General features: G+C 55.5%; 61 protein-coding genes (1 of these 61 only partly in view). 42 read left to right on the forward strand and 19 right to left on the reverse strand.

The window, feature by feature from the left end:
- Nucleotides 1-6: 6 nt before the first annotated feature.
- The 8 genes from PHS32_RS13985 to ccsA all read right to left on the reverse strand — a co-directional run bounded on the left by PHS32_RS13985 (nt 7) and on the right by ccsA (nt 9,773).
- Nucleotides 7-408 (reverse strand): hypothetical protein, encoded by a 402-nt coding sequence (locus tag PHS32_RS13985; RefSeq protein ID WP_366143485.1) that lies wholly within the window; start codon nt 406-408, stop codon nt 7-9.
- Nucleotides 409-559: 151 nt separating this feature from the next.
- A complete protein-coding gene (locus PHS32_RS13990; RefSeq protein ID WP_301079625.1) occupies nt 560-1,750 on the reverse strand; it encodes a ribonucleotide-diphosphate reductase subunit beta in 1,191 nt (396 codons plus the stop codon).
- 134 nt (nt 1,751-1,884) lie between these two features.
- A complete protein-coding gene (locus tag PHS32_RS13995; RefSeq protein WP_301079626.1) occupies nt 1,885-4,827 on the reverse strand; it encodes a ribonucleoside-diphosphate reductase subunit alpha in 2,943 nt (980 codons plus the stop codon).
- Between the two features lie 144 nt (nt 4,828-4,971).
- On the reverse strand, nt 4,972-5,574 hold the full coding sequence (ampD, locus tag PHS32_RS14000; RefSeq protein WP_301079627.1) for a 1,6-anhydro-N-acetylmuramyl-L-alanine amidase AmpD: 603 nt from the start codon (nt 5,572-5,574) through the stop codon (nt 4,972-4,974).
- Nucleotides 5,561-7,009, reverse strand: coding sequence for a sigma-54 dependent transcriptional regulator (locus tag PHS32_RS14005; protein ID WP_301079628.1), 1,449 nt, complete (start codon nt 7,007-7,009; stop codon nt 5,561-5,563). The genes ampD and PHS32_RS14005 overlap by 14 nt, the downstream gene beginning before the upstream one ends.
- Nucleotides 7,006-8,745, reverse strand: a complete 1,740-nt coding sequence (locus PHS32_RS14010) for an ATP-binding protein (protein WP_301079629.1) — start codon at nt 8,743-8,745, stop codon at nt 7,006-7,008. Before PHS32_RS14010 ends, PHS32_RS14005 begins: the two co-directional genes overlap by 4 nt.
- Nucleotides 8,746-8,973, reverse strand: a complete 228-nt coding sequence (locus PHS32_RS24250) for a PP0621 family protein (protein ID WP_366143486.1) — start codon at nt 8,971-8,973, stop codon at nt 8,746-8,748.
- Nucleotides 8,970-9,773 (reverse strand): cytochrome c biogenesis protein CcsA, encoded by an 804-nt coding sequence (ccsA, locus tag PHS32_RS14015; RefSeq protein WP_301079630.1) that lies wholly within the window; start codon nt 9,771-9,773, stop codon nt 8,970-8,972. Before ccsA ends, PHS32_RS24250 begins: the two co-directional genes overlap by 4 nt.
- Nucleotides 9,774-9,850: 77 nt before the next feature.
- Here ccsA and ffh point away from each other — a divergent pair, with 77 nt between their 5' ends.
- On the forward strand, nt 9,851-11,215 hold the full coding sequence (gene ffh / locus PHS32_RS14020) for a signal recognition particle protein (RefSeq protein WP_301079631.1): 1,365 nt from the start codon (nt 9,851-9,853) through the stop codon (nt 11,213-11,215).
- Between the two features lie 163 nt (nt 11,216-11,378).
- Nucleotides 11,379-11,663: a GIY-YIG nuclease family protein gene (locus PHS32_RS14025; protein ID WP_301079632.1), complete on the forward strand. Its 285-nt coding sequence runs from the start codon at nt 11,379-11,381 to the stop codon at nt 11,661-11,663.
- 274 nt (nt 11,664-11,937) lie between these two features.
- Here the strand turns inward: PHS32_RS14025 and miaB are convergent, their stop codons facing one another.
- From miaB to PHS32_RS14040, 3 genes are all read right to left on the reverse strand, one after another.
- On the reverse strand, nt 11,938-13,260 hold the full coding sequence (gene miaB / locus PHS32_RS14030; RefSeq protein WP_301079633.1) for a tRNA (N6-isopentenyl adenosine(37)-C2)-methylthiotransferase MiaB: 1,323 nt from the start codon (nt 13,258-13,260) through the stop codon (nt 11,938-11,940).
- Entirely contained in the window at nt 13,257-15,437 is a 2,181-nt protein-coding gene (locus PHS32_RS14035; protein WP_301079634.1) for a YjbH domain-containing protein, read from the reverse strand. Before PHS32_RS14035 ends, miaB begins: the two co-directional genes overlap by 4 nt.
- 175 nt (nt 15,438-15,612) lie before the next feature.
- Nucleotides 15,613-16,185, reverse strand: coding sequence for a hypothetical protein (locus PHS32_RS14040; RefSeq protein WP_301079635.1), 573 nt, complete (start codon nt 16,183-16,185; stop codon nt 15,613-15,615).
- 257 nt (nt 16,186-16,442) lie between these two features.
- On the opposite strand from PHS32_RS14040, the gene PHS32_RS14045 reads away from it, so the two are divergent.
- The 40 genes from PHS32_RS14045 (at nt 16,443) to PHS32_RS14235 (ending at nt 52,204) form a co-directional block, all read left to right on the forward strand.
- A complete protein-coding gene (locus PHS32_RS14045; RefSeq protein WP_301079636.1) occupies nt 16,443-16,724 on the forward strand; it encodes a hypothetical protein in 282 nt (93 codons plus the stop codon).
- Entirely contained in the window at nt 16,721-17,185 is a 465-nt protein-coding gene (locus PHS32_RS14050) for a low molecular weight protein-tyrosine-phosphatase (RefSeq protein WP_301079637.1), read from the forward strand. Before PHS32_RS14045 ends, PHS32_RS14050 begins: the two co-directional genes overlap by 4 nt.
- Nucleotides 17,182-18,312: a polysaccharide biosynthesis/export family protein gene (locus tag PHS32_RS14055; RefSeq protein WP_301079638.1), complete on the forward strand. Its 1,131-nt coding sequence runs from the start codon at nt 17,182-17,184 to the stop codon at nt 18,310-18,312. Before PHS32_RS14050 ends, PHS32_RS14055 begins: the two co-directional genes overlap by 4 nt.
- Before the next feature lie 51 nt (nt 18,313-18,363).
- Complete coding sequence (locus PHS32_RS14060) at nt 18,364-20,700, forward strand: polysaccharide biosynthesis tyrosine autokinase (protein ID WP_301079639.1); 2,337 nt, start codon at nt 18,364-18,366, stop codon at nt 20,698-20,700.
- Nucleotides 20,701-20,730: 30 nt separating this feature from the next.
- Nucleotides 20,731-21,846, forward strand: coding sequence for a glycosyltransferase (locus PHS32_RS14065; RefSeq protein ID WP_301079640.1), 1,116 nt, complete (start codon nt 20,731-20,733; stop codon nt 21,844-21,846).
- Nucleotides 21,847-21,856: 10 nt separating this feature from the next.
- A complete protein-coding gene (rfaH, locus tag PHS32_RS14070; protein ID WP_301079641.1) occupies nt 21,857-22,354 on the forward strand; it encodes a transcription/translation regulatory transformer protein RfaH in 498 nt (165 codons plus the stop codon).
- Between the two features lie 265 nt (nt 22,355-22,619).
- Nucleotides 22,620-23,000, forward strand: a complete 381-nt coding sequence (locus tag PHS32_RS14075; protein WP_301079642.1) for a MarR family EPS-associated transcriptional regulator — start codon at nt 22,620-22,622, stop codon at nt 22,998-23,000.
- A 27-nt stretch (nt 23,001-23,027) separates the two neighbouring features.
- The gene (gene tviB, locus PHS32_RS14080; protein ID WP_301079643.1) at nt 23,028-24,305 is read left to right on the forward strand and encodes a Vi polysaccharide biosynthesis UDP-N-acetylglucosamine C-6 dehydrogenase TviB; all 1,278 of its coding nucleotides are present in this window, start codon (nt 23,028-23,030) and stop codon (nt 24,303-24,305) included.
- Nucleotides 24,306-24,338: 33 nt separating this feature from the next.
- The gene (locus PHS32_RS14085) at nt 24,339-25,577 is read left to right on the forward strand and encodes an NAD-dependent epimerase/dehydratase family protein (protein WP_301079644.1); all 1,239 of its coding nucleotides are present in this window, start codon (nt 24,339-24,341) and stop codon (nt 25,575-25,577) included.
- The gene (locus PHS32_RS14090; RefSeq protein ID WP_301079645.1) at nt 25,570-26,628 is read left to right on the forward strand and encodes a Gfo/Idh/MocA family oxidoreductase; all 1,059 of its coding nucleotides are present in this window, start codon (nt 25,570-25,572) and stop codon (nt 26,626-26,628) included. The genes PHS32_RS14085 and PHS32_RS14090 overlap by 8 nt, the downstream gene beginning before the upstream one ends.
- Nucleotides 26,629-26,687: 59 nt before the next feature.
- Entirely contained in the window at nt 26,688-27,281 is a 594-nt protein-coding gene (locus tag PHS32_RS14095) for an acyltransferase (RefSeq protein ID WP_301079646.1), read from the forward strand.
- Nucleotides 27,272-27,580 carry a hypothetical protein gene (locus tag PHS32_RS14100; RefSeq protein WP_301079647.1) on the forward strand — a complete coding sequence of 103 codons (309 nt, stop codon included), beginning with the start codon at nt 27,272-27,274 and terminating at the stop codon, nt 27,578-27,580. Before PHS32_RS14095 ends, PHS32_RS14100 begins: the two co-directional genes overlap by 10 nt.
- A gap of 465 nt (nt 27,581-28,045) precedes the next feature.
- Entirely contained in the window at nt 28,046-29,134 is a 1,089-nt protein-coding gene (locus tag PHS32_RS14105; RefSeq protein WP_301079682.1) for a DegT/DnrJ/EryC1/StrS family aminotransferase, read from the forward strand.
- A complete protein-coding gene (locus tag PHS32_RS14110) occupies nt 29,131-30,438 on the forward strand; it encodes an oligosaccharide flippase family protein (protein WP_301079648.1) in 1,308 nt (435 codons plus the stop codon). The genes PHS32_RS14105 and PHS32_RS14110 overlap by 4 nt, the downstream gene beginning before the upstream one ends.
- Complete coding sequence (locus PHS32_RS14115; RefSeq protein ID WP_301079649.1) at nt 30,435-30,941, forward strand: acyltransferase; 507 nt, start codon at nt 30,435-30,437, stop codon at nt 30,939-30,941. The genes PHS32_RS14110 and PHS32_RS14115 overlap by 4 nt, the downstream gene beginning before the upstream one ends.
- Nucleotides 30,942-30,962: 21 nt before the next feature.
- Nucleotides 30,963-32,177 carry a UDP-N-acetylglucosamine 2-epimerase gene (neuC, locus tag PHS32_RS14120; protein WP_301079650.1) on the forward strand — a complete coding sequence of 405 codons (1,215 nt, stop codon included), beginning with the start codon at nt 30,963-30,965 and terminating at the stop codon, nt 32,175-32,177.
- Nucleotides 32,161-33,240, forward strand: a complete 1,080-nt coding sequence (locus tag PHS32_RS14125; protein WP_301079651.1) for a hypothetical protein — start codon at nt 32,161-32,163, stop codon at nt 33,238-33,240. Before neuC ends, PHS32_RS14125 begins: the two co-directional genes overlap by 17 nt.
- The gene (gene neuB, locus PHS32_RS14130) at nt 33,237-34,322 is read left to right on the forward strand and encodes an N-acetylneuraminate synthase (RefSeq protein ID WP_301079652.1); all 1,086 of its coding nucleotides are present in this window, start codon (nt 33,237-33,239) and stop codon (nt 34,320-34,322) included. Before PHS32_RS14125 ends, neuB begins: the two co-directional genes overlap by 4 nt.
- Nucleotides 34,312-35,322: a GNAT family N-acetyltransferase gene (locus tag PHS32_RS14135; protein ID WP_301079653.1), complete on the forward strand. Its 1,011-nt coding sequence runs from the start codon at nt 34,312-34,314 to the stop codon at nt 35,320-35,322. Before neuB ends, PHS32_RS14135 begins: the two co-directional genes overlap by 11 nt.
- Before the next feature lie 112 nt (nt 35,323-35,434).
- On the forward strand, nt 35,435-36,505 hold the full coding sequence (locus PHS32_RS14140) for a nucleotidyltransferase family protein (RefSeq protein ID WP_301079654.1): 1,071 nt from the start codon (nt 35,435-35,437) through the stop codon (nt 36,503-36,505).
- Nucleotides 36,502-37,182 carry an acylneuraminate cytidylyltransferase family protein gene (locus PHS32_RS14145; RefSeq protein WP_301079655.1) on the forward strand — a complete coding sequence of 227 codons (681 nt, stop codon included), beginning with the start codon at nt 36,502-36,504 and terminating at the stop codon, nt 37,180-37,182. The genes PHS32_RS14140 and PHS32_RS14145 overlap by 4 nt, the downstream gene beginning before the upstream one ends.
- A 189-nt stretch (nt 37,183-37,371) precedes the next feature.
- Complete coding sequence (locus PHS32_RS14150) at nt 37,372-38,565, forward strand: hypothetical protein (protein WP_301079656.1); 1,194 nt, start codon at nt 37,372-37,374, stop codon at nt 38,563-38,565.
- Between the two features lie 121 nt (nt 38,566-38,686).
- Nucleotides 38,687-39,760 carry a UDP-N-acetylglucosamine 2-epimerase (non-hydrolyzing) gene (wecB, locus tag PHS32_RS14155; RefSeq protein ID WP_301079657.1) on the forward strand — a complete coding sequence of 358 codons (1,074 nt, stop codon included), beginning with the start codon at nt 38,687-38,689 and terminating at the stop codon, nt 39,758-39,760.
- A gap of 5 nt (nt 39,761-39,765) precedes the next feature.
- A complete protein-coding gene (locus tag PHS32_RS14160; RefSeq protein WP_301079658.1) occupies nt 39,766-41,091 on the forward strand; it encodes a hypothetical protein in 1,326 nt (441 codons plus the stop codon).
- Nucleotides 41,092-42,360 (forward strand): O-antigen ligase family protein, encoded by a 1,269-nt coding sequence (locus PHS32_RS14165; RefSeq protein WP_301079659.1) that lies wholly within the window; start codon nt 41,092-41,094, stop codon nt 42,358-42,360.
- 17 nt (nt 42,361-42,377) lie between these two features.
- On the forward strand, nt 42,378-43,178 hold the full coding sequence (locus PHS32_RS14170; RefSeq protein ID WP_301079660.1) for a glycosyltransferase: 801 nt from the start codon (nt 42,378-42,380) through the stop codon (nt 43,176-43,178).
- A 313-nt stretch (nt 43,179-43,491) separates the two neighbouring features.
- Complete coding sequence (locus PHS32_RS14175) at nt 43,492-44,604, forward strand: LegC family aminotransferase (RefSeq protein ID WP_301079661.1); 1,113 nt, start codon at nt 43,492-43,494, stop codon at nt 44,602-44,604.
- A complete protein-coding gene (locus PHS32_RS14180) occupies nt 44,601-45,788 on the forward strand; it encodes a UDP-N-acetylglucosamine 4,6-dehydratase (protein ID WP_301079662.1) in 1,188 nt (395 codons plus the stop codon). The genes PHS32_RS14175 and PHS32_RS14180 overlap by 4 nt, the downstream gene beginning before the upstream one ends.
- Nucleotides 45,789-45,790: 2 nt before the next feature.
- Complete coding sequence (locus PHS32_RS14185; protein ID WP_301079663.1) at nt 45,791-46,474, forward strand: sugar transferase; 684 nt, start codon at nt 45,791-45,793, stop codon at nt 46,472-46,474.
- A gap of 53 nt (nt 46,475-46,527) precedes the next feature.
- The gene (locus PHS32_RS14190) at nt 46,528-46,881 is read left to right on the forward strand and encodes a VanZ family protein (protein ID WP_301079664.1); all 354 of its coding nucleotides are present in this window, start codon (nt 46,528-46,530) and stop codon (nt 46,879-46,881) included.
- A gap of 108 nt (nt 46,882-46,989) precedes the next feature.
- Nucleotides 46,990-47,379 (forward strand): hypothetical protein, encoded by a 390-nt coding sequence (locus tag PHS32_RS14195; protein ID WP_301079665.1) that lies wholly within the window; start codon nt 46,990-46,992, stop codon nt 47,377-47,379.
- Nucleotides 47,380-47,391: 12 nt separating this feature from the next.
- Nucleotides 47,392-47,700 carry a PIN domain-containing protein gene (locus PHS32_RS14200; protein ID WP_366143487.1) on the forward strand — a complete coding sequence of 103 codons (309 nt, stop codon included), beginning with the start codon at nt 47,392-47,394 and terminating at the stop codon, nt 47,698-47,700.
- A complete protein-coding gene (locus PHS32_RS24255; RefSeq protein WP_366143488.1) occupies nt 47,669-47,812 on the forward strand; it encodes a PIN domain-containing protein in 144 nt (47 codons plus the stop codon). Before PHS32_RS14200 ends, PHS32_RS24255 begins: the two co-directional genes overlap by 32 nt.
- Before the next feature lie 137 nt (nt 47,813-47,949).
- On the forward strand, nt 47,950-48,234 hold the full coding sequence (locus tag PHS32_RS14205) for a type II toxin-antitoxin system ParD family antitoxin (RefSeq protein WP_301079666.1): 285 nt from the start codon (nt 47,950-47,952) through the stop codon (nt 48,232-48,234).
- Entirely contained in the window at nt 48,231-48,548 is a 318-nt protein-coding gene (locus PHS32_RS14210; RefSeq protein ID WP_301079667.1) for a type II toxin-antitoxin system RelE/ParE family toxin, read from the forward strand. Before PHS32_RS14205 ends, PHS32_RS14210 begins: the two co-directional genes overlap by 4 nt.
- Nucleotides 48,549-49,306: 758 nt before the next feature.
- Entirely contained in the window at nt 49,307-49,567 is a 261-nt protein-coding gene (locus PHS32_RS14215; RefSeq protein ID WP_301079668.1) for an AbrB/MazE/SpoVT family DNA-binding domain-containing protein, read from the forward strand.
- On the forward strand, nt 49,564-49,965 hold the full coding sequence (locus PHS32_RS14220; protein ID WP_301079669.1) for a type II toxin-antitoxin system VapC family toxin: 402 nt from the start codon (nt 49,564-49,566) through the stop codon (nt 49,963-49,965). The genes PHS32_RS14215 and PHS32_RS14220 overlap by 4 nt, the downstream gene beginning before the upstream one ends.
- 52 nt (nt 49,966-50,017) lie before the next feature.
- Nucleotides 50,018-51,052: a UDP-glucose 4-epimerase GalE gene (gene galE, locus PHS32_RS14225; RefSeq protein WP_301079684.1), complete on the forward strand. Its 1,035-nt coding sequence runs from the start codon at nt 50,018-50,020 to the stop codon at nt 51,050-51,052.
- 203 nt (nt 51,053-51,255) lie between these two features.
- A complete protein-coding gene (locus tag PHS32_RS14230; protein ID WP_301079670.1) occupies nt 51,256-51,960 on the forward strand; it encodes a YdcF family protein in 705 nt (234 codons plus the stop codon).
- Nucleotides 51,961-51,964: 4 nt separating this feature from the next.
- Nucleotides 51,965-52,204 (forward strand): CopG family transcriptional regulator, encoded by a 240-nt coding sequence (locus tag PHS32_RS14235; protein ID WP_301079671.1) that lies wholly within the window; start codon nt 51,965-51,967, stop codon nt 52,202-52,204.
- A 277-nt stretch (nt 52,205-52,481) separates the two neighbouring features.
- On the opposite strand, the gene PHS32_RS14240 is transcribed toward PHS32_RS14235, so the two are convergent.
- The 8 genes in view from PHS32_RS14240 to hisI are tightly spaced (at most 40 nt apart) and all read right to left on the reverse strand, a layout consistent with a single transcriptional unit that may run on beyond the window.
- On the reverse strand, nt 52,482-54,359 hold the full coding sequence (locus tag PHS32_RS14240; protein ID WP_301079672.1) for a nucleoside-diphosphate sugar epimerase/dehydratase: 1,878 nt from the start codon (nt 54,357-54,359) through the stop codon (nt 52,482-52,484).
- Nucleotides 54,360-54,364: 5 nt separating this feature from the next.
- Nucleotides 54,365-55,141, reverse strand: coding sequence for a twin-arginine translocase subunit TatC (gene tatC, locus PHS32_RS14245; RefSeq protein ID WP_301079674.1), 777 nt, complete (start codon nt 55,139-55,141; stop codon nt 54,365-54,367).
- Nucleotides 55,141-55,605 (reverse strand): Sec-independent protein translocase protein TatB, encoded by a 465-nt coding sequence (gene tatB, locus PHS32_RS14250; RefSeq protein ID WP_301079675.1) that lies wholly within the window; start codon nt 55,603-55,605, stop codon nt 55,141-55,143. The genes tatC and tatB overlap by 1 nt, the downstream gene beginning before the upstream one ends.
- Before the next feature lie 35 nt (nt 55,606-55,640).
- Nucleotides 55,641-55,883 (reverse strand): Sec-independent protein translocase subunit TatA, encoded by a 243-nt coding sequence (gene tatA, locus PHS32_RS14255; RefSeq protein WP_301079676.1) that lies wholly within the window; start codon nt 55,881-55,883, stop codon nt 55,641-55,643.
- Between the two features lie 40 nt (nt 55,884-55,923).
- Complete coding sequence (locus PHS32_RS14260; protein ID WP_301079677.1) at nt 55,924-56,298, reverse strand: histidine triad nucleotide-binding protein; 375 nt, start codon at nt 56,296-56,298, stop codon at nt 55,924-55,926.
- Complete coding sequence (locus tag PHS32_RS14265) at nt 56,295-56,711, reverse strand: hypothetical protein (RefSeq protein ID WP_301079678.1); 417 nt, start codon at nt 56,709-56,711, stop codon at nt 56,295-56,297. The genes PHS32_RS14260 and PHS32_RS14265 overlap by 4 nt, the downstream gene beginning before the upstream one ends.
- Nucleotides 56,708-57,088: a phosphoribosyl-ATP diphosphatase gene (locus PHS32_RS14270; protein ID WP_301079679.1), complete on the reverse strand. Its 381-nt coding sequence runs from the start codon at nt 57,086-57,088 to the stop codon at nt 56,708-56,710. The genes PHS32_RS14265 and PHS32_RS14270 overlap by 4 nt, the downstream gene beginning before the upstream one ends.
- Nucleotides 57,089-57,094: 6 nt before the next feature.
- Nucleotides 57,095-57,363, reverse strand: partial view of a phosphoribosyl-AMP cyclohydrolase gene (gene hisI, locus PHS32_RS14275; protein ID WP_301079685.1) — the 3' portion only. The gene runs 121 nt beyond the window's last position; 269 of the gene's 390 nt are visible here — the last part of the coding sequence; its start codon lies off the right edge, out of view; it ends in the stop codon at nt 57,095-57,097.

A 57,363-nucleotide genomic window follows, 5' to 3' on the forward strand; every position in this document is an offset into this window, starting at 1 on the left:
GGTTTTTCAGGGTTTGCTGCCCGATGGAAAAGGCCAGGCCGCTTGCGGGTTCAAGGTGGTCTGAGCCACAGGTGCCGCTGGAGCGCTTGCCTTCTTAGCCGGTGCAGCTTTCTTAGCCGGTGCAGCCTTCTTAGCCGGTGCAGCTTTCTTAGCTGGTGCAGCCTTCTTAGCCGGTGCAGCTTTCTTAGCCGGTGCAGCCTTCTTAGCTGGTGCAGCCTTCTTAGCCGGTGCAGCCTTCTTAGCCGGTGCAGCCTTCTTAGCCGGTGCAGCCTTCTTAGCCGGTGCAGCCTTCTTAGCTGGTGCAGCCTTCTTAGCCGGTGCAGCCTTTTTAACCGCTACTTTTTTCGCGGGAGCGGCCTTTTTTGCGGCCGGTTTTTTTGCAGTTGCCATTATTTTCTCCTTGATCAATTTACAAAGAGCACTTCATGCGAGTTGGAGTGCATGAAGCGATTCATGATGTTGGGTTCAATCCCAGCACCATGAACTCGGGTGCACAAAACGTTCTCGACCTCTTTGGGGCAATCAACGGTTTGTGAAATTCTGCTTGTCATTTCGAAACTCAATCCCAGGACAGGGCGCCGCCTGATTGGTATTCAATGACACGGGTCTCGAAGAAGTTTCGTTCTTTCTTCAGATCTATCATTTCGCTCATCCACGGGAATGGATTTTCTTCGTTGGGGAAAAGCACATCCAGCCCAATCTGCGTCGCACGCCGATTGGCAATGTAGCGCAAGTAACCTTTGAACATCGACGCATTCATGCCCAGCACGCCGCGCGGCATGGTGTCTTCGGCGTACTTGTACTCAAGCTCAACGGCTCGCTCGAACAAGGCCTTGATTTCTGCCTTGAAATCCGCGGTCCACAACTGGGGATTTTCCAGTTTGAGCTGGTTGATCAGGTCAATGCCGAAGTTGCAGTGCATCGATTCGTCACGCAGAATGTACTGGTACTGCTCGGCGGCACCGGTCATTTTGTTTTGCCGGCCCAAGGCCAGAATCTGGGCAAAACCGACATAAAAAAACAGGCCTTCCATCAAGCAGGCAAACACAATCAAGGACTTCAGCAGAGTTCGGTCGGCATCCGGCGTACCGGTCTTGAACTCCGGGTTCATGATGGCTTCTATGAAGGGAAGCAGAAACTCGTCTTTGTCGCGGATCGACTTGATTTCGTGATAGGCGTTGAAGATCTCGCTCTCGTCCAGCCCCAAGGACTCCACGATGTACTGGTAGGCGTGGGTATGAATCGCTTCTTCAAAGGCCTGACGCAACAAAAACTGGCGGCACTCAGGGGCCGTGATATGGCGGTAAGTGCCAAGCACAATGTTGTTGGCAGCCAGCGAATCCGCCGTCACGAAAAATCCCAGATTGCGTTTGATGATACGGCGCTCATCTTCCGTCAGGCCCTTGGGGTCCTTCCACAAGGCAATGTCGCGCGTCATGTTGACTTCTTGCGGCATCCAGTGATTGGCACAGCTCGAAAGATATTTTTCCCAGGCCCACTTGTACTTGAAGGGAACCAGTTGATTGACATCGGTCTTGCCGTTGATGATTCGCTTGTCGGCGGCGTTGACGCGCTGCGGGAGGTTCGACGCGCCTGCGCTTGCGGCGGCCGGGATCGGTGCGACGGCACCATCATGAAGAGTGCGGACTGGAAGTGAAGACGGCGACAACTCCACCGGGCGACTGCCAGACGAGCCACGAGTGTTGGGTAATTGCGCGGAAGGTTTTATTTCTTCGTCCCAGTTCAACATAAATAGTTCCAATCAGGCGATTATGCGAGCAGCGAAATGAAATGAAAAGTGTTCATTCACATCACTACCTCCTTGGGTCGTCAAGTGTTGTGCAGCAGCATCGCAAGGCGACACTGCTGGCCGCGCTGCAGGCCTCATTGGCATGACTCACAAGTCGGGTCATCGACACCACAAAACTTGATGTCCGTGGCGGGGCCTTCCGACATCTGCACCCTGGCCGCGGCAGCTGCGATATCCAGCGCACTGCCGGCGCCACTATGTCCGTGCGATTGATGGCCGGACGACACTGAGTTCATTCGCCCTGCACTGACGGTTGATTTTTCGGCATGGGTGGCCGACATGGTGCGCAAATAATAAGTCGTTTTCAAACCACGAACCCACGCCAGCTTGTAGATCTCGTCGAGCTTTTTGCCCGAGGCACCGGCCATGTAGATATTGAGCGATTGGGCTTGATCGATCCACTTCTGGCGTCGTGCCGCCGCTTCCACCAGCCAGTGCGCCTGCACCTCGAAGGCGGTTGCGTACAAGGCCTTGATGTCAGCCGGAATGCGGTCAATCGGATGCAGCGAACCATCAAAATGCTTGAGGTCCATTACCATCACATCGTCCCAAAGCCCCAGGCGCTTGAGGTCGCGCACCAGGTAGCTGTTGGTGATGGTGAATTCACCCGAGAGATTGGACTTGACGGACAGATTGCCAAAGCAGGGTTCGATGGAAGCGTCGACACCGATGATGTTGGAAATGGTGGCAGTCGGCGCGATCGCGGTGCAGTTGGAGTTGCGCATGCCGTCACGGGCAATCTTTTGCCGCAGGGCGTCCCAGTCCAGCGTCGACGAACGATCCACATCCACGTAAGCGCCGCGTTCATGCGCCAGCATGTCCAGCGTGTCGATCGGCAAAATCCCCTGCTGCCAGAGAGACCCTTTGTAAGTAGAGTAAGAACCACGCTCGCGCGCCAATTCGGTGGAGGCCCAATAGGCGTAGTAGCAAACCGCTTCCATCGATTGGTCGGCAAATATCACGGCCGCGTCGCTGCCGTAGGGAATGCGCATTTCATACAGGCTGTCCTGAAAAGCCATCACGCCCAGACCCACCGGACGGTGCCGCAGATTGGAGTCGCGCGCTTTCTTGACCGCGTAGTAGTTGATGTCGATAACGTTGTCGAGCATGCGCATCGCCGTGCCGATGGTTTTTTGCAGCTTGGCATGATCAAGCACCTTGGCACCGGTCGAGCTGGCGGGGTCGTCCTTGAGGTGCTGCAGCAAGTTGACCGAGCCCAGGTTGCATACCGCAGTCTCCGTATCGCTGGTATTGAGTGTGATCTCGGTGCACAGGTTGCTGGAGTGAACCACGCCGACATGCTGTTGCGGCGAGCGAATATTGCAGGCGTCCTTGAACGTGATCCAGGGGTGCCCGGTTTCAAACAGCATGGTGAGCATTTTTCGCCACAGATCGGCCGCCGGCAAAGTGCGGGTCGGCTTGATCTCGCCACGCGCCGCTTTCTCTTCGTAAGCGACATACGCATTTTCGAAGTCGACGCCAAACTTGTCGTGCAGGTCGGGCACACTGTTGGGCGAGAACAGGGTCCACTGCCCTTTTTCCATGACCCGGCGCATGAACAGGTCGGGAATCCAGTTGGCGGTGTTCATGTCGTGGGTGCGCCGGCGATCATCACCGGTGTTCTTGCGCAACTCCAGAAACTCCTCGATGTCGAGGTGCCAGGTTTCCAGATAGGTGCAAACCGCCCCCTTGCGCTTGCCGCCCTGATTCACCGCCACCGCCGTGTCATTCACCACCTTCAGGAACGGCACCACGCCCTGCGATTCGCCATTGGTGCCCTTGATATGGGCGCCCAGGGCGCGTACCCGTGTCCAGTCGTTGCCCAGACCACCGGCGAACTTCGACAACAGCGCATTCTCCTTGATCGATTCATAAATGCCATCCAGTTCATCCGGCACCGTGGTCAGGTAGCAGCTCGAAAGCTGCGAACGCAAGGTGCCGCTGTTGAACAGCGTCGGCGTGCTGGACATGAAATCAAAGGAAGACAGGACTTCGTAGAACTCTATGGCGCGCGCCTCACGGTCGATCTCATTGAGCGCCAAGCCCATCGCAACGCGCATGAAAAAAGCCTGGGGCAACTCAATGCGTGCTTTATGGACGTGCAGGAAATAGCGGTCGTACAGGGTTTGCAGACCCAGGTAGTCAAATTTCAGATCACGCTGGGCCTGCAGCGCCGCGGCCAAGCGCGGCAGATCAAACTGGAGCAGCTTTTCGTCCAGCAAGGCGTTGTCGACGCCCTTGCGGATGAATTGCGGGAAGTAATCAAGATAAGCCTGGGCCATCTGGTCCTGCGCCACGTCTTGGCCCAGCACTTCCTTGGCAATGGTGTGAAACAGAAGGCGCGCCGTGGCATAGGTGTAGTCGGGGTCCTTCTCGATCAAGGTGCGTGCCGCCAGTACGGAGGCCTTGTAGACCTCGTCCATCGGGACATCGTCATACAGGTTGCGCAGGGTCTCGGCCATGATGGGCGCAGCCTTGACGTCGGCACCCAATCCGGCGCAGGCCGATTCGATCAGGCGCTGCAAGCGATCAAGGTCAAGAACGATGCGTTCACCCTGGTCGATGGCGTGCAGCAACGGCGCCGCGGGCAACTCCTGAGTGACCTGCCTGGCGCGCTCCTGCGTGCGCTTTTCCCGATACAGCACATAAGCACGTGCAACCTCGTGATGGCCGCCCCGCATCAACCCCAGCTCGACCTGATCCTGCACATCCTCGATGTGAAAAGTGCCACCCGCCGGGCGCGAACGCAGCAGCGCACGGATCACGGCTTGCGTCAAATCATCGACCAATTCACGAACGCTGGCGGATGCCGCACCTTGCGTGCCGTGCACCGCCAAAAAAGCCTTCATCATGGCAACGGCAATCTTGCGTGGCTCAAAAGGCACCACGGATCCGTTACGGCGGATGATCTGGTAGTGGCTCAGGGAATGGGTCGCCGCGTCACCGGCAGCGTCGGTGTCGCGCGGCGCAAAAACATCAGTCTCCCGGGTAGACGGCGTAGTCAAAACAGTTTGCATAAAATTTCTCGTCTGCGGCTAGGTATTTATGGAGATCCGGGAGCTTGGCGAAGCCCCGCGGATCGATTCTTAGATTTTTTCCATTGTAAGCAGAATACACTATATGTGGTGTATTCGGCAAATCTAGCCACTACCGGTAGTGTGTCATCTTGACAGGACGCCAACCGGAAAATAATCCGCCGGCAAACCCAGTGCGTGCTGCAAGCGGGGCCAGTCAAAGCCGCCTCCGGGGTCGGTCTTGCGGCCCGGGGCAATATGTTCATGCCCGGCAATATGAGCGATCGGATAGCGTTGCAGGATGGCCGCACACAAGCCCGCCAGCGTTTCATATTGTGGGTCTTCAAAGCGCTCGCCGGCCACCCCCTCCAACTCGATTCCGATCGAGTTGTCATTGCAATTGCTGCGCTGCGCATAGCTGGAGACGCCGGCATGCCAGGCACGCTCGTCGGCACTTACAAACTGCAACAATTCACCTTGGCGGCGGATGTAAAAATGCGACGACACCTGCAGACCCCGAATGCTTTTGAAGTAAGGGTGCTGGTCCCAGTCGAGCTGATTGGCAAACAGGAGCTGCACGGCGTCACCACCATACTGACCCGGCGGCAGGCTGATGCTATGCAGCACGATCAGATCGATAGTTTCCTGGCTCGGACGGGGGCCAAAATTCGGCGAATCCAGCCGACCCGAAAAGCGGTACCAACCATTCTTCCAGAACGAGCCCTCGGCCGACACTTCAGGCCGCTTCATCGGACGTATCGCCGTTGTGCGGCGCATCAATATGCAGTCTGGCGATGCGATAACGCATCTGCCGCAAGCTCAAGCCCAGCCGTGCCGCCGCAGCGGTCCGGTTAAAGCCGGTTTCACGCAGTGCCTGAATCAATATTTCGCGTTCCGTGCGGTCAAGATGACTCTGCAAGTCACTCGGAATGGTGACCTGCTCGTCCAGCGGCGCGGCGCCGGTGTTCATCTGGTCGATGTCCCGGGTTAGCGTTTGCCGCACCGAAGGCTCAATCTGCAGCTCGTTTTCCTCGCTCAAGGCAACCGCGCGGTGCAATAGATTCTCCAGTTCGCGCACGTTCCCCGGCAAGGGATCGTTGGCCAGTTGTTCCAGAACCGAATCGGACAGCGTCGGCACCGCAATACCTGATTCCAGGGCGATTCGGCGCAGCAGGGCAGTGCAGAGTGCGGGCAAATCATCGCGCCGCTCACGCAAGGGCGGGATCACAATTTGAATCACATTCAGGCGGTAATACAGATCTTGCCGGAAGCGTCCGACCTGCACTTCGGCGGCCAGGTCCTTGTGCGTGGCACTGATGATCCGCACATCCACCGGCTCCTCCTGGGGCGACCCGATCTGGCGAATGCAGCGCTCCTGAATGGCGCGCAGCAGCTTGGACTGCATGGCCAGCGGCAAGTCCCCAATCTCGTCGAGAAACAGGGTCCCCCCACTGGCGGCCTGAAAGAAGCCATCACGATCTTGCGCCGCCCCGGTATAAGCGCCTTTCTTGGCACCAAAAAATTCAGCTTCAAGAAGATTCTCTGGAATGGCACTGCAATTCACCGCGACCCAGGCACCACCGGTGCGGTGGCTGTTGGCGTGAATCGCGCTCGCCACCAACTCCTTGCCGGTACCTGACTCTCCGGTGATCAATATGGGGGCCATGCTGCGCGCCACCTTGACAATTCTTTCCTTCACCAACCGGATGCTGCTGGAGTCCCCGACCAGGCGCGCCAGTGCCGCTTCACCGGCCTCGGCCGGCACCGACACGCTGCGCCCGCCAGGGCTGGTTCTGGACTTGGCATCCTGCACGGCCGACGCGATGACGCCGCGAAACTGCTTGAGATCAACCGGCTTGGTCAAATAGTCGAAAGCACCCGCCTTGAGGGTCTCGACCGCGTTCTCGGCCGAACCGTAGGCCGTGATGACAACACAGCGTTCCCGGCGTTGCTGGGCCTTCAGGTAGCGTATCAGTTCGACACCCAAGCCATCGGGCAGGCGCATGTCGGTGATCACCACGTCAAAGGGGCGTTCACTCAAATGCCCAAAGGCCTGCGCCAGGTTTTCGGCCGTTTCAACGCCGAAGCCTTCGCGCAACAACGTCAACTCGTAAAGCGTTCGCAAATCGGGCTCGTCGTCGACCACCAGGATCTGGGCGTTGCCGGTCACTCTGTTGGCATTCATGATGTTGCCGCCGCGCTGGTCTCTGGCGGGGCGCCGGCCGGGTCGAACTGATGAGTCTGGAACGTCACCAGGAATTCGTTGCCTTCGACCTGCTGGCCATTGAGCTGTCGCGCGGTCCGGAAATAGGCAATGGAGGCGCCCTGCTCTTCACACAGTTCGCGACAGATATAGAGGCCCAATCCGCTGGAACGGCTCTCGGAAGAAAAAAACGGTTCAAACAAATGGCGCTCCACCGATTGATCCATGGGTTGCCCATGACTCCACACCCGCAATACGCCCTGCCCCGATTTGACCAGGCTGGTCGACACCTCCAGGGCGCCGGGCTGTTGCCCCGAAAAGCGCCGGGCATTGTCCAGCAGATTCACCAGAATCCGGCGCAGATGCTCGAATTCGAACCTTACCATGATGCGCTGAGCAGAAAGATCGAGGCGCAGCAATTGCTGCTCCGTTTTCGCCTGCTCTTGCCAGTCACGGCAAATTCTGGTCACTGCCTCGTTCAATTCGAGCACACTGGTTGCGGCCGCATTGTCACGCTGGCGGACTCGGGAAACATCCAGCACTTCCTCCACAATCTTTTCCAATCGCCGGGTATTCTGCCGCACCATCTGGGTCAGTTGCTTGTGCCGCGGATCGGCCAGGTCTTCCTCGAGCAGGGCGTTGGCCTGCGCAATCGCGGCCAGGGGGTTGCGGATTTCATGGGCTACCGCGGCAGACATGCGTCCCATGCTGGCCAATTTCTCGGTTCGCATGCGGGCTTCCATCTCGCGCTGGTCCTGCAGAAACATGACGCACAGGCTCTCGTCGTTTTCACCCGGCGTAGTGCTTATCTGGGTACGCACCCGCAAGCGCCTGGGGCCTTGACCGGCATGGTGAATGGTGACATCGGCTTGCCTGGCCGCATGGTCGGAAAAACTCAGTTGCATCAGCTTCACCAAACCCTGCCATCCGACCATCGATGCCAGACTGAAAGGGTTGCCTCCCAAGGCATATTCAGTACCCAGCAAGCGGCGTGCCGCCGGGTTGGCGGCCCGCACCATGCAGCCCGGGTCCAGCACCAGAATCCCATCCGTCAAGGACTCGATCACCAGTTCATTAACCTGTCTCTGGACCCGCACCGCCAGTTGGCTGCGCTGTGCCCTCAGTTCCACGGTGGCCAGACGGGTCGCGATCTGACTGGCCAGAAAGGCCACCGTGAAACAACCCGCTCCGGTCAGGGCTGCCTGCAAAAAATAGGCCGCTGTGTCGACCGGAATTTGAATCGACAACCAGGCGGCGTAGCCAAACAGCAGCAAGGTCACACCTGCGGCACCCGCCATGGACAGCGACAGGGACCCCAGGACGGAGGTCATCAAGATCGGCAAGGCGAACAGAGGCGTGTAATTGATGCTGTTGCCCTGGACCATTTGCAGCACCGCAAAGGCCAGAATATCGACGCCGCTGACAGCGATCCACTGCACATCAAAAGTCTTGCCGAGGGGACGCACCCTGGCCTTCAATCTGACCCCCAAGGCAACCGCACAATAGCCGCTGCAAATCAGGATCAAGGTGATGTCCTTGGCCGACCCGAGCTGGTAGATAACGCCCTGCAGCAACAGTAGCACCAGCCCCAGCATGACCCGAGCGGTCATGAAGCCGCGCCACAATCGCTCAAACTCCTGTGGCTTGTCCACCACCTCGATGCCGGGTTCAAGCAGGGTGGAATCGAACCAGGACTTGGCTGCTGGCTGCCAGCTCATTCAAGGCTCCGCGCGCTGGCGGTGTTCAAGGCAACAATAAGCCCCTTTTTTTCCCTGGACGGCTTCCAACGCCGGGACATGGACCGCGCACAGGGAGCAAGCAACGGTCTGCAGCGGCGCTGGTGCCGCCCGCGGTTTTTGTTCTTTCAATCTGGATTTTTCCTCCCGGTTGGAACGCCACAGCCAAACCCCCAGCAGCGCCACCAGCAAGATCAAAAAAAACCTCATACCGACCGTCCGAGAATGATCTCCATGACGAACCGAGAACCGACATAGGCCAACAGCAGCAAAGCGGAGCCGATGTACAAAACCCTGACCGCCCGCTTGCCACGCCAGCCGAAGCGGGCACGGCCCATCAGCAAGACCGCGAAGGTCAGCCACGACAGCACGGAAAAGGCGGTCTTGTGATCCCACTTCAGGCGCGCAGTGGAACCGTAGAGTTGGTTGCCGAACAGGATGCCCACCAGCAGCGTGGCCGACAGGAGCAGAAAACCGGCCGTCACAAATCTGAAGGTCAGGCGTTCCATGGTCAATAGGGGCATGCCGCTGTTGGGCTCGGCGGCCAGCCGGAAGCGCTCTTCGGCCTGCGTCATGAACCAGGCATGCACCACGGCAGCGCCAAACAGGCCATAGGAGGCAATGCCCAGCGCCCAATGCAGCGGCAACCACGGCGAAGCGGTGGGGTGCAGCAGATTGCCCGGAAACAATACCGCCAGCAGCACCGCAACGGCGCCCAGTGCCGACAGCGCCCAGCGCGTTTGCAGCAGCGGGTACAGGTGACTCTCGATCGCGTACACAGCGGCGATCAACCAGGCCGTGACGGACAAGGCCGGCGCGAAGCCAAAGCGTGGTTCGCTGCCAAACAGACCCAGGGCCAACAGCGCGCCGTGCACCAGCCAGGCCAGCCACACCAATGTTTTGGCCACCGGCGTGCCCAAGCGGGTGGCGCCTATGGCCGACACCGAATAAGCCGCTGCCACGGCAATTGCCAAAGTCAAACTGAGCGGGGAAGCACTGGCTAAAATCATGCCTACAGTTTAGCGTTTTGCAGTTCGCCAATTTCGATTGGCCCCCAACCTTGGTTCCGTTCATCGGAATACCCTCTATGGCCTCCGCCCTTTCCGACAAACTCTCCCGCCTGGTCAAAGAAATTCGCGGCCAGGCGCGCATCACCGAAGCCAATGTGGCCGACATGCTGCGCGAAGTCCGCATGGCCCTGCTGGAGGCCGACGTGGCCTTGCCCGTGGTGCGCGACTTCATCGCCCGCGTCAAGGAAAAAGCACTGGGCCAGGAGGTATTGGGATCGCTGTCGCCGGGGCAGGCACTGGTGGGCATTGTCAGCAAGGAACTGGTGGCCACCATGGGCGCCGGCGTTGCCGACATCAATCTGGCAGCACAGCCACCGGCGGTGATCCTGATGGCCGGCTTGCAAGGTGCCGGCAAGACCACCACCACCGCCAAGCTGGCCAAGCACTTGATCGAGAAGCGGCGCAAAAAGGTCTTGACAGTGTCGGGCGACGTCTACCGCCCAGCCGCCATTGAACAATTGAAAACCGTCACGGCGCAAGCCGGTGCCGAATGGTTTCCCAGCACGCCGGACCAGAAACCGGTGGCCATTGCACTGGCGGCGCTGGACTACGCACGCAAACATTTCTTTGACGTGCTGTTGGTCGACACCGCCGGTCGCCTGGCCATCGATGAAGCGCTGATGCGGGAAATCAAGGAACTGCACGCGGCGCTGAATCCAGTAGAAACCCTGTTTGTGGTCGACGCCATGCAGGGGCAGGACGCCATCAACACTGCCAAGGCGTTCAAGGAATCGCTGCCACTGACCGGCATCGTCCTGACCAAGCTCGATGGCGATTCGCGCGGCGGCGCGGCGCTGTCGGTGCGCCAGATTACCGGTGCACCGATCAAATTTGCCGGCACCAGTGAAAAACTGGACGGCCTGGAAGTATTCGATGCCGAACGTCATGCCGGGCGCATTCTGGGCATGGGCGACATCCTGGCACTGGTCGAGCAGGTCACTTCCGGCGTCGACATGGCGGCAGCGCAAAAATTGGCAGCCAAAGTCAAGAGCGGCGGCGGTTTTGATCTCAATGATTTCCTGGCGCAGATCCAGCAAATGAAACAGATGGGTGGTTTGTCCAGCCTGATGGACAAAATGCCGGCGGCCATCGCGGCCAAGGCCGGTCAGATGGACATGTGCCGGGCCGAGAAAGACATCCAGCGCAAGCAAGGCATCATCCACAGCATGACACCCCTGGAACGCCGCAAACCCGAACTCATCAAGGCCACCCGCAAGCGCCGCATCGCCGCCGGCGCCGGCGTGCAAGTGCAGGAAGTGAACCGCATGCTCAAGGAATTTGAACAGATGCAGGACATGATGAAAAAGATGAAGGGCGGCGGCATGATGAAAATGATGCGGCGCATGGGCGGCATGAAAGGCATGCCGAAAATGCCGTTCTGAAACCTTGTGGGACAGACCGCAGCCTTACTACTGTCATCCCGGGCTTGACCCGGGATCCATGGATTGCGGATCGAGTCCGCAATGACATCCGGGAGGCATTGGATTGGGGGTGCTGAGACCCCGGACTTGATCCGGGATCCATATCTGCCACACAATCATTCACATGAGCTACTTCGTGTACTTCATGGCAAGTCAGAAGAACGGTACTTTGTATGTGGGCGTGACCAACAACCTGATTCGACGCGTGTTTGAGCACAAAAATGACGCCGTCGAGGGGTTTACCAAGCGGTACGCCGTGCACACTCTGGTCTGGTTTGAATCCACCAGTTCCATCGAAGCGGCAATTCAGCGAGAAAAGCAAATCAAGAATTGGAAACGAGAGTGGAAGGTGGCTCTGATAGAGAAAGGAAATCCAGACTGGAATGATCTCTATGAGGGTTTGCTTTGAGGTGCCTGAACCGTTTCCCACACTGGCTGTCACCCACACTGGCTGTCACCCACACTGGCTGTCACCCACTCTGGTTGTCATCCCGGACCCCTGCAGTTGTCATCCCGGGCTTGACCCGGGATCCATGGATTGCGGATCGAGTCCGCAATGACAACCGGGAGGCAGTGGATTGCGGGTCAGGCCCGCAATGACAAATACCACGCCGGAATGGCAATCCTGAGTCGGCGATCGCAATCCTGAGCCGGTGATGGCAATCCTGAGCCGGTGATGGCAATCAGGTCAGCAGTTCCCCGCGCAGTGTGTAAGAGCGGGTCTCGGTAATTTTCACGTCCACCAACTGCCCGATCAGGGCGGGTTGTCCGATGAAGTTGACGACGCGGTTGCATTCGGTGCGGCCCATCAGTTCTGCCGCATCGCGCCGGGAGTGGCCTTCCACCAGAATGCGCTGCACCGTGCCCAGGCGGCTTTCGCTAATGCGCTTGATGCTGTCGTTGATCACGCCTTGCAGATGTTGCAAGCGGCGCAGTTTGACGGCATGCGGTGTGTCGTCAGCCAGGTTGGCCGCCGGTGTACCGGGGCGCGGACTGAAGATAAAACTGAAGGAGTTGTCAAAGCCAACCTCGTCTATCAGCTTCATCATCCTGTTGAAATCGTCCTCCGTCTCGCCCGGAAAACCAACGATGAAATCGCTACTCAACGCCATATCGGGCCGGATGGCGCGCAGTTTGCGCACGGTCGACTTGAATTCCATGGCGGTGTAGCCGCGCTTCATGGCCATCAAAATGCGATCCGAACCGTGTTGCACCGGCAAGTGCAGGTGGCTCACCAGCTTGGGTATTTTTTCGTAGGCTGCAATCAGCGCCGGCGTGAACTCGTTGGGGTGGCTGGTCAGGTAGCGGATGCGCTCAATGCCGGGGATGTCGGCCACATAATCCAGCAAGGTGGCAAAGTCCGCCATCTCGGCGCCATCGCCCATGGGGGTGCGGTAGGCGTTCACGTTTTGGCCCAGCAACGTCACCTCCTTCACGCCCTGGTCGGCCAGCCCCGCCACCTCCACCAGCACATCGTCGAACGGCCGTGACACCTCTTCGCCTCGGGTGTAAGGCACCACGCAGTAACTGCAGTATTTGGAGCAGCCCTCCATGATGCTGACGAAAGCGGTGGCCCCTTCCACGCGGGCCGGCGGCAAGTGATCAAACTTTTCGATTTCCGGAAAGCTGATGTCCACTTGCGAGCGATTCTGCCGTTCGCGCTCGAGCAGCATCTGCGGCAAACGGTGCAGGGTTTGCGGACCAAACACCACATCCACGTAGGGCGCGCGCTCGATGATGGCAGCCCCTTCCTGACTCGCCACGCAACCACCGACGCCAATCAAAACGCCCTTCTTCTTCAGGTGCCGGATGCGCCCCAGATCGGAAAACACCTTCTCCTGTGCTTTCTCCCGCACCGAGCAGGTGTTGAACAAAATCAGATCCGCCTGCTCCACATCGTCGGTCGGCTCATACCCTTGCGCGGCATTGAGCACATCGGCCATCTTGCCCGAGTCGTACTCGTTCATCTGACAACCAAAGGTTTTGATGAAGACCTTTTTAGTCAAGGTTTGCCCGCCATCTCACGCAACATGGCGCGCACGCGGTAGAGGTTGGCCAGCATGTCGGCCTGGCCGGCCCGGTCGTAGTCCAGGGTGTCGTTCAGCAGACCATGCTGAATGACCGGCACCATGCCGTAGCCACTGGTGACGTAGTTATCGGTGCCCCCTACCTTGGTCGCGATGCCATAGACCCACTGGTCAGCGCCACGCAGGGTGGCTGGCCCGACAACGGTCGCGGCCCGGCTACCTATGGGCATGCTGATTTCAAAGCCGGCAAACTTTGTCCGCGGCATCACTATCGGTGAACTGGCTTCCGTGTTGCGGTAATAAAAGGTCAGGCGGTTATCCCCAAACCAGTGATGGCTTGCCAGCCGGAGGCCACGATCCTGATTGTAAAACTGCCCGGCTTGCGCTTCCCAATACCAGCGCCCGTCGATAACACTCCACCGTGCGGAACCCAAGGCCAGCGGGTGGCGGATGCGCTCAAACGTCCCGCCGCTGGTATCCGTTCCCTGGTAATAGCCAGCCAACCCACTCAAACGCAGCGTCCCCTGTGGGCTCAGCCAAGCAAGGTCCATTTGACCGCCATAATCGCTGTGCATGACATAGCCAACGCTCCCCTGGGCCCACAACCGGGGCGCCAGTTCCATCTGAAGCGACAACGTGCTGCTTTCCACGCGGCTCCGAATGCGGTCACCGCCAAACGCCCCATCGGCGCCAAAGTTGGGACTATTTGCCAGCGGCACCGTCACTTCACCCTGCCACAAGGCACCGCGTGACAAACCCAGTTCCCAACGCAGACTCATGCCCACCGAGGCGTCAAACAAGCCCAATTCGGTGCCAACACGCTGGTGCAGCACAGGAGCGATCTCCAACTGAGGATGCCATCTATCCCGGGCCTGAGCAGGCGTTACCAGCCAAACCGGCTCGGGCGAGCGCCCCGCCAAGCCGCTATTCAGCTTCAGCGCCGCTTGCCCGTCGCACCACCACCCGCCATCGGCAAATTTCGCCAAACAAGTGGCATTGGTTTGAACCGTCAGCACCGGGTCCTGCAGGTAACTGAGCACCAGATGGAGTTGCTCATCGCTTTGCGCCATCTTTTGCCACACGCCTAAGGCCACGCCAAGGGCATCGAGCCGGTTCTTGCGCCAGGTCAACGGCTCAGCCTGCACCACCCAGCGCCGCGCATTGTCAAAACCAACCCAGACCGACGTAAATCCGGCACTTTGCAAGCGGCTTGCCAGTTGCTCAGCACGTTGCGCCTGCGTCGCCGCCATTTCAGGTGCGGGTGGGGTTACCGACAATGGTGGCGCAGGGACCGCCGCAGGCGGTGTTTTCGGCTGTGCCAAGGGCATTGGCGCAAGCGGCGGCGTCTTTGGCGCAGTCTGAGGCGCTGCCTGGGCTGGCGCGGCGGCAGCGAGCCTGCGCGTTCCTTCGCCAAGTGCCGATTTGTCAAAGCTGTAGGTGAGGCCCAGTCCAGCCTGCCAAGCCTGCTGGTCCGTGCGACTGCTGAGCTTTCGGCTGGCACTAACTTCCAGCGCGAGGGATTCGGATAGCGGCCTCGCATAGCGCAAGCCAGCGCGCAGTTCATGGCTGTCGTATTCGGCCAGCGCCTGCCAATGCTGGTTCAAAAACACCTGGCCGCTGCCAAACACGCCATCCAGCGACGAGTAAGCACGCCCTCCCCTGCCATAGCCCAGCGAAAAATCAAACGCCCCAACCGAGGCGGTTGCGACGCCGTAGTAGCTGCGAAAGTTGGTGGCGGCGCCGCCGATGTCGACCGCGCCAAAGGCCAAGCGCGTATCCCACCCCAATCTCAGGGGCAACTGGTACTTGGCGGAAGCCGACAGATCACGCAAAGCACCCTGACAAGGGGGGCTGATGACGTACATGCTGCAATACAAATCGCCGTCATAAGCGAGCCGACCTGCCAGTTCCAGACCCGGTAACACGCCGAAACCCAGGTTAACAGAGCCGAACCCCCCAACGCCCGGATAGACGCGCGGCTTTTCGGGGTTGCTGTTGTTCCACGCCGCGCTGACCGTGCCCGGGCTCAGTACATCGGCGGTGGGTGAGTTGATCGCACCGGTAAAGGCTGCCGGCGCCAACTGCGCGAACGCGGACCCACCGAGAGCCGCCGCACCCAGCCACAAAGTCCAAGAAAGTGATGAGCGCAAGAACATGCAGAGAGAATTAACCTGGAAAAATAAAATTCAGTGGAAGCCGTGGAGATTGCAATGCCTTACGACATGGGGTACCTCAGGGGTATCCTTTTTACCAGACAAGCCAACCCACCCCCAGCTAGCATTCTGGCACCAAGAGGGCGCGCCCAGCGCCCTCACGCACACACGTCAGTTCTTATTGGGCACCCGTCACTTTTAGCGTCACCGTCCCGCCGTTGACACCATTGACAGTTACCACGCCAGTTGTTGGATCAATCGACACAGAGGCCTGTGCTGGCGCTGAGGGAATCTGTCCCAGTTGCAGCAGTATATGCACGGTAGTGGCCTGTCCCGTGGCCTGAACACCGCCGGTCTCGACATTGATCTGACAGGGGTGGACAGTGATCACCTGACCCACAGTCACTCCCGCAAGCGTACTGGCAGTCACGGTGAATATGCACGACCCGAAGGTTGTGATACCCGTTACCGTGCCACCGGGCGCGGTAATGGTGGCGGTCGGTGTCGCAGAGGTCGTATTCGTAAATTTCACTGTAGTAGCCACTGTGGCTAAGGCCGGCACGCTCGCCGGGAAAGCCCCCGCGGGAACCGAGAAGGGCACAGCCTCAGCAGCTTTTACCGTAGCTGCAGTCACCGGCACCACGGTGTCGGCTGCCGCAACCTGCGGCGCCGGGTTGCCGCCGCAAGCAGCGAGCGCCGTAACAAAGACCGACGTCATCAAAATTCGAATTGAAAGAGAAGAATTAGACATGAAACCCCCGTTAATGAGAAAGCCGCGAAGAAGAAAAATTAACACCGCTGCGGGTCTGACCAGTTTATACAGCCAGCCAGCGTGCTTGTCATCTGTTTTTTTGCACGCCGCATTGTGGCACAGCTCTGCAAAAACATGGCAGCATGTTCAGGTACCACAGAATTTTGAGCAGCGTCAAAGTTGTCCCCTGACGCCCCGGGGTTTCCAATTACACTCGCAGGGCTACAAATCGTAATAACAGCTTTCTTGGGAGCGGCATGAGCCAGTTGACTTATCGCACCGCAGTGTATCGAGGCGCTTACGCAACCGTTTTTGTTGCGGCCTACCTGTTGTTGGCAGCCTTCTTACTGTCGGGCGGCGATTCCGTGTCTGAGAGCAGCACGGGGGTCTGGGGTCTGATGCTGGGCATGGCGCTGGCAGGTACAGCCGGGGCCATCGCAGGCCCCGCGCTGCACAGGCGGTTGTTCAAGTCCCGGGCTGCACGCCGCGCAGCTCACAAACCCGGCAAGCACTCGCACCACCATCACTCGCACGAATGAGTCAAGCCACCTTTTCCATTCTGGTGGTGTGCACTGCCAACATCTGTCGCAGCCCGGCTGGCCAAGCCCTGTTGGCGGCACAACTGGCAAACCACAATGTCCGGATCGAATCGGCCGGTACCCGCGCGCTCGATGGCAACGCGGTCGACACCACCATGGCACGCCTGCTGCAGGCGCGCGGCATCGACGCCCTGGCCCAGCACCGCTCGCGGCCCATCATGCCCACCATGTTGGCCCGTTACGACCAGGTGCTGTGCATGGAAGACCAACATGTCCGGCAGGTGCTGGCGCTGTACCCGGCCGGCCGGGGCAAGGTTCGACTATTGGGCCACTGGAGCGGGCAACAAATTGCCGACCCCATCGGCCAGCCCGATACGGTGTATGCTGCCGCGCTCGACCAAATTGAAAGTTGCGCCGGACAATGGGCGCAAAAATTGATAGACATGGGAATGATGAGATGACAGAACAATTCAAGGCCGGCGCGCTGGCTATCCTGCTCAGCGCAGCAATGGCCGGTTGCGGCACTGCACCGGGCATGTACGTGGCCACGCCGGCCACTGCGCAAACACGCAGCACCTGGTTTGGCAGCCGCGCCAGCGAACCCGAGCCCAGCATAGACTTTGCACTGATCCGTCTATCAGCGGAAAACATGGGCAAGTACAGTCTACCGGGCAACGGCTCCGGCGTCCCTCTGTTCAGTGCCAACAGCAGCGGCCCCTACAAGTTGGGCCTGCAAGACGTGCTGCGCATCAACGTCTGGGGCCATCCCGACTTTTTACCCACGCTCTCGGCCGTATCGTCCAGCGGCGTTGCCAGTGTGCCCCTGGGGCGCACCATCAACGAAGATGGCACACTATTCTTTCCGCTGGTGGGCGCCTTGCCAGCGGCCGGCCTCACGTTATCGGAGTTTCGCGTTGCGCTGACCAAAGCCCTGACCAAATACATCAAGGATCCGCAAGTCGACGTCGATATGGCCGCCTTTCGCAGCCAGCGGGTGTTCATGGCGGGTGAGGTCAAAGCCCCCGGCGTGGTGCCCATTACCGACATCCCGCTCAAGATCACCGATGCCCTGGCCGCCGTCGGCGGCACCACCCCTGACGCCGACCTCGGCGTGGTCCAACTCACCCGTGCCGCCCAAAGCTTTACCATCGACTTGAACCGCCTGTATTTTGGTGGCGAGCTGGCGCTGAACCTGACGCTGCAACACGGCGATGTGCTCACCGTGCCTGATCGCCAAGCACGCAAGGTGTTTTTGCTGGGTGAAGTGATGCAACCCAAATCCTACGTGCTGCGCCGGGGCCGCGTCAGTCTGGCCGAGGTACTGGCCGATGCCGGTGGCCCGAATCCGCTGTCGGCCAACGCCGGCGAAGTCTTTGTCATGCGCTTGGGCGTTGACGGCAAACCGCTGGTGTTCCAGCTCGACGCGCGCGAACCGGTGGCGCTGCTGCTGGCCGATCGTTTTGATGTACAAGCGCGTGACCTGGTCTACGTCAACCCGACCAGCATGACCCACGCCGTGCGGATCATGAACCAGTATCTGCCGCTGCTGCAAGGTGTCTCCAGCGTCAAACAGGTCGGCGGCTTCTAGGCCACCATTCGACGCATAAGTAACAATATAAACTTAAACTTTCAGGCTTCCATGGCGACAGATTACAGCGACCGCAACAACGACAACCGTCCCCTGATCCAGGAGGAAGAGGGCCTGTCGCTCATCGATATTCTTGAAAACGTGCTGTATTTCAAGTGGCACTTCATCGTGGTGGCCAGTGCGGTGTTTGTGCTCTCGGTGTTTTATGCCATCGTCGCCACGCCCATTTACACGGCTGACGTGCTGATACAAATCGAAGAGAAAAAGAGCTCCTCGCTGGGCGCACTAAACGCCGTCGCCACTGCGCTGGACGTGCAGCAGTCCCCTGTCATGGGCGAGATCGAAATCCTGCGCTCACGCAACGTCATCGGCCGCGCCGTCGAGGCCGAGCTGGCCCACACCAGCATCAAGGTGGGCAACCGCCTGCCGCTGGTCGGTGGCTGGCTGGCCCGCCTGCGCGAACGTGGCAGCGACGGTCTGGCCAAACCGTTATGGGACTGGGGCAATATCGCCTGGGGTGGCGAGACGCTAACCATCGATGAATTTGTCGTACCCGAGCGCTATTTTGGCAAGCCGTTTGACCTCATCGCAAGCACTGCTGGGGGTTGGTCGCTGGTTGATTCCGAGGGCGTCGCCGTGCTACAAGGCAAGGCCGGCCAAAGCGCTCAGTCCGCCGACGGCCAGTTCAGGCTCTGGGTCTCGGACATGAAAGCCCGCCCCGGCAACCACTTTGAGATAAGGCGCTATTCAGTGCCTTCACGCGTAGTTCAGATTCTGGGACAGATGACGGTCACAGAAACCAAACGCCAGTCGAATGTGCTGAAGCTCACTTACGAAGACACCAACTCGACCAACGCGGCCCGCATGCTCAATGCCATTGCCGACGCCTACCTCAAGCAAAACCTTGAGCGCCGCTCGGAAGAAGCCGACAAGAGCCTGAAGTTCTTGCAAGAGCAATTGCCTGAGTTGCAAAAGCAACTGGAAGTGGCCGAGAAAGCCCTCAACGGGTTTCGCAACCGGGAAAAAACCCTTGATATTTCTGGTGAAATCAAGGTGCTGCTCGACAAAACAACCGATATCGAAAGGCTTCGCATGGAAGCCGAGCTCAAGCGCAAGGAGTTGCTGCAACGCTATGAGCCAATCCACCCCGCTATCCGAGCGCTGGACGGGCAGATCTCCGCACTCAAAGGTGAGTTTCAAAGCCTGGGTCGTGCCATTTCTGCGCTGCCCAACACGCAGCAAGACTACATCCGCTATGCGCGTGACGTGGAGGTCAACAACCAGCTCTATGTCGGCCTACTCAACAACGCCCAACAGCTTAAAGTAGCGCGCGCTGGCACCACCGGTAATGTCGCCATCATTGACCGCGCCGTGGTACCGGAGCGGCCCTCCCGCCCCAACCAACCCTTGACGGTAGCCATTGGCGGCCTGCTGGGCCTGCTGCTGGGTTTTTTGGCCAGCCAGCTGTTGGCGATGATGTCCGGCATTGTGCGCGACCCGAAAAAACTCGAACTCAAAACCGGCATCCAGACCTTTGCCATTTTGCCCTTGGCGCCCGAGCAGGCCGACTTTGACCTGGTGGACGACAAACCGTTTCTGCTGGCGCATGAAAAACCCACCGCCATTGTGGTGGAAGCGCTGCGCAGTTTGCGCACGGCCCTGCTGTTTGCCTTGTCGGAAACCCCACGCGCCAAAGTCATCCTCGTCACCTCGGCGGCGCCAGGGCAAGGCAAGAGCTTTATTTCCGTCAACCTGGCCTATTTGATGGCAGCCGCCGGCAAGCGTGTTCTGCTGATCGACGCCGACGTGCGCCGCTCGTCCCTGAAACGTTACATCGCGCTGCCGGAACACCCGCATGGTTTGTCCGACGTGCTGAAAGACGGCGCATCCTTTGTCGACCTGGTGCGCCGCGAGGTGCACCCCCATCTGGACCTACTGGCCGCAGGTGCCCGCGTCAAAAACCCCGGCGATTTGTTCTCCAAGCAGGCTTTGGCCGACACCATCGCCAGTGCCGCCGAGCAGTACGACTTTGTGGTCATCGACTCGCCGCCAGTGCTGCCAGTGAACGACGCCGCGGCGCTCTCCAAATGGGCGGACGTGACGGTGTTTGTGGCGCGGCAAGACTCGGTCAGCCAGGCTGAAATAGCTGAAGCGCTAACGCTGTTGGCCAAGGCCGGCAAACCGGTCAGCGGCCTGGTCTTCAATGGGTACATTCCGTCAACCCTGCGTTATGGCTATGGTTACGGTTATGGCTACGGCTATCGCTACCGCAAGTACGGCGGCCGCTACGGCAAGGGTTACGGTTATAGTGGTTACGGTAAAGGTTACGGTTACAGTAGCTACGGTGATGACGATACGGAAAGTGCCTCGAAGAAGACGCCCAAGTAAGGCTTAGAACAAAGGACAGGGGAATGGATCATGGAATTTTCTCAGTACGTTTGGCCCCTGGCGGCTTTTGCCACCGGAGCCACCGCCTTGTTTACCGCCGTGCTGCTGGTGTTGACCAAGGACCTGCACGGCCGTCACTCACTGGACTCCACCTTTGGCCCGCAGCGTTTTCACACCCAACCCACCCCCCGCATCGGCGGGATTGCCATCGTCTGCGGCGTGCTGCTGGGCACATTGCTGATCGCGGGTGAATCGCGCTACATATTGCGGATCATTGTGCTGGCCGGTGTCCCGGCCTTTGCTTTCGGCCTGCTGGAAGATCTGACCAAGCGCGTAAGGGTGTCGACACGCCTGTTTGCCACTCTGGGCAGCGGCCTGCTGGGCTGGTTTGTGACCGGCATCACCATCGCCGACGTGAATGTGCCCTGGCTGGACGCACTATTGCTGTGGACGCCCGCTGCCGTGCTGTTTACCGCCTTTGCCGTCAGCGGCGTGGCCAACGCCTTCAACATCATTGACGGCTTCAACGGCTTGGCCTCGGGCACCGCGGTTATCGTCCTGACCGCCATGGGCCTGCTCAGCCTGCACTTGGGCGATGTGCAAGTGGGCCATGTTTGTGTGATGCTGGCGGCCGCCGTGCTGGGGTTTTTTCTGGTCAACTGGCCACTGGGGAAATTGTTTTTGGGCGACGGTGGAGCCTATTTTGTCGGCTTTGCCATTGCCTGGGTGGCGGTACTGCTGCTGCAGCGTCATCCACAGGTCTCGGCCTGGTGCCCGCTGCTGATCTGCGCTTACCCGGTGCTGGAAGTGTTGTTCAGCATGCTGCGACGGCGGCAGCGGCATCTGGATGTCGGGCATCCGGACCACCTGCACTTGCACAGCCTGGTCATGCGCCGGGTGGCGTGCCAGCGCTTTCCCAACATTAGTCGCACCCTGTGCAATTCGATCACCGGTGCCATGCTGTGGCTCATGACGCTACTGCCTGCGCTGTGGGCTGTTTCGTTTTATGACAGTACGCCCATGCTGATGCTGGGGTTGATTGTTTACACACTGGGTTACCACGCTCTGTACGTCCGCTTGGTGTGGTTCAGGTGGAACCGACAGTGGTGGTCCAGGCCAGTGCCAATATTGCCCGACTCCAAATAAACAGCGCGCCATGCCTTGGTACGTCATTCACACCAAACCGCGGCAAGAACAACGCGCCCTGGTCAATCTGGTGCAACAGGGTTACGGCTGCTATTTGCCGCTGCTGGCCACTGAAAAGCTGCGTCAGGGCGCATTGAAGGTGGTGCAAGAGCCGCTCTTTGCGCGCTACCTGTTCATTAGCCTCGATACCGGCCAAAGCGGCAAAAGTTGGGCTCCCATACGCTCCACCCAAGGTGTCAGCCGGCTGGTGACCTTTGGTGTGGAACCGGCCAAAGTCGACCCCACCCTGATTGAAGCCTTGCGCGCAAATACCGACGGCCTGCGTGAAAGACCTGAACGTCTATTCGAACCAGGTGATCGCGTTCAAATCAAAGACGGCGCGTTTGCCGGGCTGGAAGCCGTCTACCAAATGCCCAACGGCGAAAGCCGCGCCATGGTGTTAATCGAAATATTGAGCAAACCCGTCAAATTGACCCTATCGCCCGCCAGTTTAAGCAAAGTAGCCTGATCCACAGGCACTTGCTATGGCGGGTGTTGGCTTTCATCGGGCTCAATGGTTGTCATCCCGGGCTTGACCCGGGATCCATGGATTGCGGGTCAAGCCCGCAATGACAACGTGGTGCGTAATGACAATTTACCGCGTCGAGCGGTGAATTGTCATCTGCTTGTGCTAGCATATGTTCAATACTTGAACAACCAGTGTCTTTCGACACTGCGGTAGCCTGCCTGATAGAAAATTGCAGCGGCACGACGGACCTATCTGCCCCCTCCCCATGCCAGAAACCCCATCCCTTCACGAGGAAACTCATTTAAAGGTGTTGCGCCTGTTAGAAGCCAACCCACAAATGAACCAGCGCGACTTGGCTGCGGCTTTGGGTGTAAGTCTGGGCAAAACCAACTTCTGTTTGAAAGCGCTGCTCGATAAAGGACTGCTAAAAATGCAGAACTTTCAGAGCAGCAAAAGCAAACTCGCCTATGCGTACCTGCTCACCCCGGCCGGCATAGCCAAGAAGGCAACACTCACAAGCCGCTTTCTCAAGCGCAAAACGCAGGAATACGCATCGCTCAAGGCGGAGATTGAATTGCTACAGCAGGAAACTACTGCAAACACCAACAAGTCTCATGGATCGTCACAGCGTACGGCCTCGCGATGACAAAAATATCAACAACCACACACCATCATGCAATTAGAAACCACAAAAATCGCCATCATCGGCTTGGGCTACGTCGGCCTGCCTTTGGCCGTGGAGTTTGGCAAACTACGCCCGGTACTGGGCTTTGACATCAACGCAGCGCGCATTGCCGAACTACAGTCTGGGCAAGACCACACGCTTGAGGTCAGCCCAGAAGAGCTAACCACTGCCAGTCAATTGACTTTCAGTAGCAACCCGGAAGACCTCAATGCCTGCCAGGTGTTTATCGTCACTGTGCCCACCCCAGTGGACAAGGCCAATCGGCCCGACCTGACGCCGCTGGTCAAGGCCAGCGAAACGGTGGGGCGCACCATGCCGGCCAACGCCATCGTCATTTATGAGTCCACCGTTTACCCCGGTGCCACAGAAGAAGTGTGCGTGCCGGTGCTAGAAAAATTCAGCGGTAAAAAATTCAACACTGATTTCTTCTGCGGCTACTCCCCCGAGCGCATCAACCCCGGTGACAAACAGCACCGCTTGCCCAGTATCAAAAAAGTCACGAGCGGCAGCACGCCTGAAGTGGCCGAGGCGGTCGACCATCTCTACAAACAAATTATCACAGCCGGCACCCACAAGGCCAGCAGTATCAAAGTGGCCGAGGCCGCCAAGGTAATTGAGAACACCCAGCGCGACGTCAACATCGCCCTGATGAACGAGCTCAGCCTGATCTTCAATCGCCTTGGCATTGACACGCTTGAAGTACTGCAGGCCGCTGGCACCAAGTGGAACTTCTTGCCGTTTCGCCCCGGCCTGGTGGGTGGCCACTGCATAGGCGTTGACCCCTACTACCTGACGCACAAAGCACAAGAGGTGGGTTACCACTCTGAGGTCATCCTGGCCGGACGCCATATCAACGACAGCATGGCCGTGCATGTGGCTGACCAGACCGTCAAACTCATGTTGCGCAAAAACCTGCCGGTGCTCGGCAGCCGCGTGCTGGTGTTGGGCCTGACGTTCAAGGAAAACTGCCCCGACCTGCGCAACACGAAAGTGGTGGACATCGTCAAGGCGCTACAAGGCTACAACACCCAGGTAGACGTATACGACCCGTGGATCGATGTGGCCGAGGCTCAACATGAATACGGTCTTGCCTGCTTGACCCAACCACCGCAAGCCGGCCAATACGCAGCCATTGTGTTGGCCGTTAGTCATCACCAATTTGTCACATTAGGCGAGAAAGGTATCAAGGCACTTGGCCAGAGCGGAGCAGTCATCTATGACGTCAAGAGCATGCTACCGTTAGCCGCTACAGACGGAAGGCTATAAGCTGGTCGAGCCAACATCACAGTGAGCAACAGTGTGACCCATACCGCATCGAACCCCACTGCCTACGAGCGATTGCAAGTACGTCTGCAGGCTGAGCCTCACACTTGGCTCGTCACCGGCGTGGCTGGCTTCATTGGCAGCAACCTTCTAGAAACTCTGCTCAAACTAAATCAACGTGTAGTAGGCCTAGACAACTTCGCCACCGGCCACCAACGCAACCTGGATGAAGTAGAAACCCTCGTTACACCCGCACAATGGGCCAACTTCAAATTCATACAGGGGGACATTCGCAACCTAGAAGACTGCCATCGCGCGATGACGTGGAATCTGTCACTGCTTCCCCCTTCGTCATTGCGGGCCCGACCCGCAATCCATGGATCCCGGATCAAGTCCGGGATGACATCAGAAGATTTTGAAATGACAGCGGAAGATTCCGTATTGACAGCCCGCCCCGTCGAATACGTCCTCCACCAAGCCGCCCTAGGCTCCGTTCCCCGCAGCGTAGAAGACCCCATCACTACCAACGCTGCGAACATCACAGGCTTCTTGAATATGCTGGTAGCCGCCAGAGACGCCAAGGTCAAACGCTTTGTCTACGCCGCCAGCAGCAGCACCTATGGCGATCACCCTGGCCTACCCAAGGTAGAAGAGACTATTGGCAAACCGCTCAGCCCCTACGCTGTCACGAAATACGTCAACGAGTTGTACGCCGACGTCTTCGGCAAAACCTACGGTCTGCAAAGCATAGGCTTACGCTACTTCAACGTCTTCGGCCCGCGGCAAGACCCTAATGGTGCCTACGCCGCCGTCATCCCGAAGTGGATCGCCAGCCTGATCAGGGGCGAGCCGGTTTATGTCAATGGCGATGGTGAAACCAGCCGCGACTTTTGCTACGTGGCCAACGCAGTACAAGCCAACCTGCTGGCTGCCACCGTTCCCGTCATTGAGGACCTTGAGGTTGTCATTGCGGGCCACGACCCGCAATCCATGTCACCTGTCAACCAAGTCTACAACGTTGCAGTGGGCGAACGCACCACGCTCAACGAGTTGTATGCCCAACTCAAAATCAAGCTGATGCCACAGTACCCCCACTTACAGCAAACAAAGCCCGTATACCGTGACTTTCGCGCTGGCGACGTTCGCCACAGCCTGGCCGACATAAGCAAGGCCCAGCGGCGGCTGGGATACCGACCAGCGTTCAACATAGCAGCAGGCATAGCGCAAGCCATGCCTTGGTACATCCATTTTTCCACAGCAATTAGCCATGCATAATTACCCCACAGTCACTGACCGCAAAATCCGTCTTGCCCTGGTAGGCTGCGGCCGCATTGCCGCCAACCACTTTGGCGCCATGGAACAACACGCCGACAGCGTGGAACTGGTTGACGTCTGTGATGTCAACGCCGTCGCCCTGGCGCAAGCTGTTGATCGCACCAAAGCCACGGGCCACAGCAGCCTGGCCACCATGCTTAAATCCACCACAGCTGATCTAGTGATCTTGACAACCCCCAGCGGCCTGCACCCCGAACAAGCCATTCAGGTGGCAGCAACCGGCCGCCACGTCATGACCGAAAAACCCATGGCCACCCGCTGGCACGACGGCGTGCGCATGGTCAAGGCCTGCGACGATGCCAATGTGCGCCTGTTTGTCGTCAAACAAAACCGCCGTAACGCCACCCTGCAGCTGCTCAAAAGAGCCGTTGAGCAAGACCGTTTTGGCAAAATCTATTCGGTTGCCATGAACGTCTTCTGGACCCGCCCGCAGGAGTACTATGACAGCGCCAAATGGCGCGGCACCTGGGAATTTGACGGCGGCGCCTTCATGAACCAGGCCAGCCATTACATAGACCTGCTCGACTGGATGATTGGCCCAGTAGAGAGCGTCATGGCCTACACCGCCACCCTGGCCCGCAACATCGAGGTTGAAGATAGCGGCGTTGCAGCCGTGCGCTGGCGCAGCGGTGCCATGGGTACGGTCAACGTCACCATGCTCACCTACCCCAAAAACATGGAAGGCAGCATCACCATCCTGGGCGAAAAAGGCACAGTCCGCGTTGGCGGCGTAGCTGTCAATGAAATCCAGACCTGGCAATTCGCCGACACCCGGCCCGAAGACGCCGACGTTGGCAGCAGCAGTTACCAGACCACCTCGGTGTATGGCCTGGGCCATCCGCTCTATTACGCCAACGTAATCGAAACCCTGCGCGGCCAAGCCGAACCCGAAACTGATGGCCGCGAGGGACTTAAGACCTTGGAGCTATTGATAGCCATGTACCTCTCATCCCGCGACGGCAAACGCGTTGCCCTGCCGCTGGACTACTGACCCTCCCGGCTGTCATTGCGGGCTTGACCCGCAATCCATGCCTCCGCACCACAAAAACCATGCCCATCACCATCCACCCCACCGCCATCGTCGACGACGGCGCCCAAATTGGCGAAGGCAGCCGCGTCTGGCACTGGGTACACATCTGCGGCGGCGCCAAAATTGGCCGCGATTGCTCCTTCGGCCAAAACGTCTTTGTGGGCAACCGCGTGTTGATTGGCAACAACTGCAAGATTCAAAACAACGTCTCGGTCTACGACAACGTCACCCTTGAAGACGACGTGTTCTGCGGCCCCAGCATGGTCTTCACCAACGTTTACAACCCGCGTAGCGCGGTGAGCCGCAAAAACGAATACCGCGATACCTTGGTCAAGCGCGGCGCCACCATCGGCGCCAATGCCACCATTGTGTGCGGCAGCACTGTAGGCGAATATGCCTTTGTGGCCGCCGGTGCCGTTATCAACCGCAACGTCAAACCCTATGCCCTCATGGCCGGCGTGCCCGCCCAACAAATTGGCTGGATGAGCCAGCAAGGCGAGCGGCTTGATCTACCTCTCACTGGTCAAGGCACCGCCACCTGTGCCGCCACCGGCCTGCATTACCTGTTGCAAAATGATCAAATCACCGTTTTGGAGAAATCAACATGCAAGTAGAAGCCATATACGACAAAGGCCGCATTGAACTGGTTCAACGCCTGCGCCTGCGTCATGACCGGGTGCGCCTGCTTGTGACGGTCCCTGATGAAGAGGTTGACCATCAAGGCAACCCTTACAACCTGTCCCCTGAAGTACTACAAAAAGCAGAAGAAATGCGCCAACGCGTTGATGCGGCCCGGCGCGCCCCTTTGCCACCTGATGACGAACTGCCTGAGATAACACCCAAGCAAGTGGAACGCATCGAAGCCTTTGAGCTACGAGCACAAATGCGACGTGAACAAGGACGTCCGGTGTAACCCATGGATTTATTAATCGATATCAATATTGCCGTCGACATTTGCACAAGGCGATCACCGTTTTTTGATGCAGCAGACCTTGCTGTGACCCAATGCGCAAGCGCGGGTGGGCGGTTGTGGCTGTACACGGGTAGCCTGCAAACACTTGAATATGTGACCCGCAGCGAATTGCGCCGTAGCAACCCAATTGAAGGCATCAGCGCCACCGCTCGCCAACTGGCTCAGCAAACACGCCAAACGCTTCAAGCCTTCGCTGCCGACAAACATTGGTTGGCCTCTTTGGCGGACGAGGGAGATGTTTTTGACAGCCCAGACCCCGAAGACGAACAACTCATCCGCGCCCTGGGCCGTTTTTCCCCTGGCAGCATCAAGTTACTGACCCGTGATGAACTGCTGTGTGAACGCTACCCTGCGCTAACCATCACACCCCAGCAATACCTGCAAACACCACTGCAATCCAAAGCCATCGAGTTCTGCGACCTGGCCGCCCAGCAAGACCGCATCCGCCCCCAGCTAGAGCGCAACATTCACCGCGTACTGCACCACAGCCAATACATCCTCGGCCCCGAAGTGGCCGAGCTGGAAGAAAGACTGGCAGCCTACACCGGCGCCAAGTACTGCATCAGCGTAGCCAACGGCACTGACGCCCTACAGATTGCACAAATGGCATTGGGCATCGGTCCGGGTCATGAAGTCATCACCCCCGGTTTTACCTACATCGCTACCGCTGAAACGGTAGCTTTGCTGGGTGCCAAACCGGTGTACGTGGACATCGACCCCCGCACCTACAACCTTAACCCGGCGTTGCTTGAAGCCGCCATCACCCCGCGCACCAAAGCCATCATCCCAGTGAGCCTGTACGGGCAATGTGCAGATATGGACGCCATCAATGCCATCGCCGCCAAGCACGGCATCCCGGTGATTGAAGACGCCGCCCAAAGCTTTGGTGCCACCTACAAAGGCCACAAAAGCTGTAACCTGAGCACCATCGCCTGCACCAGTTTCTTCCCTACTAAACCATTGGGCTGCTACGGAGACGGTGGCGCCATCTTCACCAATGACGACGAACTGGCCAAGGTAATGCGCCAAATTGCCCGCCACGGACAAGACAGGCGATACCACCACATTCGGGTGGGTGTGAATAGCCGCTTGGACACGCTTCAAGCCGCTACCCTGTTACCGAAACTGGCCGTTCTGGATGAGGAATTGGTTTTGCGTCAGCAAGTGGCCGACCGCTATGGCAAATTGCTGATCGAAGCGGGCGTGTGTACAACGCCGCATACCGAGCCCCACAACACCAGTGCCTGGGCTCAGTATACGATTCGTATACAAGACCGAAATGCAGTCCAGGAGAAGCTAAAGCGCGCTGGCATTCCCGCTGCTGTGCACTATCCGATTCCGCTCAATAGGCAGCCTGCTGTGGCAGATAGTTCGGTCTACTTGCCGGTGGGTGACACAGTGAGTGAACAGGTAATAAGTCTGCCGATGGGCCCGGGTTTGACGACATCGCAACAGCAACAAATTGCGCAGAGCTTGGCAGCTAACGGGGCATGATTGCAATCAACCTTCGGAGCAAGCTTGTCGGCAATGCGGCAATTTACTTAGGGGCCAATATCCTCAATGCCGCGATTCCTTTCTTTCTTTTGCCAATCTTGACTCGGGTACTCACGCCGTCCGACTACGGCACCGTAGCCATGTTTGGCATAGTGCTTGGCGTGTTGGGCGCATTCACCGGCCTAAGCGTGCATGGCGCCGTCAGCATCCGTTATTTTCAACTAGGAAAAGAGCAATTAGCGCAGTACATCGGAACCTGTATCGGGATAGTGGTAGTCAGTACATTAGCGCTCATTATTTTGATCGCGACATTTGGCTCGTTGCTGGAAGGTGTCACAGGAGTTCCTGCAAATTGGCTTCTCGTGGCTGTTGTTCTTTCCGGTTTCCAGTTTCTTGGGAATATCCAACTATCTCTCTGGCAAGTGTCTGGGCAAGCCAAAAAATATGGGATTTTTCAGGTCGCTCAGGGTATGTTCAATGGGGGTTTCTCGCTAATTTTTATCTTGATTATGAGATTAGCTTGGCAAGGCCGTGTTTTAGGTCAAGCCGTCTCGATCATCGCACTCGGAGTTGTCGCTTTGTGGTGGTTATTAAAAAACAAGTTACTAAGAATACCTCAGGATTGGCGTAACCAGTGTCTTGATGCTTTGAATTTTGGTGTTCCGCTAATACCTCATGTCATCGGTGGAATTATTATTTTGACTATAGGGCAATTTCTCATAACGAATATGCTTGGGGTTGCGAAAACTGGGATATATGTTGTGGCAGTTCAGTTTGGAGCAATTATTGGTATTTTATCTGACGCATTTGTCAAATCTTATGGCCCGTGGTTGTATGAAAAGATAAAAGATGAATCAATTGCATCACGTCTTTTCGTAGTGGGAATAACATATTATGTATTTTTGCTATTTTTGGTTCTAGCTGCAGTTGCAAGTTTGGTAATTTTTTTGATTTTCCCTTTTGTTGTTGGTAAAAATTTTTTACCTGCCAAATTTTTGACAATTTTTTTTATTTTCGGGAATGCCTTCGTAGGCATGTATTATGCAATTGCCGGATTTTTCTTTTTCACATCAAAAACAAAATTCGTGTCAATAGCCACCATTACTTCTGGCATCACATCTATATTTTTAATGTGGATTTTAGGTATCAACATGGGAATAGAAGGAGTTGCCTTGGGCTTTCTTTTATCTCAAATACTCAGGTTCTTGCTTGCGTGGGCATTAACCTCCTTGGTTTATCCAATGCCGTGGTTCAAATTTCGATTGGCTTTTGATGCGGTATCTTTTTCGCGATCCAAAAAATGAGGTATTTTCCAAGCATCCTTGTCAGACTCTTTAATACGATTTCCAATATTTATTGGATTATAATATATTCTAATTTTCGAAAGAAATATGAAATTGATGAGAGTTTTAGATTTAATGGAAAGCTAATCCAACTTTATGGGGAAGGATCCATAAGAACCGGGGTAGACAGTTATATCGGTGCGTTATCAACACTGCAGGCAGCAAAAGGATATGCAATAGACATTGGCTCTTTTTGTTCGATTTCTCATAATGTTCGCGTGTACACTCAATCAGCCTCACCGGATTATGATTTTTCAATAAAAGATCGGCCACAGAAGTGTGGCGATGTTACTTTTGGAGACTACTGCTGGGTTGGCGCTAATGTTTTTATAAATCCCGGTGTGGCTATTGGTAATAACTCTGTGGTTGGCGCCAACTCGGTTGTAACTAAAGATATTCCTCCCTTTGAAATTTGGGGTGGCGTGCCTGCAAAATTGATACGAAAGAAAAGAGCAATCGAATGAAAATATTCATTACAGTTTCGAATGGCTATCAGTTCGCATGTCATTGAAGCCCTGACTTCGGGTGGTAACAAGATGAACAGGAAGATCTGCATTGTCACCGGCAGTCGAGCTGAATATGGCATTCTTTACTGGCTGGTCCGTGAACTGTCGGAGGATCCGCATGTGTCACTGCAACTGGTTGCCACCGGGATGCATCTGATGCCTGAGTTCGGCTCGACCTTTCGCGTGATTGAAGCCGACGGCTTCACGATTGACAGGAAGGTCGAGATGATGGTGGCGAGCGATACCTCGGTCGGCATGGCCAAGTCGGTTGGATTGGGCGTGCTCAGTTTCGCCGACGCCTTTGACTCGCTCGCTCCAGACGTCGTCGTCGTGCTCGGGGATCGCTTCGAGATGCTCGCGGTCGCGCAGGCTGCTTTCGTATCCGGTTATGTCGTGGCGCACATTTCCGGGGGAGAAGTAACAGAAGGTGCGATCGATGATGCGATTCGGCATGCCATCACCAAACTCTCGCGCTATCACTTCGTCGCCGCTGAGGCCTACCGCAGCAGGGTTATCCAGTTGGGTGAGCATCCCGATCGGGTCTTCAACGTTGGCGACCCCGGGCTCGACAACATCACGCGCCTGAACCTGCTCAATCGCACTGAGATATGCGCCCAAGTCGGACTCGCCGCTGATCGACCTTTCTTTCTCGTTACCTACCATCCGGTGACACTGGGGTCGGAGCCCACGGAGCAGGCAATGCAGGCACTGCTCGATGCGCTGGACGAGCGATCCACCCACCAGGTATTGATCACCAAGCCCAATGCTGACGCTGGTGGTCGACAGCTCGCACTGATGGTCGACGCGTACGCGCAGCGCCACGCCGGGCGTGTAGTAGCTTCTACTTCTCTCGGCCAACTACGTTACCTCAGCGCGATGAAACATTGCGCGGCCGTGGTTGGCAATTCGTCGTCGGGGATCGTCGAAGCGCCTGCGATGTTGCGGCCGACGGTCAACGTCGGTCCGCGCCAAGACGGACGATTGAAGGCCACATCGATAGTCGACTGTGGTGCCGAAAAGGCGGCGATCCTTGACGCCCTTGATCATGTCTGCTCAGACGCGTTCCAGAGCCAAGTCAACGGTACTGTGTCGCTGTATGGTCAGTGCAATGCATCAACGCGCATTCGGCAAATTCTCAAGCAGGTCGACATCGGACGTCATCTGCAGAAACCTTTTCATGACATCGTCTGTTAAATCCTGCCGTATCGGGGGCGAGTTCGAACTGAAATGCTCCGATCTCGAATTCGACACGGCAGCCAACCCGGTATTGCCGAGCTTTGGCGCACCACAAGAAACCTGGCTCGATACAGGACGGTCAGCGCTGGCGGTTATCGCGCGCCATCTGGCCCATACAGCGGAGGGGTCAACCGTCTGGCTACCCGCCTACTGTTGTGAATCGATCGTCGCTCCCTTTTTGCGAAAGAGTCTACACGTGCGCTTCTACTCGGTTGGCGAGCGGCTGAATCGCATCGATGCTGACCCTTCGCGTGGCGACACACTGCTATTCATTCACTACTTTGGATGCCGCAATCGAACTGCACTACACCGCATCGAAGAATTTCGTAGTGCTTCTATATGCGTGATTGAGGATTGCGTCCAAGCGGTGCTGACGACCGGCATTGGCACGCACGGCGATCATGCACTGACCAGTCTGCGTAAGCTGCTACCCCAACCAGATGGGGCCATGCTCGCCTCGCGCGAGACCATCGCTATCAACGCCGATGCTGCCGATGAGGAGTTCGTTAGCGCCCGAGTTGTGGGTAAGCTGCAGCGCGGAGCGGCAGCGAGGCCCGAAGCCTTCCTCCCGCTGTTCGAGCGTTCGGAGTCACGTCTCGCTGATGATGTCCCGCGGACGATGTCGTGGATCAGTCAGCAGTTGCTAGGACGCACCGACCTTCCGATGGTCGCGGCCCGGCGCACTGCCAACTTCGCAACACTGAGGCAGGGACTGGCCGACATTGCGCCGCGCATCGGCATCGTGCCGTTACTGCCCGGGCTCGATGTCGGCGAGGTTCCACTCGGTTTCCCCGTAGTCGTTGGGGAAGGGCGACGCGACGCGCTACGGGCTCATCTCGCCGGGTGGGGCATCTTCTGTCCCATCCACTGGGATCTCGCCCACCTCGCGGGCGCCGTGTTTGCTGAAGAGCGCGCATTGTCTGCGTCGATGCTGACGCTGCCGATTGACCAACGATACGATGAGAACGACATGTCAATAATTCTTGCTTCCCTTTCAACCTTTTGTAGAGATTGCTCATGAGTCAGTCTGTCTTTATCATTGCCGAAGCCGGTGTAAATCACAACGGGTCATTGGACCTCGCCAAGCAACTGATCGACGTCGCGGCGACCGCCGGTGCAGACGCTGTTAAGTTTCAGACCTTCCGCTCCGAGGCCGTGATCAGCCGAGCCGCAAAGAAGGCCGAATACCAAATCACCAACACCAGGGCAGACGAGTCGCAACTCGATATGGTCCGCAAGCTTGAACTCGGAGTTGAGGAGCATCGCATTCTGATCGAACATGCGCGAAGCCGCAGCATCCGTTTTCTCTCGACGCCGTTCGACATAGAGAGCTTGCACGTCCTTGTCGACGTCTTCAACCTGCCGCAATTAAAAATCCCATCGGGTGAGATCACCAATCTGCCACTCCTACTTGCCGCCGGCCGAAGCGGACGACCGCTGATCGTCTCAACGGGCATGGCCACGCTCGGTGAAGTTGAACGGACACTGATGGTACTTGCTTTTGCAATGTCGACTGTGGACACTGTCCGTCCCACTACGGCAGCGATGAAGGCGGCATTCCTTTCAGAAGTCGGTCAGCGGCTTCTGAAAGAACGCATTTCGCTGCTGCACTGCACGACCGAATATCCTGCCCCGGTCGCTGATGTCAACCTGACGGCAATGTCCGCAATGCGCGTCGCCTTTGGCCTGCCTGTCGGCTATTCCGATCACACTGAAGGCATTCACGTTTCCGTCGCTGCAGTGGCGCTGGGTGCGACCATTATCGAAAAGCACTTCACAACCGACCGCAGTCTGCCCGGTCCGGACCATGTTGCATCGCTTGAGCCGGCTGAACTGACATCGATGGTACGCGCCATTCGCGACATCGAACATGCACTGGGCAACGGCATCAAGATACCGGCACCGTCCGAGGTGAAGAACATCACAGTCGCTCGCAAGAGCCTTGTGGCCGCCCAAGCGATACCGAAGGGCACGCTTTTCAATGCAGAGAACTTGACGACCAAGCGCCCTGGAACGGGAGTATGCGCGATGCACTTTGATGAATTCCTGGGGCGACCAGCTGCCCGAGACTTCCTTGAGGACGAGCTTATCGATGAGTTCTGAGCGGGCTTTCGTTGATCAGGCTTGCGCCCAGGCGCTGTTTGACGCCTTGCCAGCGGAAATGCAGTGGCCAACACTGAGCCCGGCTTACGTCGCCGCGGATGCGTTGCGCGATTCGCAGTTGGCTCCAGTTTTCCTTGTCAGTCAGGAAGACGATGGTCTTTTGATGCATGGCGTACACGAGGCACACGTCCCTGGGCTGGAGGCCCGTGACTGGCAGTCAGCCTATGGCTATGGTGGCCCAATTGTCCATCACATGAATGCAGAAGCGCTAACCCGTGCATGGCGCAGGCTTGATGCTGAGGCCACTGTACGCCACGTGGTCGCCGAGTTTGTTCGCTTTCATCCGGCCTTGGAAAACCATCATTTCTATCCTGGGACTGTGTTCGCGGACAGGGCCGTGGTGGTGATTAACCTTGATACGGCTGACCTGTTGTCCAGTTATAAGGGACGGGCACGCACAGCAATTCGCAAGGCCGAGCGCGCGGGGTTGCAGGTCTCATTTGAAACCCAGGAACACGCGATCGAGATCTTTCCAGCGTTCTATCGGCGTTGTATGGGTGAGATTGATGCTGACAACTTCTACCTTTTTTCGGACGCATATTTTGAACACATGCTGCGTTTGCCTGGCGCCCGCGTATTGAGCGTATCCGATGGCGAGAAACGGCTTTCGATGGGCCTGTTCCTGTTTGGTCCGAAACAGGCCGAATACCACTTATCAGGAACTTTGAGAGCCGGTCGGCAAAGCGGGGCCACCAACTTGCTGGTCCATGCTGCTGCCCAGACCGCGCAATCATCCGGTTGTTTGTCACTCTATCTTGGTGGCGGGACAAGCATGCGACCGGACGACCCGCTCTTACGCTTCAAGGAATCTTTTGCCGCAGCGCATCTAATGTTCCGTTTCGGCCATCGAATTCACGACCCCGCTACGTATGCTCGCTTGCGCGAGGGGGCCCCTCAATTGGCGGCAAACTCCAAGCGCCTTCTTTTTTATCGCGGTTAATTCAATGTCATGGAATCCAGTGCAGAAACAAATTTTCACTACGCCAGAATGAAAATATATCCCGGAAAGAGGCCACGAGGTTTGTCCCACCCAATTCCAATTTAGATACGATATGATCACTAATATCTTGCGAGAAGAGTTATGGCATAAAGCGACTCTTCCAACTGATGTGACCATCGAGCAAGTGATTCACAATTTGAATCAGGTTGCGCTCAAGATTGTCTTGATAATTAACGAGGCTGGTGAGTTGCAAGGAACGATATCGGATGGTGATATTCGGCGTGGCCTGCTCAAGGGGTTGGGACTCGGCAGCCCAATCATAAGCATCATCCATCGCAACGCGCTAGTGGTGCCACCTGAGATGAAGCGGGAAATGGTCCTGCAACTTATGACCGCGAATAAGATTCATCAGATTCCCGTGGTTAATGAACATCGCCGGTTAGTTGGGCTGCATCTATGGGATGAAATCACAACACTGCCAAAACGTTCCAACCTGATGGTCATCATGGCAGGGGGAATCGGCAAACGGTTGCTACCGCATACCGAAAATTGTCCCAAGCCTCTTTTATTGGTCGCCGGCAAGCCGATGTTGGAACACATCATCGAGCGTGCCAAGTCGGAAGGATTCAACCACTTTGTGCTGGCTATTCATCACTTCGGCCATATGATAGAAGATTATTTTGGGAATGGCGAGCATCTTGGAGTGCAAATCGACTACCTGCGCGAACAGTCCCCCCTAGGAACGGCCGGAGCACTAGGACTGCTTAGCCCTCGACCAGCACTCCCTTTTTTAGTTACCAACGGCGATGTAATGACTGATATACATTACGGCGAGCTACTTGACTTTCACATTCGGAACGGAGCTGCTGCCACCATGGCTGTACGCGTGCATGAATGGCATCACCCTTTTGGCGTAGTGCAAACACAAGGCATCGAGATTGTCGGTTTTGAGGAAAAACCTGTATTGCGTAGTCATATTAATGCCGGAGTCTATGCATTTAATCCGGATGCATTGGAAATTTTAGATGAAAATACTCATTGCGATATGCCTGTCCTGTTCTCACACCTGCAAAACATGGCCAAACGTACAGTTGCGTATCCAATGCACGAACCATGGTTGGATGTCGGTAGACCAGACGATTTAATTGAGGCACGCTTGAGGACAGTAAAAGGCACATCATGAAGATATTAGCCCTAATTCCAGCACGTGGCGGCTCGAAACGATTACCCGGAAAGAATATCCGATTTTTGGGTAATAAACCACTAATTAATTGGACCATTGAGGTGATAAGAGGCATACCCGAAATTTGCAATATTCTTGTATCGACTGACGACCCAGTGATCGCAAAAGTATGTACAGACGCTGGAGCCTGTGTGCCATGGTTGCGCCCAGCAGAACTGGCAACTGATACTGCGAGCACAAACGACGTTGCGATACACGCACTGGATTGGTATGAGGCTGAAAATGGTGCAGTTGATGGGGTTCTATTGCTGCAACCGACCTCCCCATTTAGAACCAGAGAAACTGTGCTCAAAGGTATTGAGTTGTTTGTGAAACATGATCTGAAATCAGTGATTGGAATTTCGCCGACACATGCTCACCCCATGTGGGCTTTAAAGATGGAGGGACATTATCTAGTGCCGTTTATGCCAACTCATGGGTTAGGAATGCGGTCACAAGACCTTCCCCCAGTTTACACAGTCAACGGTAGCTTTTATTTAATCACTCCTGCTGAGTTACGATCAAACCGGAGTTTTTTTGAAGGAACAGCAATACCATTGCTGGTCGAATCACCGATAGAATCCATTGATATAGATACCGAATGGGATTTCAAGGTTGCAGCGTCGATTTTAGAGTGAAAAATGACAACTGACGTGTGCCAAAAACTCTTGTAAGCAAATCTGATCATATAAACTCGCTATTTCAATATATTTACCTCCAATCGATTGCCACAGGGACCTCAGCGGTCTGCTAAGAATCGATTATTTTTAGCGACTGATCAAGAATAAATTGACTCTATTTCAAGGGAATATTAGAGATATATCGACATGAAGTGGAAAAATGGTAAGCGAATTATTATTCAATTTTTGCTAGGACTGCTTATACCAGATACTTGGAAAAATATTCCAAAAATTGATGTACTCTTGATCGGACACGATCACCATTTTAATTTCTTGCACCAAGGCAAACTTTACAGCCCACTGTTAGGTAGCATGAAGGAATATTTCAATAAGAATGGAATGGACACCGCAATTATATTAAGGCCGTTCTCTGTAACAAAATCACAAAATGCATGGCATGAGCATCAAACTTTCAACCGACATTATTGTCTAACGTTTATAATACGGTTTCTTGGAAGATTTTACAAACCATTGCATGGCTTGTCATTTGCTCGTGAGGAGAAATTTTGGACTGGGCTATTGGCGCGAACTAAGCCGACCCGTATTGTTGCAATTCAGCCAGAAGCGGCCTTGTGTCGCGCAGCGAGAAAGTTAGGTATCAAAATTGCAGATTTACAGCACGGTGTTATTAATGACTTGCATCCATGGTACGGGACTCAATTTAGATCTGGAACACCGATTAATGATTTGCCTACAGAATTTTTAGTCTGGGATGAACAGTCAGCGAACGCTATCAACAAGTGGGCTACCGATAAAAAAATTCATGTTCTGATTAATGGGAATCCTTGGATCAAGAGATTTAGAAGCCAACAAAATGACGATTTTTTGGTATTGGAAGCATTGAAGAATAGCACCATTTTTACCAATAAATTACCAAAAATATTAGTCAGCTTACAGTGGGGGCTTGATGAATTATGCAGCGAAAATAATTTCAATGGGATTATGGTCAGTGGTTTGGAAAAATTAATTCTAAGAACTAGAGGAAAATACAACTGGATGCTTCGTCTTCACCCAGTTCAACTGCATGGAACATACAGATTGGAAGCCGTTAAATATCTTGAATATACATTTGGAAGATTACCTTGCGTGGAATGGCAAAAGACTAGCTTGACTGCACTTCCAATTATACTTTCGCAGACGAGTCTTCATTTAACTTTCAGCTCTTCGGTTATTATAGAAGCATCGTGGTTTGGTATTAGAAGTGCTATTTTAGATCCAGAAATAGAGGTCGGAGGAGTCCGTGATATGAATTATATCTTGGAACGCTCGATCGGAATTGCGACAGTGGTTGGAAGCCGTGAGAAGGATATTGAAAATTGGATATTCAAAAATCTCCATTGATATTCTGAATCCAGTAATCAACTTTTCTGACGGGATATTAATATGTCTTGAAATATGGAATATCATTAATACCGTGCAGCATAGACAAATGTTTTGAGATTATCCAGTGAATTGAAAATTTATGAAAATTTTAACTGTAATTGGCGCACGCCCTCAATTCATCAAGGCAGCCGTTGTGTCACGTGCGTTTGCTATTCACAGGTCGGAGGTGCGAGAAATCTTGGTGCATACTGGGCAGCACTATGACACCAATATGTCAGATGTGTTCTTTGAGGAGTTGAGCATCTCGCACCCAGACTATAACCTTGGCATTGGCGGTGGAAGTCATGCGCAGAACACTGGGCGAATGCTGGAAAAGCTGGAAGCGCTCATGGTTACTGAGAAGCCAGCCCTAGTATTGGTCTATGGGGATACTGACAGCACGTTAGCCGGAGCGTTGGCGGCTGCGAAATTACACATTCCGGTGGCTCATGTCGAGGCAGGCTTGCGCTCCTATAACCGCCGTATGCCGGAGGAGATCAACCGCATATTGACTGATCACGTTTCTACTTTTCTATTCGTTCCCAGCAAGGCGGCACTCAGAAACTTGCTCAATGAAGGAATTCCTAAGGAGAAAATTCATGTTGTTGGGGATGTGATGTGTGACGCTGCACGCTATTTTGAGGAGTGCGCTCGGAAACCGGACTGGTTCGACGCACTAGATATTGAGATCGGTGAATTTGTACTTTGCACCATTCACCGCGCTGAAAACACTAATGACAGTCAGAACATCAAGGATATATTTGAAGGGCTTGTCGGTTCCTGCATGCCTGTGATACTTCCGCTGCACCCGCGCACTCGTATTGTGCTCCAGGCCATGGGCATACCTCTGCCGACCGGTATCAGAGTGGTGGACCCTGTTGGATACTTGGAAATGACTTGGCTAGAAATGAATTGTCGCATTATTGCCACCGATTCCGGAGGAATTCAAAAGGAAGCATATTTCCACAACAAAATGTGCGTGACATTGCGTGAAGAAACAGAATGGACCGAACTGGTTGATAATGGATTCAATATAGTCGCAGGAACAAATAGTTACAAAATTACTGAGGCTCTAACTCAAAAAAATTTGATGGTCAACAGTGAAACATCTTTATATGGGCAAGCTGATGCGGCCACTAAAATAGCGGCATTAATTGTAGAGAATTACATGTAATTGCAATGAATATACTATTAATAACATGTTCTTTCTATCCTCAAAATAAAGTTTCTGTTTTGCGAGTCGGGCAATGGGCAAAGTATTGGGCGCTAAACGGGCACACTGTTACTGTATTAACCACGCTTAAATATAATTTCAATGGACCCATGGGGTTAACTGGAAATATTCCTTCAAGCGTAAGAATCATTGAGATTCCATTTTTACCAAATTGGCTTGAGAATATTCAAAATCGTCAAGATCAAAGCGATCGCAATATTTCAAGCGACAATAATAATCACGGTTCACGAATAGTTACATTTTTGAAAAAAGTGATAAGAAAAATGAGAGGTTCAGTCGGTTCTCTATTTGATATACATGATCTGTGGGTTAAACCAGCTTCATGCATTGGAAAGTCACTCTTATCGAATGAGGAATTCGATGTAATTATCAGTTCCTATTCACCACCAGCAGCACATAAAGTAGCACACAATCTGAAGATATTCGCACCGAAGGTCGTTTGGATCGCCGACTTTAGGGATTTGTGGTTCAATAATCACATTCTATCTGCCAAGGGTGTATTTCGCCTTATAGAAAAAGCGATTGAGCGGCGAACTATGAAAGGTATTTGCAATGCAATGATAACTGTTTCAAAGCCATTGACCAAAGATTTGCAACATAGATACCCTGCCATACCTGTGTTCACGCTCGAAAATGGGTTTGATCCAGAAGAATTTCCGAAATGGCGGGATTTGATAGCATCTGAAGTTGACTTTGGGAGTAAATTGAAGTTTTGTTATGCCGGTACTATTTATCATCAAAAAAGAGATCCAACCCCACTATTTATGGCTGTCAATGAACTTATTGACGATGGGGAAATTTCGGCAGCGCAAATAGAAATTAGTTTTTATGGTGACAATCGCAGTGAGTTGAGTCGCTTAATTAGTGCGAGCAATGCTAATAAACATGACGTTATAAGAATTAATGGCTTTGTGTCGCGCGATGAGTCTCTTGCAGCGCAGAGAAATTCAGACATTTTACTATTTTTGGAGTGGGGTGATCCGCAGGCTGCAGGTGTCCTTACCGGAAAACTATTTGAGTATATTGTGAGTGGCAAACCTGTTATTGCTATCGGTATCGATACAAATAACTCTGCAGGCGAATTACTACAGAGGACTGGCGTGGGGATTTGTGCCAGACAGATCCATGAGATAAAAATAATTATTCGCCAACTCTTTAAGTTTAAGCATGCCGAGTTTTACGAGCCTAAAATTGATGAAATTGGGAATTATGCAAGAGATGCCCAAGCAAGAAGACTTATTGATTTGGTGACTAACTTGCAGGAAAATTAATTGTTATTAGCGCTTCAAATATATTTTTCCATATCCTCCTTTGCGTTATATGTGTACGCAATGAGAAATAGGACTTCGGCATCTCACGCATTTGGATACGGTGTTGCATTAAACATTTTTCCTCTGATGTTTGCCCCAAGTTTCTCGATGGACTTGGCACGATTAGCAGGTGTTCCATTGGCCTATTTGCCGATAATGTCTGCAGGTTTCGCATTAAGCGCTCAGGGTCGACTTCAAATAGATAACTATAACAAAGGCCTCTTAACTTTATCTTTAGTATTTTCAATCTATACATTCATAACTGGCCTTATAATAAACGATTTTAGTTTTGTCAACTTCACTTATTGGGTGGTTTGGCCATTCAATTTCCTCATATTTTTTGCAGCGATGAGGCTATTTACAACCGCCAGCAATATTCAATCTACAACACTGCTGAAATCGATTTCATTTATACTTACTCTTGGGTGTGCCGTTGGTATTGCCAGATTTGTTTTCGGTATCTCAGGTGATTCCAATTTTATGCCTGTGGTGAATCGTAACGGAACTGTAATTTTCGTTGTTATGGTTTTGCCTTTGTTGTTTGGATTGCATTCTAGACGGGAGATTTCAACCTCATTTTTTGGGGCTTCATTATCAATTATTTTTGTTGCCCTAATTCTTATGACTTCCAGGTCTGGTTTGATTGGTGCATTGGTAGCTGTCTCTGTCTACTACATTAGATTCAACATCCAATCTCTTCTTAAATTTGGACTAATTTTGTCAGTAATGGGAATATTTTTAATGACGGAAATTGGAGATGTCGCGATCCAGCGCATGGATGCTGGTCTTGCTTCCACACAAAAATATACTAGTGGCGACGAGTTTGATGCTGATGAAAAAGATTTCAATAGAGTACAACTCATGACCGCTGCGATTCTTGTAATAGAAAAGAATTTCCTTTTAGGAAGTGGACTTGGTTTGGAGAACTACAGAAAAAAATTGAGGGAAGTTAGTAATTATCATAAAGAATCAAAAGCTCATAATTTTTATCTATCCTACATGGCGGAGTTAGGCTTACTAGGTCTCTCCGCGTTAATTATATTTTTTTCTCTAGTATTTCAGAAACTTATTGGATTAAGGAGCATATATCCAGAGTTTAGAACTTCGTTTATCGTTATTGCGGTAATGATGACCATGAACGAGTATATTTTGTTGCCTGAGATTTGGTTTTTCTTTGGGGTCCTGGTTGGTATTTCAATTCGACTAAAAAGAGATCCCAGATTTTCTTAAGTATAGATCGAAAAATAATGCGTTTTTCAGTTTTAATGGCAGTATATTTTGGAGATCATTCCAATTGTCTGGCTGACGCATTATCTAGCCTCTGTCATCAAACAAGATTTCCTGATGAGGTTGTGCTTGTTGAGGATGGGCCAATTCCCCTTCCGTTGAGTGAAGTGATTGATCATTTCCGGAAGCGATTGAATATCAAATCAATTCAACTTAAGGAAAACTCTGGGTTGGCGATCGCCCTGAATACTGGTTTGGCTTGCTGCATGTATGATCTGGTTGCTCGAATGGATAGTGACGACATCTCTTTACCAGATCGTTTTGCCAAGCAAATTGCATTTATGGAGTCTCACCCTGAAATTGCAGTAAGTAGCGCATCTTTACAGGAGTTTGATGATAGCGGTAATGTTTTTTCTTCAAGAGTACTTCCTTTGAATCACAATGATCTTATTAGTTTTGCCAAACTTAGAAGTCCAATTAGTCACGCAGTCGCCATATTCCGCAAGGAAGCCGTTATGGGAGTGGGTGGTTACCCTCTTTTTAGACGTTCTCAAGATGTTGCATTGTGGTCAACACTAATTATGCAGGGATATAAGCTTGCCAACCTGCCCGACGTATTATACAGAGTCCGAGCAAATTCAGCATTTATGGCACGCAGTGGGTTGAGAAACTTTAAATTTGAATATGCGGTTGTTCGATATCAATATCGTATTGGGTTTCTTACATATTCCGAATTTCTAAAGAGTGTTAGTGTACGATTTGGACTGGCAGTGATGCCACAGTGGTTAAAACAGTATGCCTATAAGTATTCAAGAATTTGACTGAACTGCGTTCACTATAGTCGTAATTATCCATTGCCTTGAATATATCGAGGTGGCTCGCGGCTACGGCGTTGACTTCTGGCAGCAGGCCATATTGCAAACTTTGTTTTGGTGGTGTTCGTTTTGGAGAAGTCCGAACGTTCAGGTCGAATCTGAATGACACACACAAAAATCCGCACCGAAGTATTAAGAACTCCTTCTTTGAAAATTATAGAAAGTAATCAAAATGAATGTTCATTTGCAAGAGCGTGCTTTTACCTTTCGTGCAATTGTTGATTTTTCCCGCTCTATTTATGGTTTGGACTTTGTCACATTGCACCGCCCTGTCTTCGAGGGTAATGAAAGACAATACCTGATCGACTGCATTGACTCCAATTTTGTCTCCTCGGTGGGCGCCCGGGTCACTGAGTTTGAGCAGCAAGTGGCGGCCTTTACTGGCGCCAAATACGCCGTGGCTACAGTCAACGGTACGGCGGCACTGCATGTGGCGCTACGACTGGTTGACGTACTGCCCGATGACGAGGTAATTACCCAGGCCTTGACCTTCATCGCCACTTGCAATGCGCTCAGTTATGCCGGTGCACACCCGGTGATGGTGGATGTGGACCGCGACACCTTGGGTATGAGCCCGGCAGCACTACGCCAGTTTCTGGCGCGCCATGCCGAGCTACGCGATGGACGCGCCTTTAATAAATCCACCGGACGCCGCCTAGCCGCATGCGTGCCCATGCACACCTTTGGCTTCCCGTGTCGCATTGAAGAAATCGTCAGTGTTTGCGACGAATACGGCATTGCTGTCGTGGAAGACGCTGCCGAGTCGTTAGGCAGTTATGTGGGCAAGCGTCACACCGGCACCTTTGGCAAGCTGGCCACACTGAGCTTTAACGGCAACAAGGTTATCACCACCGGCGGTGGCGGCATGATCATTACCGACGATGCCGCGCTGGCCACCCATGCCAAGCACCTCACCACCACCGCCAAGGTACCGCACCCGTTTGAATTTGTGCATGACGAAGTGGGGTACAACTACCGCCTGCCTAACCTTAACGCCGCATTGGGCTGCGCGCAGATGGAACGTTTGCCGGAGATGCTGGCGGTCAAGGCTGACGTGGCCCGACGTTATGCAGAATTTTTTGATTCAATAGGTGTGACTGTCGTACGCGCGCCTGAGGGCACCACAGCCAACTACTGGCTCAACGCCATCGTGCTCGGTTCTCTGCAAGAACGCGACGCCTTTCTTGAATTTACCAACAGCCGCGGCGTGATGACGCGGCCCATTTGGCGCTTGATGACACGCTTGGCCATGTTCAGCCAGTGCCAGCACGATGGCCTGGCCAACTCCCTGTGGCTGGAGGACCGCGTGGTAAACATCCCATCTAGCGTGCCAGACGGCGCGTTGCCCCCATTCAATGCCAAAACCCTATGAACACACTGCAATTGATTGGCCGTGACAGCCCACTGTTTGACGCGGATGTGCTGGGGCATGCACAACAACTCTCCGCCTTGGTTGCCGGCAGCCGCTTTCTAGTGATTGGCGGTGCCGGCTCCATCGGCCAAGCCGTTACCCGCGAGATTTTCAAGCGCGGCCCGAAGGTGCTGCATGTGGTCGACATCAGTGAAAACAACATGGTTGAACTGGTGCGCGACATTCGCAGCACGCTAGGCTACATTGATGGCGACTTCAGCACCTTTGCCATTGATTGTGGGAGCCGCGAGTTTGAGGCGTTGTTGAACGCGGGCAGCGGTTACGACTATGTGCTCAACCTCTCCGCCCTCAAGCATGTGCGCAGCGAAAAAGACCCGTTTACTTTGATGCGACTTATTGAAGTCAATGTCCTCAACACCATCAAGACAATCGAGCTGACCCGCACCCACGGTGCTCGCAAGTACTTTTGCGTTTCCACCGATAAAGCTGCCAACCCGGTCAATATGATGGGTGCCAGCAAGCGCATTATGGAGATGTTTCTCATGCGCGCCAGTTTGGATCTGCCAATATCGACAGCGCGCTTTGCCAACGTGGCGTTTTCAGACGGCTCGCTGCTGCACGGCTTCAACCAACGATTTGCCAAGCGCCAGCCGATTTCCGCACCCAACGACGTGCGTCGTTACTTTGTCACACCGCAAGAATCGGGAGAACTGTGCCTGCTGTCATGCCTGCTGGGTGAAAACCGTGACATCTTCTTTCCGAAGCTCAGCCAGCACCTGCATCTGACCACCTTCTCAGACATCGCTGTGCGCTACCTGAACGAACTGGGCTTCGAGCCTTACGAGTGCGCCAGCGAGGACGAGGCGCGCGACCGCGCCAGTGAGTTGATCAACCGGAAGAAATGGCCGTGCTACTTCTTTAAGAGCGATACGACGGGTGAAAAAGACTTTGAAGAGTTCTTTACCGACCGCGAGACATTGGACATGGCACGCTTTGACAGTGTGGGGGTTATCAAGAACGCGTCAGCATTTAACGCAGCGCTGCTGCAACACTTTACCGAGACGATGGCTGCCATCAAGGCGCAACCAAGTTGGGACAAGGCTGAGATGGTCAACCTGTTCAACGAAATGATTCCGGACTTTGCCCACAAGGAAACTGGTAAGTACCTGGATGCGAGGATGTAACTGTGCAACGCTTGTTTGACATCGTCTTATCAGGTCTGGCACTGCTTGTGTTGTCGCCGCTGCTGCTACCCATTGCCCTGCTGCTGCGCCTGACCGGCGAGGGCGAGGTGTTTTTCCTGCAGAACCGTGTCGGGAAAGGTGGCAGGACTTTCAAACTTTACAAGTTTGCCACCATGCTCAAAAACAGTCCCAACCTGGGCACCGGGACCATAACGACCAAGAACGACCCTCGCATATTGCCAATGGGGCACTTCCTGCGCAAGACCAAGATCAACGAGCTGCCGCAGTTGCTGAACATCCTGAACGGCGATATGAGCATCATTGGCCCACGTCCACAGACGCAACGCTGCTTTGATGTTTTTCCAACCGCCTCGCAGAATGCCATTAGCCGGGTGCGTCCAGGTCTTTCAGGCATCGGCTCCATCATCTTTCGCGATGAGGAGAATTTGCTGCATGGTCAGGCAGATTCGGTTCAGTTCTATGACAACATCATCGCACCGTACAAAGGGGCGTTGGAAGAGTGGTATGTGACCAACCAAGGGCTGGGCACCTACTTGCTGTGCATCGGTGTGACGGCGTGGGTGGTGCTGTTTTCGCAGTCGAATGTAGTTTGGCGGGTGTTTGGTTCACTGCCCCAACCGCCGGGTGAATTGGCTGCCCTAGTGCAATGGCCTGGCGACAGGTGACAGCGCAAGATCGTCAGTCCGTTCACACTCGCAGAAATCAACCTCTCTGAAATATGACACTGCGCTTTTCCGTATGGACTTGGGGTTTCTTTGTCTGTGCACTGGTGGTGATGGTGCTGGCGTTGATGCCGTCACCGCCGCCAATGATCACCACCGGCTGGGACAAATCAAACCACTTGCTGGCCTTTGGCGTGTTGGCGTGGTTGGGCTGCAAGGCTTTCCCACAGCATTTGGCATTCACACTGCTGAGCCTGTTAGCCTACGGCGCGCTGATAGAAATTCTGCAGTCTTTCACCCCAACCCGCTCGGCCGAGTGGCTTGATCTTTTGGCAGATGCTGTGGGGATTTTGGCGGGCTGGATGGTGGTGAGATCGTGGGGGTGGGTTGCGGATCGGCGTCCGCAATGACTGCCTGGGGTCGCAATGACAGCTTGGACGCCCGCAAAGAGAACCGTAGCTTTGCGCCCCCTTTTGCGTCTTGACATCCCACGGTCAATGTCACTACCGGAGTAGTCGTTGGACCTGGCCATCCACGACCCCCTTTTGCGTCTTGACATCCCACGGTCAATGTCACGGCATATAAACATTGAAGCAAATTGCCAAACCATGCGCAAACCGGAGATGGAGCGAAAAATGTCCGTTCACACGTATACAAGCCGGAACTTCACGCGCGATGTGGGTGCGGCCAAGCGCGCTGCGGCTGAGGGTCCGGTGTTCATCACTGACCGTGGCCGGCCCACCTTCGCGCTGCTGAAGATCGAAGACTACTACCACCTGGCCGGGCAGCCGGAATTGTCACTACTGGATGTCATGGATGCCATCCCGGGTGGATTATCAGGCGACTCAGACATCGAGTTTGAACCGCCACGCCTGCAGGTCGAGTTGCATGCTGCCGAACTCGGGTGAGGCACGCAGCCGATGTACGTTCTCGATACCAACGTCATTTCCGAATTGTGCCGGGGTAAGCCCAACCAGTCGGCCGAGATCCGGGCGTGGGCAGCGTGCGTGCCGGTGAGTCAGCTTTTTCTCACGGCAATCAACGTCCTCGAACTGGAGCGAGGCGTCTTGACGCTGGAACGCAGGACACCGCCGCAAGGCAGCGTGCTACACACCTTGCCAGCTAGCCGGTGTGCGGGAAAATTTCGCCGGCCGCGTCCTGCCATTCACCGACAACACCGCAATGTTGTGCGCGACTATGCACGTACCCAATCCGCGCTCGGAGCGTGATGCGATGATCGCGGCGACGGCGCTCGAACACGGCATGACCGTGGTGACGCGCAACGTGGCCGACTTCGCCAGCACTGGCGTGCAATTGATCAATCCGTTCATACCGAATTAATTGGGGTCAGATTCCAATTAGTCGTCCCTAAAAAACCCCCGCAGCCGCCTGGATTTACTCCCGACACCCCTTTTTCTAACGGTGGCACAAAGCTCGAAGTTATAGTAGGATTTAATCCTGTCAAATCGGAGCCCAGCATGCGTACAACCCAGCAATTCAGCATCACCCTGCCCAATGAGATGGCCAATGTTGTCAAGACCAAGGTGGCTGGAGGTGAGTACGCAACCGAGAGCGAAGTGATCCGGGACGGGCTGCGCGCCTTGATGGCACGCGACCGTGCTGTGGAGAGTTGGTTACTTCAAGAAGTGGGGCCAGCCTATGACGCACTGAAGGCGAATCCGGTGCGAGCCGTCTCCATTGATCAGGTGCGCTCGCGCCTTGCGGCACAGCATGAGAAGGCCACTGTCACTGTAAAAGCGTGAAGCATTACTCTGTCGTATTCTCGCCTGAGGCGCTGGAGCAACTTGAATCGCTCTATCGATACATCGCGGACGCAGCCTCACCCGAGATCGCCTACCGCTACACCAACGCCATCGTCACCTATTGCGAGGGCTTGCATAGCTTCCCGCACCGGGGTACTCGTCGCGATGATGTTCGCCCTGGACTGCGCGTCACAAATTACAAGAAGCGCGCCGTGATCGCTTTCGAGGTCGACACAGATCGAGTCTCGATTATCGGCGTGTTCTATGGAGGGCAAAATTACCATACCTTGTTGCAGCTGGACGAGGATGTGTGAGTAGGTGTCCAAATTCGCCAGTTGGCTGCTGTCTCCTCGCCCTGTTAACTCGGAAATATGACGCCGCGATTTTCCAGATGGGTTCGGGCCTTCTTTGCCTGTGTGTTGGCAGTACTGGTGTTGGCGCTGATGCCGTCGCCACTTCCCGTAATCACCACCGGCTGGGACAAATCAAACCACTTGCTGGCCTTTGGCGTGTTGGCGTGGTTGGGCTGCAAGGCTTTCCCACAGCATTTGGCATTCACACTGCTGAGCCTGTTAGCCTACGGCGCGCTAATAGAAATTTAGCAGTCTTTTACCCCGACTCGCTCTGCGGAGTGGCTTGATCTGTTGGCGAATGCTGTGGGGATTTTGGCAGGGTGGATGGTGGTGAGGTTGTGGGGATGGATTGCGGATCGGCGTCCGCAATGACAGCCTTAGGTCGCAATGACAGCTTGGACGTCCGCAAAGAGAACCGTAGCTTTGCGTCCCTTTATTTTTGGTGAATTAATTGGGGTCAGATTCCAATTAGGTGATCGACCCTACCCAGTTGTCATCCCGGACCCGATCCGGGATCCATGGATTGCGGGTCAGAGCCCGCAATGACAGGCTGGGTTATGCACTGACAGCCGTGGCTTTGCGCCACCTTGACGCCGGCGAGGAAAAGGGTTGCGTGCCCTTTCCGCTATAAACCCATGTGAATTCCCCCATGTATTATTCGTACTTGCAAATTCATACTTAATAATTCATACTGTGCTTTTAACTTACAAAGGCATGTCATGAAGCCGATGGATGTAACTCTGGCAGAACGTGGCCAGATTGTGATTCCCAAAGAAGCGCGTGAAGCGATGGGCCTCAAACCCGGTGCCAAGCTGCAAATTCGCATGGCAGATGGGCGACTGCTGATCGAAAAAAAGGTGGCGCTTGACCTGAGCCGCTGGGTTGGCAAGGCCATTGATGATGGTTTGACCACCAACGAAGCCTTGTCAGAACTGCGTGGCCGCCCCGTGCCTTGGCAGGGCGGGGATGCTAAGCCATGAAGACCGCTGTTGATTCGAGTGTGTTGTTTGACATTGTCAAAGGCGCCCCCGGTGCTGTTGCGGCTCAAATTGCGCTAGAGGCTGCACTGACCCATGGCAGCCTGTGCGTCTGCGCAGTGGTGGTGGCGGAGCTGGGACGTTACTTTTCCAACGAGCAAGACTTGCGTGAGTTTTTGGTTGCGTGCCAAATTGACCACGACCCGCTGTCAATGGAAGCGGCGCTGGAAGCTGCACGCATCATGCGCGGCTATGCCCGCAACAAGGGGCCACGTGAGCGTGTGGCCCCTGACTTTTTGATCGGCGCCCACGCCACTCAACAAGCTGATGCGCTACTGACCAGCGATGCTGGTTTTTTTCGCAACTACTTTGCATCGTTAAACGTCGTCACACCGGTCTAACTTTCAGAATTAATTGGGGTCAGATCCCAATCAATTCCCAGGACAATCCCCCATCATGATTTTTGTCACTGGCGGCGCCGGCTATATCGGCTCCCACACGATTGTCGAGTTGCTTAACGCGGGGCACGAGGTCACGGTGTTCGACAACTTTTGCAACAGCCTGCCCGAAGCCCTGGCGCGTGTGGAACGCATCACCGGCAAGAAGCCAGCCCTGGTGCAGGGCGACGTTCGCGACCGGACGGCGTTGGTGGCAGCCTTGCGCCGCAGCGGCGCCAGTGCCGTGATCCATTTCGCCGGACTCAAGGCGGTGGGGGAGTCGGTACAAGACCCGCTCGCTTACTATGACAACAATGTGGTGGGCACCTTGCGCTTGCTTGAGGCCATGCGTGAGTGCGGCGTGAAAACCCTGGTGTTCAGCTCATCGGCCACGGTCTATGGCAACCCGCAGCGCCTGCCGCTGACTGAGGATCATCCTCTGTCTGCCACCAACCCGTATGGGCAAACCAAGCTGGTGATTGAAGAGATGCTGCGTGATCTGTTCCGCAGCGATCCAAGCTGGCACGTGAGCATCTTGCGCTACTTCAACCCGGTGGGGGCGCATGCCAGCGGCCTGATTGGCGAAGACCCGCGCGGCACGCCCAACAACCTGCTGCCATTTGTGGCACAGGTGGCCGTGGGGCGGCGCACGTTCCTGAACGTGTGGGGCGACGACTACCCCACCCCTGACGGCACCGGTGTGCGCGACTACATTCATGTGGTGGACCTGGCGCTGGGGCACCTCAAGGCGCTGCAGCGCCTTGAGCAGCACGCCGAGTGCCTGGCGATCAACCTGGGCACCGGGGTGGGTTACAGCGTGCTGGAAATGGTGCGGGCGTTCGAGCAAGCCAGTGGCAAGCCGGTACCCTACAAGGTAGCGCCGCGCCGTGCCGGTGATATTGCTTCCTGCTATGCCGATCCGGCACAAGCCTTGGCACTGCTGGGTTGGCGCGCCCAGCGCGGGCTGGACGCCATGTGTGCCGACGCTTGGCGCTGGCAAAGTAGCAATCCGGACGGGTACAAGTCAACACCCGGGCAATCCAGGTGTTGACTTTGGTGTCCAAATTTGTCATCTGGCTGCTGTCCCCTTTGGGAACGGCTTTCTGTCTGACTGGCTTGGCTCTCTTGCTGGCATGGCGCAGGCGTTTGCGCAGTAGGTCGCTTGGTGCTCCTCCAGGGCTCAGTTGTCATCCCAGCCCCAGTTGTCATCCCGGGCGCGACCCGGGATCCATGGATTGCGGATCGGAGTCCGCAATGACAGCCCCTGGGGCACCGCGGCAGCACTTGGCGGCGCCGACCGCTCTGGGGATGCCGGCAGCCTTGGGGGCGTTGGCCTTGGTCTGGTTGTGGGTCTGGTCGATGCCGGTGACGAGCCTGTGGCTGCGCGGCACCATTGAGGACCAATTTCCGCAACGGCCCATCGCGGCGGTACCGCAGTCGTCGGCGCTGGTGGTCCTGGGCGGCGCGGTGTCACCGCCATCGGGTAAATCCTCAGACATCAATTTGCAGTCGGCGGCGGACCGGGTTTGGTACTCGGCGCGCCTGTTTCATGCCGGCAAGGCGCCGCTGCTGATACTCAGTGGCGGCAGCGACCCGGAGCGCGATGCCTATTCGGAAGCGCGCGCCATGGCCATTTTTTTGCAGGACTTGGGCGTGCCACCTGATGCCATGGTGCTGGAAGAGACGAGCCGCAACACCCGCGAAAACGCCGCCCTCAGCGCCACGCTGCTCAAGGCACGCGGCATTCACCACATCCTGTTGGTAACCTCCGCCCTGCACATGCCGCGCGCCCTGGCCCTGTTTACCGCACAAGACCTGCAAGCAGTCCCGGCCCCCACCGATTTTGAAGCCGACCGCTTGCCACCCCCCGGCCTACTGGCCTGGCTACCGGATGCACTGGCCCTGGATGGCAGCGGCAGGGCGATGAAGGAACTTGTAGGCAAGTGGGTGGGATGGTAGGAAATTGGGTCCCATCGCGACCCTGGCAACGGCCAAGAAACGCACCCCTCACTACCTGATGAAAGAAGCTATTCTCGAATATGTGAAGAAGGAAGAGGCGCGGCAAAACTTCATCGCAGCTGCCCAAGCCTCCTTTGAGCATTACAAACAAACTGGCCAGCACATCACACTGGACGAATTCAATACTTGGGTAGATAAAGTCCAGCAAAACCCTGCAGCACCTGTGCCCCTATGCCACACGTAAGACTCTCGGCGCGGGCGCAATCCGACCTGTCCGGCCTTCACACATTTCTCGTCAACAAAGCAATTGGGGCCACCCGGCCTGACGCTCAATGCTGTACAGCGTGGGCATTTGCCAACCCGCATCTGCCATGCCGGGCCCCGTTGTCATCCCGGGCCTGACCCGGGATCCATGGATTGCGGATCGGTGTCCGCAATGACAGCCGGGAACTCTGTGGTAATGACAGCCCAGTGGCACTGACAGCCTTGAGGCAATAATGCCTTGACGATCAGGCGGCGCGTCAATCCGGAGCAGGCTGATCATGAAACCCGTGGACACAGGTTCTCAGCACGCGCCGGATCGCTTCAACATCCTCTTCCGCGGCCGCTTGCTGTAGCTGCTGGAGGTGGCTCAGCAGTTCGGGCCATGCCATGAAATCTTCATGGGCTTTCATGATGCGGGGATGTTCAGTGGGCGTCGGGTTGTTGCCAATCAATAGTTCTTCATAGAGTTTTTCGCCGGGGCGCAGTCCGATGAAGGTAAATTCGATGTCGCCATCGGGTTGCCCGGCGTCACGCACCTGGAGCCCGGACAAGGCCACCAGGCGACGCGCCAGGTCGATGATCTTGACCGGCTCACCCATCTCCAGCACAAACACTTCGCCCCCCGCAGCCATGGCGGCAGCTTGCAACACCAGTTGCACGGCCTCCGGGATAGTCATGAAATAGCGGGTGACCTCCGGGTGGGTGACGGTCAACGGCCCGCCGCGCGCCAGTTGCGCCCGAAACATGGGCACCACGCTACCGCTAGAGCCCAGGACGTTGCCAAACCGAACCATGCTGAAGCAGGTTCCGGGCGCCTCGGTCTGGCTCGCCAGGGCCTGCAATACCAGTTCGGCCATGCGCTTGCTGGCCCCCATCAGGTTGGTGGGTCGTACCGCCTTGTCGGAGGACACCAACACAAAGCGGGCGACCCTGGCGGCCTGCGCCGCCTGCGCCATGTTCAAGGTGCCGAACACGTTGTTCAAAATGCCTTCCGACGGGTTGCATTCCACCATCGGCACATGCTTGTAGGCGGCTGCGTGGTACACGGTGTCGGGCTGGTAGGTGGTGCAAATCCAGTCCAGCCGGCGCCGATTGCCCACGCTGGCCAGCAAGGGCACCAGCTCCACGTCCGATTCATGCGCTGCGCACCAGGCCTCCAACTCGCGGTGCAAGGTGTACAGACCAAACTCACTGTGGTCCAGCAACAAGAGGCGCCGCGGCAACTCCGGCAAGATCTGGCGGCATAACTCGCTGCCGATACTGCCGCCGGCCCCGGTCACCAAAATAGTCTGATTGAAAAGACTGCTAGCCAGCAGGTCGGCCTGTGGCGCGACCGCTTCGCGCGCCAGCAAATCCTCAACGTCAAGCTCGCGAAAATCCTGTAGCGTGACGCGACCGCTGGCCAGATCGGCCAAACCGGGCAAGGTTCTGGTGTGAACATGCAGCGACCGCAGACTCTGGATGATCTTGTTGCGCCGCTCCCGGGTGGCGCTCGGTATCGCCAACAAGATGTCGGTGATGCCGAGTTTCTTCACGACAGCAGGAACCTCTGCTGCCGCGAAAACCGGCACACCATTGATGGTCTGCCCGATCTTGGCCGGATCTTCGTCGACGAACCCAAGCAGTTTCAGACGCCCGGTGACAGCCATCGCCGACGACGTCTGCACGCCCGCCGCACCGGCACCAAATATCAACATGCGGCCTTGATTGGGCTGCTTTCCCAGGCTGATGCCGGTCAACCAATACTGCGCCGAGACCCGGCTGGCACTCACCAGAAGAAAGAAAATGATGGGCTGCAAGACACCCGAAGTGAGCGGAAAAACCGGCCGCATGGGCCACAGCAAGACGGCAATAAGCGCCAGCGCATACAGCGCAACCGCCTTCCCGGTGGTCAGCAAGGTGTCCAGACCGGTGTAGCGAAAGATGGCGCGGTAGAGACCGAGCCGGGCAAAAATCGGGATGGCCAGAACGGGGCCTAGCAGGTAGACGCCCCATTGCCATCCAGTTGGCCAATGCAGTGTTTCAAACCGCAGGGAATAAGCCACCCAGGTCGCGACCAGGGACAGGATCACGTCAACGACGATGACCAGCGAGCGCTTGACGGAGCGTGGCCAATCCAGCACTTGCTTGAACATGGGCGTCACACGTCTTGTTCGGGGGCTGCGGTGTGCTTGATAAACAGCTTTGCCGCCAGGATGCCCAACTCATAAAGCAGGACCATTGGAATCAGCAAGGCAACCATGGAGACCGGGTCGGGCGGCGTGACCAGACCGGCCACCGCCGCCGCGCCAACCACAAAGTAAGTCCGGAACGACTTCAACTGCGCAATCGTCACGATGCCCATGCGGGCCAGAATAACGACCGCAATGGGCACCTCGAACGCGACCCCGAACGCGATGAACATGGTGATGACAAAGTCGAGGTAGGCTTCGATGTCGGGGCTGACGGCGACCGACATCGGTGCCATTTTCTGGATCGCCGGAAAAGCCTGTCCGAAGACAAAAAAGTAGCAAAACGCGGCACCGGTGTAAAACAGGATGGTGCTGGCCGCCACCAGGGGCAAAACCAGCTTTTTTTCGTGCTTGTACAAGCCCGGTGCGACAAAGGCCCAGATCTGGTAAAGAATCCAGGGCAGGGACAGCGCCATCGCCGCCAGCACCGAAACCTTGATCGGCACCAGAAACGGCGACACCACCCCCACCGCGATCATGCGCGAACCCTCCGGCAAGGCCTTGACCAGCGGCATCGCCAGCAAGTCATAGAGCTTGGAAGGGCCGGGGTAAAACAGCAACACCGCCAACACACCGGCGATACCGTAGATCGAACGCAAAAGCCGATCCCGCAGCTCGATGAGGTGCTGTACGAAAGGCTGCTCGGTACCTGCCAGTTCGTCTTCTTTTTGGGTGGGGTCGGTCATCAGCTCAGTCTGGTGGGTCGAAACCGGGCCACCCGGGCCGCCCCGGACAAGGCGTTGGTGCGCACGCCGCTACGGGCCTTGTACCAGCGTGGCGTGGCGCCCTGTTTGACGCGCCACTTCTTCCTGGGGTGTTTGTACTGCGGAAAACTGGGGGCTACGTCGCTAGCGGGCGTGCTGGACACCATCCCGGTGGTCTCGGCCCAGCTTTTCTCGAAATCGGCGGCGCTGGTCTGAATCGAATTCTCAACATCGCGCGCGGCGTTTTCAACCGTGTCTTTCATCTTTTTGAGTTCATCGAGCTCCATGGAGCGATTGACCTCATTCTTCACATCGGCCACGTAGCGCCGCGCGCGCCCCAGCAAAGTCCCCAGGGTCTTGGCCAGACCCGGCAACTTTTCAGGACCCACGACAAGCAGCGCGATGGCGCCCACGATGGCGAGCTTGGTGACCCCGATATCAATCACTTACAGGAATCTCTTCGACTCTTCGGCCTGCAGCATCAGGCCTTGGTCTTGGCTTCAACATCAATGGTTTCTTTGGCCGTGCTGGCCGTGGCGCTGACCTGCTGGACCGGTGCAGCGGCAGGCGCGTCAGCCGGTTTGTCGGCCCCGTCTTTCATGCCGTCCTTGAAACCCTTGACTGCGCCGCCCAGGTCAGACCCGATGTTGCGAAGCTTCTTGGTGCCAAAAATCACCACGATGATGACCAGAAAAATAATCAGATGTGTTGTCGAAAGTCCCATGGGATTCTCCTAACGAGTTGCGCCGATTTTAGTCGGCAAATCAGCCCCTAAGCCAGGGACGCGGCCCGCCCATCACGTGAATATGGAGATGTTGCACTTCCTGTCGCCCCTCTGCCCCGGTATTGCTCAGAATGCGAAAACCCCCTTGCGGGTAGGGGTTGCACCCTTGCTGCAGGGCCAACTCGGGCGCCAGCACCATCATGCGCCCCAGCAATCCGGCGTGCTCGACCGTGACCTGGGCCATGGACGGAATGTGGCGCTTCGGAATCATCAGAAAATGCACCGGCGCCCACGGGTGAATATCATGGAAAACAAAAATTTCCTCGTCCTGATAAACCAGCTTGGACGGGATTTTGCCCGCCACAATCTTGCAAAACAGACAATCCGGGTCGTTCTGAACAGTCGCTTCGGTCATGCGGCAAACTCCATGGCAAGTCCTTTGTTCATGCGCACCATGCCAGTCACGATGCGGTAAAGAAACCAGATGGAGATTGCACACCAGGCGATCCATCCGGGAACAATAAAGAGAAACCATAACGGGACCGTAGCCGCGTACAGCAACGCCGCGATGACAACGGTGCGGATGCGCCAGCGAAAATGCGAAGCGTGCCAAGTGCCCTCGGCATCGGGGCGTTTGATCATGTCGATGATCAAAGCCGCAAGCAACAGCAGCGGGCCAAACTGCCCGCCCGGAATCAGGGCACCAACCGCCACAATCAAATGCAGGATGTAGCTGATGGTGCCGACCGTGTTGAGGGACTGGAGTCTTTGCAGGGTGACTCGGTCCAGGTCGGGATCATTGCCCGGGTTGGAAAAATCTTGCGTCACGAGGCTTTTCCTTCACGCGCCAGCGCCTTGCGCAAGGCCTTTTCTTCAATCCCGCTGGTGCCGACGCGGCGCTCCAGTTCCGCCACCACATCGGCCGGGCTTAACCCGTAATGGGCCAGCGCAACCATGCAGTGAAACCACAGGTCCGCCACTTCAGACACGATTTTTGTCTTGTCGCCGCCAAAGTCGGCATCCTTGGCAGCCATCACCACCTCGGTGGCTTCTTCGCCGATTTTTTTCAGGAACGCATCCGGCCCCTTGTGCAACAGGCGCGCCACGTAACTGGCATCCGGATCGCCACCGTTTTGCGACAAGCGACTCTCAATCACACGCGCCAAGGCGGCCAGTGAATCGGGGGCAGAAACATGAACAGACATAGGCGTTTATTTGTAGATAGTTTGCGGGTCTTTCAAGACCGGTTCGGTGATTTTCCAGGTACCGTTCTGATACACGCTGAAAAAGCAGCTGTGGCGTCCGGTGTGGCAGGCAATGCCCGGTGTGTGCCCCATTTGAGTGACTTTGAGCAAGATCACATCGCTATCGCAGTCCAGACGGATTTCATGCACGGTCTGTACATGGCCCGATTCTTCGCCCTTGAACCACAGCCTGCCACGCGAACGGCTGAAATATACCGCACGGCCGGTTTCCGCCG

Source organism: Rhodoferax sp. (assembly GCF_028714215.1).
Lineage (GTDB): Bacteria > Pseudomonadota > Gammaproteobacteria > Burkholderiales > Burkholderiaceae_C > Rhodoferax.

Bases quoted from the DNA above. Each gene is read 5' to 3' on its own strand.
- PHS32_RS13990 (WP_301079625.1), bottom strand. From the start codon at position 1,750: ATGTTGAACTGGGACGAAGAAATAAAACCTTCCGCGCAATTACCCAAC.
- PHS32_RS13995 (WP_301079626.1), bottom strand. From the start codon at position 4,827: ATGCAAACTGTTTTGACTACGCCGTCTACCCGGGAGACTGATGTTTTT.
- ampD (WP_301079627.1), bottom strand. From the start codon at position 5,574: ATGAAGCGGCCTGAAGTGTCGGCCGAGGGCTCGTTCTGGAAGAATGGT.
- PHS32_RS14005 (WP_301079628.1), bottom strand. From the start codon at position 7,009: ATGAATGCCAACAGAGTGACCGGCAACGCCCAGATCCTGGTGGTCGAC.
- PHS32_RS14010 (WP_301079629.1), bottom strand. From the start codon at position 8,745: ATGAGCTGGCAGCCAGCAGCCAAGTCCTGGTTCGATTCCACCCTGCTT.
- PHS32_RS24250 (WP_366143486.1), bottom strand. From the start codon at position 8,973: ATGAGGTTTTTTTTGATCTTGCTGGTGGCGCTGCTGGGGGTTTGGCTG.
- ccsA (WP_301079630.1), bottom strand. From the start codon at position 9,773: ATGATTTTAGCCAGTGCTTCCCCGCTCAGTTTGACTTTGGCAATTGCC.
- ffh (WP_301079631.1), top strand. From the start codon at position 9,851: ATGGCCTCCGCCCTTTCCGACAAACTCTCCCGCCTGGTCAAAGAAATT.
- PHS32_RS14025 (WP_301079632.1), top strand. From the start codon at position 11,379: ATGAGCTACTTCGTGTACTTCATGGCAAGTCAGAAGAACGGTACTTTG.
- PHS32_RS14035 (WP_301079634.1), bottom strand. From the start codon at position 15,437: ATGTTCTTGCGCTCATCACTTTCTTGGACTTTGTGGCTGGGTGCGGCG.
- PHS32_RS14040 (WP_301079635.1), bottom strand. From the start codon at position 16,185: ATGTCTAATTCTTCTCTTTCAATTCGAATTTTGATGACGTCGGTCTTT.
- PHS32_RS14045 (WP_301079636.1), top strand. From the start codon at position 16,443: ATGAGCCAGTTGACTTATCGCACCGCAGTGTATCGAGGCGCTTACGCA.
- PHS32_RS14050 (WP_301079637.1), top strand. From the start codon at position 16,721: ATGAGTCAAGCCACCTTTTCCATTCTGGTGGTGTGCACTGCCAACATC.
- PHS32_RS14055 (WP_301079638.1), top strand. From the start codon at position 17,182: ATGACAGAACAATTCAAGGCCGGCGCGCTGGCTATCCTGCTCAGCGCA.
- PHS32_RS14060 (WP_301079639.1), top strand. From the start codon at position 18,364: ATGGCGACAGATTACAGCGACCGCAACAACGACAACCGTCCCCTGATC.
- PHS32_RS14065 (WP_301079640.1), top strand. From the start codon at position 20,731: ATGGAATTTTCTCAGTACGTTTGGCCCCTGGCGGCTTTTGCCACCGGA.
- rfaH (WP_301079641.1), top strand. From the start codon at position 21,857: ATGCCTTGGTACGTCATTCACACCAAACCGCGGCAAGAACAACGCGCC.
- PHS32_RS14075 (WP_301079642.1), top strand. From the start codon at position 22,620: ATGCCAGAAACCCCATCCCTTCACGAGGAAACTCATTTAAAGGTGTTG.
- tviB (WP_301079643.1), top strand. From the start codon at position 23,028: ATGCAATTAGAAACCACAAAAATCGCCATCATCGGCTTGGGCTACGTC.
- PHS32_RS14090 (WP_301079645.1), top strand. From the start codon at position 25,570: ATGCATAATTACCCCACAGTCACTGACCGCAAAATCCGTCTTGCCCTG.
- PHS32_RS14095 (WP_301079646.1), top strand. From the start codon at position 26,688: ATGCCCATCACCATCCACCCCACCGCCATCGTCGACGACGGCGCCCAA.
- PHS32_RS14100 (WP_301079647.1), top strand. From the start codon at position 27,272: ATGCAAGTAGAAGCCATATACGACAAAGGCCGCATTGAACTGGTTCAA.
- PHS32_RS14110 (WP_301079648.1), top strand. From the start codon at position 29,131: ATGATTGCAATCAACCTTCGGAGCAAGCTTGTCGGCAATGCGGCAATT.
- PHS32_RS14115 (WP_301079649.1), top strand. From the start codon at position 30,435: ATGAGGTATTTTCCAAGCATCCTTGTCAGACTCTTTAATACGATTTCC.
- neuC (WP_301079650.1), top strand. From the start codon at position 30,963: ATGGCTATCAGTTCGCATGTCATTGAAGCCCTGACTTCGGGTGGTAAC.
- PHS32_RS14125 (WP_301079651.1), top strand. From the start codon at position 32,161: ATGACATCGTCTGTTAAATCCTGCCGTATCGGGGGCGAGTTCGAACTG.
- neuB (WP_301079652.1), top strand. From the start codon at position 33,237: ATGAGTCAGTCTGTCTTTATCATTGCCGAAGCCGGTGTAAATCACAAC.
- PHS32_RS14135 (WP_301079653.1), top strand. From the start codon at position 34,312: ATGAGTTCTGAGCGGGCTTTCGTTGATCAGGCTTGCGCCCAGGCGCTG.
- PHS32_RS14140 (WP_301079654.1), top strand. From the start codon at position 35,435: ATGATCACTAATATCTTGCGAGAAGAGTTATGGCATAAAGCGACTCTT.
- PHS32_RS14145 (WP_301079655.1), top strand. From the start codon at position 36,502: ATGAAGATATTAGCCCTAATTCCAGCACGTGGCGGCTCGAAACGATTA.
- PHS32_RS14150 (WP_301079656.1), top strand. From the start codon at position 37,372: ATGAAGTGGAAAAATGGTAAGCGAATTATTATTCAATTTTTGCTAGGA.
- wecB (WP_301079657.1), top strand. From the start codon at position 38,687: ATGAAAATTTTAACTGTAATTGGCGCACGCCCTCAATTCATCAAGGCA.
- PHS32_RS14160 (WP_301079658.1), top strand. From the start codon at position 39,766: ATGAATATACTATTAATAACATGTTCTTTCTATCCTCAAAATAAAGTT.
- PHS32_RS14170 (WP_301079660.1), top strand. From the start codon at position 42,378: ATGCGTTTTTCAGTTTTAATGGCAGTATATTTTGGAGATCATTCCAAT.
- PHS32_RS14180 (WP_301079662.1), top strand. From the start codon at position 44,601: ATGAACACACTGCAATTGATTGGCCGTGACAGCCCACTGTTTGACGCG.
- PHS32_RS14190 (WP_301079664.1), top strand. From the start codon at position 46,528: ATGACACTGCGCTTTTCCGTATGGACTTGGGGTTTCTTTGTCTGTGCA.
- PHS32_RS14200 (WP_366143487.1), top strand. From the start codon at position 47,392: ATGTACGTTCTCGATACCAACGTCATTTCCGAATTGTGCCGGGGTAAG.
- PHS32_RS24255 (WP_366143488.1), top strand. From the start codon at position 47,669: ATGCACGTACCCAATCCGCGCTCGGAGCGTGATGCGATGATCGCGGCG.
- PHS32_RS14205 (WP_301079666.1), top strand. From the start codon at position 47,950: ATGCGTACAACCCAGCAATTCAGCATCACCCTGCCCAATGAGATGGCC.
- PHS32_RS14215 (WP_301079668.1), top strand. From the start codon at position 49,307: ATGAAGCCGATGGATGTAACTCTGGCAGAACGTGGCCAGATTGTGATT.
- PHS32_RS14220 (WP_301079669.1), top strand. From the start codon at position 49,564: ATGAAGACCGCTGTTGATTCGAGTGTGTTGTTTGACATTGTCAAAGGC.
- PHS32_RS14230 (WP_301079670.1), top strand. From the start codon at position 51,256: ATGACAGCCCCTGGGGCACCGCGGCAGCACTTGGCGGCGCCGACCGCT.
- PHS32_RS14240 (WP_301079672.1), bottom strand. From the start codon at position 54,359: ATGTTCAAGCAAGTGCTGGATTGGCCACGCTCCGTCAAGCGCTCGCTG.
- tatC (WP_301079674.1), bottom strand. From the start codon at position 55,141: ATGACCGACCCCACCCAAAAAGAAGACGAACTGGCAGGTACCGAGCAG.
- tatA (WP_301079676.1), bottom strand. From the start codon at position 55,883: ATGGGACTTTCGACAACACATCTGATTATTTTTCTGGTCATCATCGTG.
- PHS32_RS14260 (WP_301079677.1), bottom strand. From the start codon at position 56,298: ATGACCGAAGCGACTGTTCAGAACGACCCGGATTGTCTGTTTTGCAAG.
- PHS32_RS14270 (WP_301079679.1), bottom strand. From the start codon at position 57,088: ATGTCTGTTCATGTTTCTGCCCCCGATTCACTGGCCGCCTTGGCGCGT.